The organism is 'Camptotheca acuminata' phytoplasma (genome assembly GCF_041276565.1).
In the GTDB taxonomy this organism is placed as follows: Bacteria; Bacillota_I; Bacilli_A; order Acholeplasmatales; family Acholeplasmataceae; genus Phytoplasma.
This window is the reverse complement of sequence record NZ_JBGGGR010000012.1, coordinates 1-57,214: the sequence shown is the minus strand read 5'-3', so window position 1 is coordinate 57,214 and position 57,214 is coordinate 1. Positions and strand designations below refer to the sequence as shown.

General features: G+C 22.8%; 43 protein-coding genes, 3 tRNA genes and 2 pseudogenes. 39 read left to right on the top strand and 9 right to left on the bottom strand.

What is annotated here, in order from left to right; genetic code table 11:
- Positions 1-82: 82 nt before the first annotated feature.
- Positions 83-400 carry a cyclic-di-AMP receptor gene (locus AB6A63_RS01330; RefSeq protein ID WP_370430891.1) on the top strand — a complete coding sequence of 106 codons (318 nt, stop codon included), beginning with the start codon at positions 83-85 and terminating at the stop codon, positions 398-400.
- 58 nt (positions 401-458) lie between these two features.
- Complete coding sequence (rpsO, locus tag AB6A63_RS01325) at positions 459-719, top strand: 30S ribosomal protein S15 (protein WP_370430890.1); 261 nt, start codon at positions 459-461, stop codon at positions 717-719.
- A gap of 47 nt (positions 720-766) precedes the next feature.
- Here rpsO and AB6A63_RS01320 read toward each other — a convergent pair.
- Positions 767-841: transfer RNA gene (locus AB6A63_RS01320), tRNA-Gly, on the bottom strand.
- Positions 842-957: 116 nt separating this feature from the next.
- A tRNA-Thr gene (locus AB6A63_RS01315) sits at positions 958-1,031 on the bottom strand.
- A 136-nt stretch (positions 1,032-1,167) separates the two neighbouring features.
- Here AB6A63_RS01315 and AB6A63_RS01310 point away from each other — a divergent pair.
- The 24 genes from AB6A63_RS01310 to AB6A63_RS01195 all read left to right on the top strand — a co-directional run bounded on the left by AB6A63_RS01310 (position 1,168) and on the right by AB6A63_RS01195 (position 36,246).
- Positions 1,168-1,515, top strand: coding sequence for a cold shock domain-containing protein (locus AB6A63_RS01310; protein ID WP_370430889.1), 348 nt, complete (start codon positions 1,168-1,170; stop codon positions 1,513-1,515).
- A gap of 153 nt (positions 1,516-1,668) precedes the next feature.
- Positions 1,669-2,850: a methionine adenosyltransferase gene (gene metK, locus AB6A63_RS01305; RefSeq protein ID WP_370430888.1), complete on the top strand. Its 1,182-nt coding sequence runs from the start codon at positions 1,669-1,671 to the stop codon at positions 2,848-2,850.
- The gene (proS, locus tag AB6A63_RS01300) at positions 2,837-4,261 is read left to right on the top strand and encodes a proline--tRNA ligase (protein WP_370430887.1); all 1,425 of its coding nucleotides are present in this window, start codon (positions 2,837-2,839) and stop codon (positions 4,259-4,261) included. The genes metK and proS overlap by 14 nt, the downstream gene beginning before the upstream one ends.
- A gap of 121 nt (positions 4,262-4,382) precedes the next feature.
- Positions 4,383-4,469, top strand: a tRNA-Leu gene (locus AB6A63_RS01295).
- A gap of 116 nt (positions 4,470-4,585) precedes the next feature.
- Positions 4,586-9,247, top strand: coding sequence for a DNA polymerase III subunit alpha (polC, locus tag AB6A63_RS01290; protein WP_370430886.1), 4,662 nt, complete (start codon positions 4,586-4,588; stop codon positions 9,245-9,247).
- Between the two features lie 117 nt (positions 9,248-9,364).
- The gene (locus tag AB6A63_RS01285) at positions 9,365-10,717 is read left to right on the top strand and encodes an FAD-dependent oxidoreductase (RefSeq protein WP_370430885.1); all 1,353 of its coding nucleotides are present in this window, start codon (positions 9,365-9,367) and stop codon (positions 10,715-10,717) included.
- Positions 10,718-10,994: 277 nt separating this feature from the next.
- The gene (gene secA / locus AB6A63_RS01280) at positions 10,995-13,502 is read left to right on the top strand and encodes a preprotein translocase subunit SecA (RefSeq protein WP_370430894.1); all 2,508 of its coding nucleotides are present in this window, start codon (positions 10,995-10,997) and stop codon (positions 13,500-13,502) included.
- Positions 13,503-13,531: 29 nt separating this feature from the next.
- Positions 13,532-14,626: a peptide chain release factor 2 gene (prfB, locus tag AB6A63_RS01275; protein ID WP_370430884.1), complete on the top strand. Its 1,095-nt coding sequence runs from the start codon at positions 13,532-13,534 to the stop codon at positions 14,624-14,626.
- Positions 14,627-14,665: 39 nt separating this feature from the next.
- On the top strand, positions 14,666-15,385 hold the full coding sequence (locus tag AB6A63_RS01270; RefSeq protein WP_370430883.1) for a YitT family protein: 720 nt from the start codon (positions 14,666-14,668) through the stop codon (positions 15,383-15,385).
- Positions 15,386-15,484: 99 nt separating this feature from the next.
- Positions 15,485-17,206 (top strand): nitrilase-related carbon-nitrogen hydrolase, encoded by a 1,722-nt coding sequence (locus tag AB6A63_RS01265; protein WP_370430882.1) that lies wholly within the window; start codon positions 15,485-15,487, stop codon positions 17,204-17,206.
- A 307-nt stretch (positions 17,207-17,513) separates the two neighbouring features.
- Positions 17,514-18,653 carry a tRNA 2-thiouridine(34) synthase MnmA gene (mnmA, locus tag AB6A63_RS01260; RefSeq protein ID WP_370430881.1) on the top strand — a complete coding sequence of 380 codons (1,140 nt, stop codon included), beginning with the start codon at positions 17,514-17,516 and terminating at the stop codon, positions 18,651-18,653.
- 61 nt (positions 18,654-18,714) lie between these two features.
- Positions 18,715-20,943 carry a RelA/SpoT family protein gene (locus tag AB6A63_RS01255; RefSeq protein ID WP_370430880.1) on the top strand — a complete coding sequence of 743 codons (2,229 nt, stop codon included), beginning with the start codon at positions 18,715-18,717 and terminating at the stop codon, positions 20,941-20,943.
- Positions 20,944-20,947: 4 nt separating this feature from the next.
- Entirely contained in the window at positions 20,948-22,216 is a 1,269-nt protein-coding gene (hisS, locus tag AB6A63_RS01250) for a histidine--tRNA ligase (protein ID WP_370430879.1), read from the top strand.
- Positions 22,213-23,961, top strand: coding sequence for an aspartate--tRNA ligase (gene aspS, locus AB6A63_RS01245; protein WP_370430878.1), 1,749 nt, complete (start codon positions 22,213-22,215; stop codon positions 23,959-23,961). Before hisS ends, aspS begins: the two co-directional genes overlap by 4 nt.
- A gap of 29 nt (positions 23,962-23,990) precedes the next feature.
- A complete protein-coding gene (gene tilS / locus AB6A63_RS01240) occupies positions 23,991-25,283 on the top strand; it encodes a tRNA lysidine(34) synthetase TilS (protein ID WP_370430877.1) in 1,293 nt (430 codons plus the stop codon).
- 75 nt (positions 25,284-25,358) lie between these two features.
- Positions 25,359-26,141, top strand: coding sequence for a hypothetical protein (locus AB6A63_RS01235; protein WP_370430876.1), 783 nt, complete (start codon positions 25,359-25,361; stop codon positions 26,139-26,141).
- Between the two features lie 26 nt (positions 26,142-26,167).
- Positions 26,168-27,010 carry a ribosome biogenesis GTPase YlqF gene (gene ylqF, locus AB6A63_RS01230; RefSeq protein WP_370430875.1) on the top strand — a complete coding sequence of 281 codons (843 nt, stop codon included), beginning with the start codon at positions 26,168-26,170 and terminating at the stop codon, positions 27,008-27,010.
- 55 nt (positions 27,011-27,065) lie between these two features.
- On the top strand, positions 27,066-29,033 hold the full coding sequence (gene topA, locus AB6A63_RS01225; RefSeq protein WP_370430874.1) for a type I DNA topoisomerase: 1,968 nt from the start codon (positions 27,066-27,068) through the stop codon (positions 29,031-29,033).
- A gap of 33 nt (positions 29,034-29,066) precedes the next feature.
- Positions 29,067-30,056: a signal recognition particle-docking protein FtsY gene (ftsY, locus tag AB6A63_RS01220; protein ID WP_370430873.1), complete on the top strand. Its 990-nt coding sequence runs from the start codon at positions 29,067-29,069 to the stop codon at positions 30,054-30,056.
- Between the two features lie 60 nt (positions 30,057-30,116).
- Positions 30,117-31,466 carry a signal recognition particle protein gene (locus AB6A63_RS01215; protein WP_370430872.1) on the top strand — a complete coding sequence of 450 codons (1,350 nt, stop codon included), beginning with the start codon at positions 30,117-30,119 and terminating at the stop codon, positions 31,464-31,466.
- A gap of 61 nt (positions 31,467-31,527) precedes the next feature.
- Positions 31,528-32,397, top strand: coding sequence for a 5'-3' exonuclease (locus AB6A63_RS01210; protein ID WP_370430871.1), 870 nt, complete (start codon positions 31,528-31,530; stop codon positions 32,395-32,397).
- 91 nt (positions 32,398-32,488) lie between these two features.
- A complete protein-coding gene (locus AB6A63_RS01205; RefSeq protein ID WP_370430870.1) occupies positions 32,489-34,309 on the top strand; it encodes an AAA family ATPase in 1,821 nt (606 codons plus the stop codon).
- A gap of 174 nt (positions 34,310-34,483) precedes the next feature.
- Positions 34,484-35,359, top strand: a complete 876-nt coding sequence (locus AB6A63_RS01200) for a DegV family protein (protein ID WP_370430869.1) — start codon at positions 34,484-34,486, stop codon at positions 35,357-35,359.
- Between the two features lie 14 nt (positions 35,360-35,373).
- The gene (locus tag AB6A63_RS01195) at positions 35,374-36,246 is read left to right on the top strand and encodes a CCA tRNA nucleotidyltransferase (RefSeq protein WP_370430868.1); all 873 of its coding nucleotides are present in this window, start codon (positions 35,374-35,376) and stop codon (positions 36,244-36,246) included.
- Positions 36,247-36,433: 187 nt separating this feature from the next.
- On the opposite strand, the gene AB6A63_RS01190 is transcribed toward AB6A63_RS01195, so the two are convergent.
- The 5 genes from AB6A63_RS01190 to AB6A63_RS01170 form a co-directional block, all read right to left on the bottom strand.
- On the bottom strand, positions 36,434-37,039 hold the full coding sequence (locus tag AB6A63_RS01190; RefSeq protein WP_370430867.1) for a nitroreductase family protein: 606 nt from the start codon (positions 37,037-37,039) through the stop codon (positions 36,434-36,436).
- A 99-nt stretch (positions 37,040-37,138) separates the two neighbouring features.
- A complete protein-coding gene (gene nrdF / locus AB6A63_RS01185; RefSeq protein ID WP_370430866.1) occupies positions 37,139-38,161 on the bottom strand; it encodes a class 1b ribonucleoside-diphosphate reductase subunit beta in 1,023 nt (340 codons plus the stop codon).
- Between the two features lie 18 nt (positions 38,162-38,179).
- Positions 38,180-39,181: a recombinase RecA gene (recA, locus tag AB6A63_RS01180; RefSeq protein WP_370430865.1), complete on the bottom strand. Its 1,002-nt coding sequence runs from the start codon at positions 39,179-39,181 to the stop codon at positions 38,180-38,182.
- A 116-nt stretch (positions 39,182-39,297) separates the two neighbouring features.
- Complete coding sequence (locus AB6A63_RS01175) at positions 39,298-39,939, bottom strand: CDP-alcohol phosphatidyltransferase family protein (RefSeq protein WP_370430864.1); 642 nt, start codon at positions 39,937-39,939, stop codon at positions 39,298-39,300.
- Between the two features lie 462 nt (positions 39,940-40,401).
- Entirely contained in the window at positions 40,402-44,811 is a 4,410-nt protein-coding gene (locus AB6A63_RS01170) for a hypothetical protein (protein WP_370430863.1), read from the bottom strand.
- A gap of 396 nt (positions 44,812-45,207) precedes the next feature.
- Between AB6A63_RS01170 and pduL the strand changes: the two genes are divergently transcribed.
- The 12 genes and pseudogenes from pduL to AB6A63_RS01110 all read left to right on the top strand — a co-directional run bounded on the left by pduL (position 45,208) and on the right by AB6A63_RS01110 (position 54,833).
- Positions 45,208-45,795, top strand: a complete 588-nt coding sequence (pduL, locus tag AB6A63_RS01165; RefSeq protein WP_370430862.1) for a phosphate propanoyltransferase — start codon at positions 45,208-45,210, stop codon at positions 45,793-45,795.
- A 162-nt stretch (positions 45,796-45,957) separates the two neighbouring features.
- Entirely contained in the window at positions 45,958-47,319 is a 1,362-nt protein-coding gene (locus AB6A63_RS01160; protein ID WP_370430893.1) for an HD domain-containing protein, read from the top strand.
- Complete coding sequence (gene rsmA / locus AB6A63_RS01155) at positions 47,316-48,158, top strand: 16S rRNA (adenine(1518)-N(6)/adenine(1519)-N(6))-dimethyltransferase RsmA (protein WP_370430861.1); 843 nt, start codon at positions 47,316-47,318, stop codon at positions 48,156-48,158. The genes AB6A63_RS01160 and rsmA overlap by 4 nt, the downstream gene beginning before the upstream one ends.
- Before the next feature lie 109 nt (positions 48,159-48,267).
- A pseudogene (locus AB6A63_RS01150) lies at positions 48,268-48,561 on the top strand (SpoVG family protein); the annotation flags it as partial.
- Positions 48,544-48,999, top strand: coding sequence for a SpoVG family protein (locus AB6A63_RS01145; protein WP_370430892.1), 456 nt, complete (start codon positions 48,544-48,546; stop codon positions 48,997-48,999). The pseudogene AB6A63_RS01150 and the gene AB6A63_RS01145, both read left to right, overlap by 18 nt.
- A 50-nt stretch (positions 49,000-49,049) precedes the next feature.
- Complete coding sequence (locus AB6A63_RS01140; RefSeq protein ID WP_370430860.1) at positions 49,050-51,053, top strand: heavy metal translocating P-type ATPase; 2,004 nt, start codon at positions 49,050-49,052, stop codon at positions 51,051-51,053.
- A gap of 896 nt (positions 51,054-51,949) precedes the next feature.
- On the top strand, positions 51,950-52,438 hold the full coding sequence (locus AB6A63_RS01135) for a Panacea domain-containing protein (RefSeq protein WP_370430859.1): 489 nt from the start codon (positions 51,950-51,952) through the stop codon (positions 52,436-52,438).
- A gap of 186 nt (positions 52,439-52,624) precedes the next feature.
- On the top strand, positions 52,625-52,765 hold the full coding sequence (locus AB6A63_RS01130; protein WP_370430858.1) for a hypothetical protein: 141 nt from the start codon (positions 52,625-52,627) through the stop codon (positions 52,763-52,765).
- 27 nt (positions 52,766-52,792) lie between these two features.
- The gene (locus AB6A63_RS01125; protein ID WP_370430857.1) at positions 52,793-53,239 is read left to right on the top strand and encodes a hypothetical protein; all 447 of its coding nucleotides are present in this window, start codon (positions 52,793-52,795) and stop codon (positions 53,237-53,239) included.
- Between the two features lie 32 nt (positions 53,240-53,271).
- Complete coding sequence (locus tag AB6A63_RS01120) at positions 53,272-53,943, top strand: hypothetical protein (RefSeq protein ID WP_370430856.1); 672 nt, start codon at positions 53,272-53,274, stop codon at positions 53,941-53,943.
- Between the two features lie 101 nt (positions 53,944-54,044).
- Positions 54,045-54,554, top strand: coding sequence for a hypothetical protein (locus AB6A63_RS01115; protein ID WP_370430855.1), 510 nt, complete (start codon positions 54,045-54,047; stop codon positions 54,552-54,554).
- Between the two features lie 72 nt (positions 54,555-54,626).
- Positions 54,627-54,833, top strand: a complete 207-nt coding sequence (locus AB6A63_RS01110; RefSeq protein WP_370430854.1) for a hypothetical protein — start codon at positions 54,627-54,629, stop codon at positions 54,831-54,833.
- An 807-nt stretch (positions 54,834-55,640) separates the two neighbouring features.
- Here the strand turns inward: AB6A63_RS01110 and AB6A63_RS01105 are convergent.
- Entirely contained in the window at positions 55,641-55,826 is a 186-nt protein-coding gene (locus tag AB6A63_RS01105; RefSeq protein WP_370430853.1) for a type II toxin-antitoxin system antitoxin SocA domain-containing protein, read from the bottom strand.
- Positions 55,827-56,521: 695 nt separating this feature from the next.
- On the opposite strand from AB6A63_RS01105, the gene AB6A63_RS01100 reads away from it, so the two are divergent.
- Complete coding sequence (locus AB6A63_RS01100) at positions 56,522-56,896, top strand: SVM family protein (RefSeq protein WP_370430852.1); 375 nt, start codon at positions 56,522-56,524, stop codon at positions 56,894-56,896.
- A 135-nt stretch (positions 56,897-57,031) separates the two neighbouring features.
- On the opposite strand, the pseudogene AB6A63_RS01095 reads toward AB6A63_RS01100, so the two are convergent.
- Positions 57,032-57,214: pseudogene (locus AB6A63_RS01095) on the bottom strand (hypothetical protein); the annotation flags it as partial.

The following is a 57,214-nucleotide window of genomic DNA, read 5'->3' as shown; positions in this document are numbered from 1 at the left end:
ATAATAAATAAATTTTTATTTTTACAAATTGTATATAATATAATATATGAGTGAGATAAGTAAAGAAAATATAAATAGTGAAATGAAACTGCTTTTAGTTATAGTCTCTAAAGAAGACGCTAACGAAGTGGAAAAGCATTTAAATGAAGAAAATTTTTTCAACACTAGATTAGATACAAAAGGAGGTTTTTTAAAAGAAAACAATTCCACTTTTATTATCGGTTTAAAAGAAGAAAAAATTGATCAAGCTCTAGAAATTTTTAAAAAATATTCTAAAACTCGAACAAAAACAATTTCCAGTAATATTTTTGATCAAATTAATTTATTTTCTTCTTCAGAAGTAACTGTTGGCGGTTCCGTTGTTTTTATTTTAGATGTAGAAAAATTTTTAAAAATATAAATTTTTTTAATGAATAAATTTAAATAAATTATTAATTTTGAAAGGAAAATTTTATTATATGGCTTTAACTAAAGAAGAGAAAAAAAAGATTATTCAAGAAAACACTGATCGTGAGAACAACACAGGTTCTTCTAAAGTTCAAATCGCTATATTATCTAGCGAAATAGAAAAATTGAATAAACATTTAAAAGAACATCCTGGTGATTTTCATTCTAAACGTGGTTTATTAATCAAAAACAAAAGAAGAAGTATTTTAAACAGATATTCATCTTCTAAAAATAAAACTCAAAATCAAAAAAAACTATCTTTCAAAAGATAGTTTTTTTTTATATAAAAATTATTTTTATTATTTAATTGTTGTATTTTTGGAGCGAATGAGGGGAATCGAACCCCTGTCTTATGCTTGGCAAGCATAAGTAATAACCACTATACGACATTCGCAATTTATTTAAAATAAAAATTAAGAAAAACACAAAGTTATTATATCATAAAAAATAAAATTTAAATATAATTCCGTTTTTAAATAGAATATTTTTTTATTAAAAATAAAAGTTCAGTGGTGCCCTTAACAAGAATTGAACTTATATTTTGTCATTACCATTGACACGTTTTACCGTTAAACTATAAGGGCATCTTTTTTCTATATATCTTATTATTTTATTATATCATATTACAATTTTTATTTGTTAAAATTTATATAAATATAGTATAATAAATAATGTTTGATCCAAATTTTATATAAAACAAAGGAGTTTTAAAATTAATTAATGGAAAATACAAAAGTTAAATTTGAAGGTGTTGTTAAATGGTTCGATCTAGATAGAGGTTATGGTTTCGTAAAATCAGTAAAACCGATAGGTGATTTTTTATGTAACCAAATAGCAGAACAATTTTCAATAGATGATGCAGAAATGGACCAGTTTATCGATCAAAGAGAAAGAGCTGAAGACGATTTATTTTGCCATTCGAATTCTATTATAGAAGGCAACGAAGAACCAATTCCAGGTCATTATCAAGATAGCAAATATAAAAAATTAAAAGAAAATGATAAAGTAGAATTTTTTATTAAATTAGTAAAAGGCAGAGAACAAGCTTGTTACGTTATTTTAGTTTAATTTTTTTCATTTGATAGAAATCATTTAAAAAATTACTAAAAAATATTTAATATGTTTTATAAAAAAAGATTTAAATAATCTTTTTTTTAATTAAAAAACAACAATTTTTTATTTAAAAAAAAGATTATAAAAATAATAATAAAAGGATTTCTTATGAAAAAATTTACTACAGAAGCTGTTACTAAAGGACATCCAGATAAAATAGCGGATCAAATTTCGGATGCTTTATTGGATTTTTATTTAAAGAAAGATCCAGAATCTAAAGTAGCAATTGAAACAGTAGTTACTAAAGAAAAAGTAATTATTTTAGGAGAAATCAAAACTTCATTTTCTTTGTCGTCAGAAAAAATAGAACAAATAATCAAAAATGTTGTCAAAAATATCGGTTATGATAAAGTAGAGGACGGTTTTTGTTATCAGAATTTATCTGTTTTAAATTTTATTCATGAGCAATCTACAGAATTAACTAAAGTAGTTCAAAATGAAGGTGCAGGAGATCAAGGATTAATGTTTGGTTTTGCTACAAAAGAAACAGATCTCTTTTTGCCTTTAAATTTTTTTTTAGCTCATAATTTATCTTTAAAATTAACAGAAGTAAGAGAAAAGAAAATTTTACCTTTTTTAAAACCCGATGGTAAAACTCAAGTTACTTTTGTTTATGACGAGAATAATAATCCTCTTTATATTGATTCTATTGTTATTTCTGCTCAACATTCAAAAGATATAGATCAAGAATTTTTAAAAAAACAAATTTTTCAAGAAGTCATAAAACCAGTTGTTGATTCGTTTTTAATTAACGAAAATACTAATTTTTATATTAACGCTTCTAAAAGTTTTTCTATTGGTGGACCTGCTGCTGATACAGGATTAACAGGAAGAAAAATTATTCAAGATTCTTACGGCGGCGAAGTTCGTCATGGTGGAGGTTGTTTTAGCGGTAAAGATAGTTCTAAAGTAGATAGAAGCGGAGCTTATATGGCTAGATATTTAGCTAAAAATATTGTTGCTGCTGGTTTGTGTGATAAATGTGAAATTCAATTATCTTATGTTATTGGTTTATCTAAACCAGTAGGTATTTTTATTAATACTTTTAATACTAATAAAGTTCCTGAAATTTCAATTATTAAACATATTGAACAAAATTTTGATTTGACTCCACATGGAATAATTAAAAAATTAGATTTAAAAAAACCTTTTTTTCAAATTACAGCTCAAGAAGGACATTTTGGACGTAAAGATGATTTATTTCCTTGGGAAAAATTAGATCAAGTCTCTGTTTTTTCTAAATTATTAAAATGTATTATTAAATACAAGGATTTATATGAAAAATATTAAATTAGTTAAAGAAATTATTTCACGTGATATTGATTTCGGTAGATGGTACAAAGAAATTTGTTTAAAAGCTGAATTAATTGAATATTCTGATGTTAAAGGTTTTTTTATTTATTTACCTTATGGATATGCAATATGGGAATCTATTCAACAATTTGTTGATAAAAAATTAAAAAAAAGCAAACATCAAAATGTTTATTTTCCTTTAGTATTTACAGAAGATTTATTTAAAAAAGAAAAAGAACATATTGAAGGTTTTTCAGCCGAAGCTTTAATGATTAAAGAAACTAATAAAGAATTATTATCTCAAAAATTGATTGTCAGACCCACTTCTGAAGTTTTATTTTCTAGATATTACGAAAAAAAAATATTTTCTCATCGAGATTTACCTAAATTATTCAATCAATGGTCTAATGTTGTCCGTTGGGAAAAAAGTAGTAAACCTTTTTTAAGAAGTAAAGAATTTTTGTGGCAAGAAGGACATACAGTCCACGCTTCTAAAAAAGAAGCTTTAAAAGAAACTATGTTTATATTAAATTTATATAAAAAACTAGGTAAAGAATTATTAGCTGTTCCTTTTGTTTCTGGAAAAAAAACAGAGTTAGAAAAATTTAAAGGAGCAGAAATTACTTATTCGATAGAAGCTTTGATGTATGATAAACAATCCCTTCAAGCAGGAACTTCTCATTATTTAGGTTCGAAATTTTCTAAATCTTTTGGGATCACTTTTCAAGATTCTGATTTAAAAACAAAATTCGTAGAACAAACTTCATGGGGGATTTCGACAAGGTTAATAGGTTCTTTGATTATGATTCACGGAGACGATGAAGGATTAGTAATGCCTCCTTATATCGCACCTATTCAAATAGTTATTGTTCCGATTTCATCTAATAATTCAGAAATTCTTGAAACAGCAAAACAATTTTATAAACAATTATCTAAAAAATATAAAGTTATTTTAGATCAAGAAAATAAAAGTGTTGGTCAAAAATTTAGTTTTTATGAATTAAAAGGCGTTCCTTTAAGAATTGAAATAGGTTTAAGAGAATTAAAAGAAGATAATGTTACGGTTTTTATAAGACATAATTTTCAAAGACAATTAATTAAAAAAGATGAATTAGTAAAAAAAATACCTTTTTTATTAAAAAATATTCATGAAGAGATGTTTCGAAAAGCTTCCGAACATTTAAATAAAAATATAATTGAAGTTAAAACTTATCAAGAATTTAAAGATAAAATCAAAAATGCAGGTTATATCAAAATGAGTGTTCATGAAAATAAAGCCGAAAAGATTATTAAAGAAGAAACAGGAGCATCAGCGAGAGTTATATTAAAACAAAAATTAATTACTGAAATATGTCCTGTTACTCAAAAAAAAGCTAATCAAACTATTTTATTCGCTAGAGCTTATTAGAGCGATATTATAAGAATATTTAAATATTTTATGTTAAAATTTATTGTGTATTTGAATAAATAATAAACATTTATAGAAAATTTTATTTTTAAATAAATGTAGTTGTTATTTATTTTTTGAAGCTGGTGTGGCGAAATCGGTATACGCATTTGACTCAAAATCAAACGAGGTTAAACTCATGTCGGTTCGAGTCCGACCATCAGTACCAAATTAATAGATAAAAAATATTTTTATAAAAATATAATCACATGAATTTTTTATGTGTTTTTTTTATTTTTGCGTATTTTTTTAATATAAAAATATTTTTTAAAAAGAGTTGAATGAATGTCTTATAAATTAAACAATATTAATCTTAGTTTATTTTCTTATAAATCTGATTCTAAAAAAAAATCAAATCATTATAAAGCCGATGATATATTACAATCATCTCAATTAGTCGAAAGTGAATTTTCTTCCTTTTATAATAAATTTAATTTAGAACATTCTACTCATTATGAATTAAATAAAGTTGTTGTTTATGATAAAAAAATTATTTTTTGTTTAGAAATTTCTATTACAAAAGAAATTTCAGACGCTTCTTATTTAGAAAAATTCGAACAATTAAGTAAGGAATTTTTGAAAGAAAAAGCAAAAAAAACAATATTTAACGATTTACAAGTTGAAGTTAATTTTCTTTTTCCTCTGTTAGATGATTTTCTTGAAGAAGATTTTTGGAAAAAAATATTTCAATATCAATTAAATCAAATTATTAAAAAACAAAATCTTTTATTTGGAGTAAGTATTTTAGTAGACAAAATTGATTTTGCTGAAAAAAAGTGTCAAATAACTTTTGATAAAAAAGATTTTGAAGCTTCAGAAAAAAAAATTGATTTTTTATCTCAAATAATAGAAAAATTTAATAAATTATTAAAAGAAGAATATCATTTGGTATTAGAATCGCCAGAAATTAGTTATAGACCTATCAAAATAGAACAAATAATAAAAGAACCAATTTTTGAAAATAACGGTAAAAAGTATTTATCTTTCAAAGATATACCTCATGTTTGGGAACAATTGAGCGAAAATAAAATATTTGAAACAGGTTTTTGGATTCAAGGATATATACAACAAATAAAAAAAACAATTACTAAAAATAACAAAATATTATTTTCTTTTTATTTGTTAGAACCAGACGAAAAAAACGATTCTATTTTATATAAAACTTTTTATCAGCCAGAATCAGAAGATTATCAAAAATTAGAAAAAGATTTTCAAGAAGGCACAAAAGTAGAAATTTTGACTGTTTTATTTAATAACACCGGATACAAAAAAGGAGATTTTCATTTCCGACAAAAAGGATTGAAAGAATATAAAATTTTATCTTCTGAAAATTTATATTCAGAAAGAAAAGACGAATATTTAGGCAAAAAAAGAATCGAATTACATTTACATACAAAAATGTCTAATTTAGATTCTACAAATAGCGCTAAAGAATATATCGACGCCGCTGCAAGATGGGGTCATGAAGCCATCGCTTTTACAGATTATAACGGCATTTACGCTTATCCTGAAATTAATACTTTTACTCAAAAAAATTATATTAAACCTATTTTAGGTGTAGAAATGGATTTTATAGGAGAAAATCCTATTTTTGTATCAAATCAAGAAAAACATCCAGAATTTTCTGATTTTTTATTAAAACAACATAATTATGTTGTTTTTGATATCGAAACTACAGGATTTTCTATAACAAGAGATAAAATTATCGAGATATCAGCTGTTAAAATAGAAAATGGGAAAATGACAAGTAAAATTTTTGATGAGTTAGTTAATCCTAAAATGAAATTAAATCAAAAAATTATTGAACTTACTCAAATTCAAAATGAAGATTTAGCTGATAAACCTGATATTGAAGAAATTTTACCTAAATTTTTGAAATTTATTGAAGGTTATGTATTAGTAGCTCATAATTTTTCTTTTGATATAGGTTTTTTGAAAGAAAAAGCTCGTGAATTAAAATTACCTTTAAAAGAAGTGCCTTTTATAGATACTCTTGCGTTAAGTCAAAAATTTTTTAGTCAATATTTGAAATATTTTAAATTAAAAAACATTGCTAAAGTTTTTAAAATAAAAACAGATTTAATATCTGGAAACCATCATAGAGCTTTGTTTGATTCTAAAGTGACAGCTTTAGTTTTGATAGAAATGTTTGATAAACTTGAAAAAAATGAAAATATCTTACATTTTTATGAACTTAAAGGACCTTTAGATTCAAAATTCGAAAGATCGCATAACGTTAACATTTTAGTGCGTAATCAAACAGGATATAAAAATTTATTTTATTTAATTAGTGAAGCTTTGACAGATGATTTTTATAAAAAACCTAGATTATTAAGATCTAAATTCGAAAAATACAGAGAAGGATTATTTATAGGTAGTAGTTCTTACGAAGGTAACGTTTTCGAAGCAGCCTTGAACAAAAACGATGAAGAATTAAAAAATGTTATTTCTTTTTATGATTATATAGAAATTCAACCTCCGCATTCTTATAAACATATTATGTACGATGTATCAGAAGATAACGAAGAAGCAGGAAAGAAAATTATTAAAGAAACTATTTTAAAAATTATTAAAGAAGCTCAAAAACAAAATAAAATAGTTGTCGCAACTGGTGATGTCCATTATTTGAATAATTATGATAAAATTTACAGAGAAATTTATATAAACGCTAAATTAGTTGGCGGTGGTTTGCATAATTTATCAAAATATAATTCTAAAAATTTACCTGATAATTATTTGTTAACTACTCAAGAAATGTTAGACGCTTTCGATTTTATTGAAGATCAAAAACTTAAAGAAGATTTGGTTATTAATAACACTCATTTATTAAATGATCAAATCGAAAGAATTAAAATTTTTCCTGATAAACTTTTTTCCTTAAAAGATGATACTTTTGATGAAAATTTAAATATAACAAGTATAAAAACAGAAATTGAAGAATTATTACAGAAAAAATTGAGACAATCTTATGGAGAGAAATTGCATCCTTTTGTACAAGCAAGAATAGAAAAAGAATTACAAAGTATTATTGGTTCAAAAAAACAAAAAAAAATTAATAATAATATCGCTCCTATATATTTTTTAGCTCATCTTTTAACTAAAAATTCTATAGATAAAGGTTATCCTGTGGGGTCTCGTGGTTCTATTGGTTCTTCTTTTGTTGCAACTCTTTTAGAAATCACAGAAGTTAATCCGTTAAAACCACATTATTTATGTCCTAATTGTCAATATAATGTTTTTCCTCAAATGTCAAAAACTCAAATAGAAGATGATAGTTTTCAAGAATATATAAAAGATAGAGGAAAAGATTATACTGATTATAGTTATTTAAGCAATGTTTTTTCAGGTTATGATTTACCAGATATGAATTGTCCTTTTTGTTCAGCAAAATTTTCTAAAAATGGACAAGATATACCATTTGAAACTTTTTTAGGTTTTAAAGGAGATAAAATTCCTGATATCGATTTAAATTTCGCTGGTGATTATCAATCTAAAGCACATGATTACATGAAAGAATTATTAGGAGAATCATCTGTTTTTAGAGCTGGAACTATTCAAACAGTCGCTACAAAAACTGCTTTCGGTTATGTTAAAGGTTTTGTCAAAGATAAAAAAATAGAAAATCAGGTTAGATCGTTTGAAGTCTCGAGAAGATCTGTGATGATTGAAGGAGTAAAACGTTCGACAGGTCAGCATCCAGGCGGAATCGTTGTCGTTCCTAGAAATCATTCTATTTTTGATATCACTCCTATTCAATATCCTGCTAATGATACGAGTTCTTCTTGGAAAACTACTCATTTTGATTATCATTCTTTTGAGAATAATTTATTTAAAATGGATATTTTGGGCCACGATGATCCTATGTTGATTAAATTTTTCATGGATTATGTTAAACAGAATCCTGAAAAATTTCCTTTTGATTCTTATCAAAATATTCCTGTTGATGATTTAGAAGTTTATAAATTGTTTTCCAATGAAAGCACAAATTTCTATGAGAACGAAATTACAACAATTGCTATTCCAGAATTTGGTACAGAATTTGTTAAAAAAATGTTAAAAGATATTTATAAAAAAGAAAAAAAAGATTTTAATTTTAGTACTTTAGTTAAAATTTCTGGACTTTCTCATGGAACAGATGTTTGGATCCAAAATGCTCAACATTTTTTAAACGACCCAAAAGAAAACATTTCTTTTGATGATATTATTGGTTGTCGAGATGATATTATGTTGTATTTGATCCAAAAAAATGTAGATCCTTTAATAGCTTTTGAAATTATGGAATTAGTTAGAAAAGGTAAACAAAATACTTCTGTTAAAGAATGGAATAAAAAAATTGCTTTAGTTAAGCAAACAACAGATATTCCAGATTGGTATTTTGAATCTTTAAATAAGATTAAATATCTTTTTCCTAAAGCTCATGCTGTAGCTTATGTTTTGATGGCCGTTAGGATCGCATGGTTTAAGGTTTATCATCCTCTTTTGTTTTATAGTGGTATTTTTTCTAAAAGATTAAACCAATTTGATTATTATTTGATGTTAGGAACACATGAAGAAATTGATAATAAAATTCAAAAGTTGCAAACTAATGATAAAACGAAAAAAAATACTGTTCAAGAACAAAGTCTTATCAATACTTTAAATATTTCATCAGAAATGATCAAAAGAGGTTTTAAATTTTTACCTATTGATTTAAATAAATCGGAAGCTTTTGAATTTGTTATTTTTGAAGACAAATTTTTAATTATGCCTTTTATTTCAATAGATGGTTTAGGAGAAATAGCAGCTAATACTATAGTTGAAGTTCGTAAATTACAAGAAGGACAACGTTTTACAAAAGAAAGTTTTAATCATAATATTTCTAAAAAAAATATTAAATTAAATAAAAATGTTCTTAACATAATTGTAAATGATCTCAAATTAATAGACCAATTGCCTTCTGAAATTTGATTTTTAAAAAAATATTTTCAATATGATTTAAATTTAGTTATAATTATTATGAATATTTTTTTATTTCCTGTTGTTGTTATTGTATTTCAAATAAATAAAATTCTTAAGGTGGATTTAATGAAAGTAATTTTGATTGGATGTAATCATTCAGGAACGGCCGCTGTTAGAACAATGATGAGTAAATTTGACGATGTTCAAGTTAGTATTTACGAAAGAAATGATAATGTTTCTTTTTTATCATGTGGAATAGCTTTGTATATTAGTGGTGTAGTTAAAGACAAAAAAGGTTTGTTTTATTCAAGTAAAGAAGAATTAACAAATTTAGGCGCTGATGTTCATTTGAAACATGAAGTTTTAAAAGTTGATTTAAACAAAAAAGAAATTTTAGTTAAAAATTTAGAAACTAATGAGGAATTCGTTGATTCTTTTGATAAATTAATTTTATCTACTGGGTCTTGGCCAATTATTCCTAATATTAAAGGTATTCATTCTAAAAATGTTTTGTTATCTAAAAATTTAGACCATGCTAACAAAATTATTGATTATGCTAAAAATGTTAACAAAATAACAGTTGTAGGAGCTGGATACATCGGAATAGAATTAGCAGAAGCTTTTTCAAAACAAAAAAAAGAAGTTACTTTAATAGATATCGCTGACAGGATTATGCCTAAGTATTTAGATGAAGAATTTACTTCAGTAGCTGAAAGTACTTTAAAAAAACATAATGTTAAATTAGCTTTAAACGAAAAAGTTTTAGAATTTAAAACTGATGAAAACGGTTTAGTTACACATGTACAAACTGACAAAGGTTCTCACGAAACTGAAATGGTTATTACATGTATTAGTTTCAGACCTAATACAGATTTAGTTAAAGGCATGTTAGAATTAGATCCGAAAAATCAAGCTTTAAAAGTAAATGAATTTTTACAAACTTCTCATCCAGATGTTTATGGCTGCGGCGATTGTATTAATATTTATTATACACCAATTGAAAAACATGATATGTATATTCCTTTAGCGACTAACGCTGTAAGAACTGGTACTATTGTAGGAATAAATATCAAAAAAAATGTTGCTAAATACGCAGGAACACAAGGAACTAGTTGCATACAAATTCATGATTTAAGTATTTCTTCTACAGGATTAAATGAAAATTCAGCAGAAGCTTTTGGTGTTGATTATGATTCTATCGTTATAAGAGATGCGAACAGACCAGAGTTTATGCCTGAATACGATGCAGTTTTATTAAAAGTTACTTTCGAAAAAAAAACAGGTAGACTTTTAGGCGGACAAATTTTGTCTACAACTAATTTAATTGAAAAAATGAACACTTTAAGTGTTTTAATCGAATCTAAATCTACTATTCATGATTTAGCTTTTAAAGATTTTTCTTTCCACCCTTACTTTAGTAAACCATGGAGTTTATTAAATTTAGCAGGAATTAAATATTTAGAAAACAAAAATATATAAAAATACTTTTTAATATAATAAAAACTATGTTGTTGAATAAAATTTTTAAAAAAACATAGTTTTTATTTTTATTTAATCTTTTTTTAATTTCTCGGCAAGATGAAATAAATATTTATTTTTAAAAATTTTTTAAAAAAAGTTAGATATATTATTTTTTTAAAAAATTTTTAAAAATAATAATGAATTTTTTAAATATTAGAACAAATATTAAATTTTATATTTGTTTTTAAAAGAATAGATTTAAATATTATTTAGAAAGATTGAGGAAGAAAAGATGATTTTTAATTTTTTGAGGAAGAGATTTAATTTTTCTAATAAATATTTAAAAAAAGCAAAAATAATAGCGAATAAAGTCGAATCTTTACAAGAGTTTTATTCTCGATTAGAAGATGAAGAATTTCCAAAAAAAACAGAAAAATTAAAAAAACTTTATAAAGAAGGCTCTTCTTTAGATGATTTATTAGTCGAAGCTTTTGCTTTATCAAGAGAAGCTTGTAAAAGAGTTACAGGCTTGAATCCTTATTATGTGCAACTTTTAGGATCTTTTGTTTTATATAAAGGCGAAATAGCAGAAATGAAAACTGGAGAAGGCAAAACATTAACTTCAGTACTGCCTGCTTATTTAAACGCTTTAAGTGGTGATGGAGTTCATATTGTCACTGTGAATGAATATTTAGCATCTCGTGAAGCTAATGGTGAAATAGGTGATGTTTTTCGTTTTTTAGGAATGACTGTTGGTTTGAATATCAAAGATAAAAGCCTTCAAGAAAAACAAGAAGCTTATAAATGTGATGTGATGTATTCCACTAATAGTGAATTAGGTTTTGATTATTTAAGAGATAATATCGAAACTGATTTAAATAATATATTAATGACTAAAGATTATAATTACGCTATTGTGGATGAAGTCGATTCTATTTTAATTGATGAAGCGAGAACACCTTTAATTATTTCTAGCCAAAAACAAAAAGGCATTAAGTTTTATAGAGATGCCGATCGATTTGCTAAAATTTTAAAAGAAGAACATTATATTATTGATTTAGAATCTAAAACTATTGAATTATCTGAATCAGGTATTAAAGAAGCAGAGAATTTTTTTCAAATTAAAAATTTATATAGTGGCGATAATTATGCTTTGTTACATTGTATAAAAAACGCTTTAAAAGCTTGTTTTGTTTTAAATAAAAATAAAGATTATTTAGTAGAAGAAGATAAAGTTTTAATTATTGATCAATTCACAGGAAGAATTTTAAAAGGACGTCAATTTAGCGATGGTTTGCATCAAGCTTTAGAAGCTAAAGAAGGTTGTACTATTCAGGAAGAAACAGAAATAGCTGCTACTATTACTTATCAAAACTTTTTTCGTATTTATAAAAAATTATCTGGTATGACAGGTACAGCGAAAACTGAGGAAAAAGAATTTATTACTGTTTACAATATGAGAGTTATAGAAATTCCTACTAATAAATCAATCATCAGAGAAGATGCTCCAGATTTTGTATTTACAAATTTAGAAGATAAATGGCATTTTTTATTAAAAGACATACAAGAAAGACATAAAAAACAACAACCTATTTTAATTGGTACTGCTACTGTGGAAGTTTCAGAAGAAATTTCAAAAAAATTAAAGAAAAATAAAATTCCACATGAAGTTTTAAATGCTAAAAATCATTTAAAAGAAGCAGAAATAATTGCTAAAGCTGGACAAAAAGGTGCTATTACGATAGCGACAAATATGGCAGGTCGTGGTACAGATATTCGTTTAGGCGAAGGTGTAGTAGAATTAGGCGGGTTGGCTGTTTTAGGAACTGAAAGACACGAATCAAGAAGAATCGATAACCAATTAAGAGGTCGTGCAGGTCGTCAAGGAGATCCAGGTTTTTCTAGATTTTTCGTTTCAAGCGAAGATGATTTAGTACAACGTTTTGGAGGAGACAAAATTAGAAGAATAATTGGACTTTTAGATAAAACTCAAGATACTGATAAAGAAAAAACTCCTTTGTCATTAAAAATTTTTACTAATTTTTTTACTAATTTGCAAAAAAAAATTGAATCTTCTAATTTTGATTATCGTAAATTTATTTTACAATTCGATTCTGTATTAGGTTTACAAAGAGAAATTATTTATAAACAAAGAAGAGAAATTTTAATTTCTAACGAAATAGAAAAATCAGTTGAAAGCTTAATTTCTAAAATGGTAGACAAAAAAATGCAATATTTTTTATCTAATAAAATGAAAAATAGAGACATTTCTGATTTAATCGCATTTAAAGAATATTTAGAAAATTTATTTTTCCCTAAAGATGTTTTAAAAAAAGAAGAACTAGAACAAATATTAGAAAAAAATAATGATAAAAGTTTCCAACAAGAAATTAAAAAATTAGTTTTCGAAAAAGTTAATTTTATTTTAGAACAAAAAAAATCTGATTTAGTGATTAATGACGAAAGTTATTATGATAAGTTTTTAAAAGTTGTTATGATTCAAAATATTGATAATTATTTTAAACGTCATATTTCAGATATGAATGTACTTAGTCAAAGTGTTAATTTTATGAGTTATGGACAACAAAATGTCTTAACAGTTTATCAAGAACAAAGCCGAGATTTTTTCAATAAAATGATAGACGATATTTCATTTGATGTTACACGTATTATTTTAAAATTTGCTTTTACACCAGATTCTTTGGAGTTTGATAAACAGGAATTAAATTTCAATATTAATAAAAGTTCATTAGCGAAGCCAAAAAAAAGAAGAAAAATTTATTCCAAAAGACCTTGGAATTAAAAAGTTTTTCATGAAGGATTTTTAATTTTATGGAAAGATACGAAATTAATAAAGTTTTAGAAAATTTAAAAACAATTTTATCAAATTTAGAAATTAAAATTAATTTAGAAGAAAAAAATAAACAAATTTCTGAGTTGAATAAATTAATGATAGATCTTTCTACACGTGAACAAAATAAAGAAATGACAGAAATCGCAAAACAAATGCATTATATCCAAGAACAAGTTGATTCATTTTTAAAATTTCAAAAAAATTTAAATGATTTATTCGGATTATTTGATTTATTTAAAGAAAATGATGACGATTTAAGTATTTTAGTCGAAGATTTAAAAAAATTCGAACAAGATATTAAAAAATTTGAAATTAATATTTTGTTAAATAATGAATATGATAAAAATAATGCTTTTTTAATATTACACTCTGGCGCTGGCGGAACCGAATCACAAGATTGGTGTTATATGTTATTTAGAATGTATCAAAAATACGCCCAAAAAAAAAATTTTAAAATAAAAATTTTACATTTGCAACCAGGAGCTGAAACAGGCTTAAAAACAGTAAGTTTATTAATCCAAGGAGATTATGCTTACGGATATTTAAAATCCGAAAGAGGAGTTCATAGATTAGTAAGAATTTCTCCTTTTGACTCTAATTTACGTCGACACACTTCTTTTTGTTCTTGTGAAGTTTTACCTGAAATGAACGAAAATATTAAAATTGATATTAAAGATGAAGATTTAAGAATTGATGTTTTTCGAAGCAGCGGAGCAGGCGGACAAAGTGTAAATACAACTGATTCAGCGGTGAGAATAACACATTTACCTACTAATATAGTAGTTAATTGTCAAAACGAAAGAAGTCAGATTAAAAACAAAGAAAAAGCGATGCAAATGTTAAAATCTAAATTATTTGATTTAGCTCTTCAAAAAAATAAAGAAAGAGAAAACGATTTAAAGAAAGATCAAAAAAATATTAGTTGGGGAAACCAAATACGAAGTTATATTTTTCATCCTTATCAAATGGTGAAAGATCATCGTACTAATCACGAAATATTTCAAATTAATTTAGTGATGGATGGTTTTTTAGATGAATTTATTTATTCTTTTTTAAAGAGGGGAAATTTTTGATTTCCAGATAAAGGTGAATTTTATACTTTATTGAAAAATATGAAAAATAGAATTAAATTTTCAAAAAAAAATATTTCTCCATGTTTGTTTCTTATATTTAATAATATTTTGTTAACTTTAGGTGTTTATTTTTTTGTTTTAGAACCTAAATTAAATAGTGGTGGTTTAGATGGTTTATCTTTATTGACGATTCAATTTTTAAAAAAATTTTTTCCAAATTTAATTTCAAATGAGTCATTGATTACAATTATTTTTATTTTGTTGTATAATTTTTTGAGTTTAATTGCTGCTTATAAATATTTTGGAAAAAAATTTTTTTTCAAAATATTATTTGTAGTTCTTTTTTATAACGCATCTCTTTGGTTTTTAACTCTTTCAATAGGCGACGAAAGAAGAAAATGGTTATTAAGTTTTACGAATTGGAATCGCGATCAATATGATATTATTTTGTTATTTTTCTCTTCAGTTTGTGGCGGCTTTATTTTTGGATATTCAATAAGTAATATTCGTAATTTAGGTTATAATACTGGTGGAACAGATATATTTCATAAAATTTTCAAAGATATTTATAAGATAAACTTTCTTATTGCTGCGTTATTAACTGATGGAATTATTATTTTGTTTTCTTCTTTTTTAGAATCAGGAAATGATTATATTGCTTTTTTTATTAGACTATTTTTTTCTTTTTTATGTTTGGTTATTATCGGTATAGTTATGGAAAAGAGATCTGTTTTGGATAAATCTTCCAATGAAAAATAATTTATATTTTTTTAATTTATTCGATCTTAGATTAATTTATATATTTATCTTTCATAATGAAACAAACGATATAAAAAAATCTAGAAAGGTTTTTAAAAAATGTATAAAAACGGAATTCTTAAGGTAGAAATGTCAAGTCCTAATTTACATATAGGCGAACCTTTTAAAAATGCTCAAATTATTGTGGATATTTTAAATAAAAGTAAAGCAAGTTTTGTTTTATTTTCTGAATTATGTTTAAGTAGTTACACATCAGGAGATTTATTTTTTGATACATCTTTTTTAGATGACAATTTAACTGCTTTAGAATATGTTATTAATAATACTCATTTTGAAGGTGTTTATTTTATCGGTATGCCTTTCTTATTTCGTGAAGTTATTTTTAATGTAGCTGTTGTTGTTCAAAAAGGAAAGATTTTAGGTATTGTTCCAAAACATAAGATACCTAATTATAAAGAATTTTTTGAAAAAAGATGGTTTCAATCAGGAAAACATTTAAAAGATGAAATAATTTCTGTTTTAGGTCAAGAAGTTCCGATAGGTAATATTTTATTTATTAATAAAACTTTTAATATTGTTTTTGGAGTAGAAATTTGTCAAGATTTATGGACCATCGAATCGCCAAGTGATTTAATGGTTTTAAACGGAGCACATTTAATTTTTAATTTGTCAGCTTCTACAGAACATTTAGGAAAAGATAAATTTCGTAAATTAGCTGTTATAAATCATTCTCGTAAACAAGCTGGCGGTTATTTTTATACTAGCAGTGGAATAAGCGAAACTTCTAATAATGTTCTTTTTTCTAATCATAAGATAGCTGCTGTTTTAGGTGATGTGATCGGTGAAAAAGATTTAACAAATCAAGATGTTAGTTTAGTAGTTGATGTTTATTTAGACAAAATTAAACATCAAAGAAAAGTTGATACTACTTTTGGCGATCAACAAATTGGAAAACAATTTTCTTTTTTGAAATCTTATTTCCATATAAAAGAAGCGAAAGAATACGATTTAGAAGAACCATTAAACGCTAAACCTTTTGTGGATTATCGCAATTTACAAGAGCAATTAAAATTATCTAATCTTATTCAAGTTTTGTATTTACAAAATAAAATGTCATTTGCAAAAGCATCTCAAATAATATTAGAATTTAAAGATGATTTAAATTCTTTTTTGACTCTTTTAGTTGTTTTACAGTATTTTAATAATAACAAGAAGTCTTTACAAGAATTACAAGTTGTTTTAAAAGAAAAAAAACATTTTGAGAACGAACAATCTTTAGAATTTCATAAAAAAATATTAAAATATCTAGGCATCAACAATATCCAAATTGTTCAAGAAAAAGATAGTTTGGAACAAATTTTACAAGAGGCAAAAATAGAAAATAAATTAATTTTAGAAAGTGATAATTTATCAGATATTATTTTTGAAAAAATGAGTTTTAGATTTAATTTTCATTCTTCTTTATATAATTTAAATGTTAATATTCCTAATGTTTTGATGGTGGAGTTAATTTTGTTCCATATAAGAGAAAATACGATTCTTTTGGAACAAAACATGAAAGATTTTTATTTTCAAAAAATAGATAAGTTTTTAGATTCAGAAACTATTATGAAAGATTTTATTTTATATTATCATTTGAATGGTAGTTTTAAAAAAGAAAAAATAGCTTTTTTATTAGAAAAAAAATTTCTTTTATCTCATGAAGAAAGCTTATCTTTAGTAACAGAATATATGAACCATTTTTATAAATTTCATTATAAAAAGAATAAAATAGCACCTGGTCCTAAAATATTATCTAATAGTTTTTCTTATTCTATATAATCGATATTTTACAAATTAAGAAAAAATATTTTGTAAAATATCTAAAAAAATATATAATGAAAGTAAATTATAAAATTTAAATACAAAATATATTTTTACTTATGGATTTAAATGATAATTTTTTAATGAAATAAGTTTTTTTAATAAAAATAAATAAAAAAATTTTTATTAAAAAAATTATTTCATTTATTTTGAATTTTGTGTTTAAGAAATTTTTAGTTTATAATTGAAATAAATTTTATTTAGAAAAACTAATTATTTTATCTTAATTACTCAAATTTAATCGAAAGAAGATAAATGGATAAAAATGAAAAAAAAAGTAATTGTTGGATTGTCTGGCGGAGTAGATAGTAGCGTAGCTGCTTTTCTTTTGCAAAAAGAAGGTTATGAAGTAGAAGCAATTTTTATGCGTAATTGGGATAGCAGTTTGAATTATGATGTTGAAGGGAACCCTAACGTTGATGAAGATGTTTGTCCGCAAGAACAGGATTATCAAGATGCTTTAAAAGTGGCTAAACAATTAAATATTAAGTTTCATAGAGTAGATTTTTCAGAAGAATATTGGAATCAAGTTTTTACCTTTTTTTTAAATGATTTGAAAAAAAATTTAACACCTAATCCAGATGTGTTATGTAATAATAAGATTAAATTTTTAGCTTTTATTGAATACGCTAAACAATTTAATCCTGATTATATCGCTATGGGTCATTACGCTCGAATCATTTTCAAAGATAATAAAAATATGTTAGCTACATCTTTAGATGTAAACAAAGATCAAACATATTTTTTATCTCAATTAAAACCAGAACAATTAAATAATATTATTTTCCCTTTAGGAAATAAAACTAAAAAAGAAGTAAGAGAAATCGCTTTAAGAGAAAACTTAATTACTGCTACTAAAAAAGATTCAACAGGTATTTGTTTTATTGGAGAAAGAAAATTTTTTGTTTTTTTAAATAATTATTTACCTCCTAAAAAAGGACCTATTAAAGATATGAATGGTTCTATTTTAAAAGAACATGAAGGAGTTTTTAAATATACTATCGGTCAAAGAAAAGGATTAAATTTAAAAGTTTCTAAAGAAAATCAATCTCCTTGGTTTGTAGTTGGCAAAGATTTAAAAACTAACACTCTTTATGTAGATCAAAATAATGACAGTTCTTATTTATATAGTGATGCATGTTTAGTAACAGATGTTGTTTGGAGAGACAAACATTTTAAAAAAAACAAACCTAAAAAAATATTAGCTAAATTCCGTTATCGTCAATCTTTTCAAGAAGTTGAAATTTTTTTTATTGACAAAAACACAATTAAAGTAGTTTATCCTCAAAAAATTAAATCAGTTACACCTGGACAAATTTGTGCTTTTTATGATGGCGATTTTTGTTTAGGCGCTGGCGTTATACAAAAAGTTTATTCAGGCGAAAAACAAATGTTATATGTTTGATTAATTTTTTTATTTCGAAAAAAAGATAATATATAATTAAAGATTTGAGAGGTTGTAATAATTGCATTTTTCGTTAGAACATAAATCTGATAATAAAACTAAAGATGAGTCAGAAATATATCAAGAATTAATAGAAAAAATTTCTTCTTATATTACTCAAAAAGATGTTTTAGATGGAATTCATAAATCTTATTTGTTGTCTAAAAAAAAACACAAGAATCAGAAAAGAGTAACAGGAGAAGATTATATTATTCATCCTCTTTATGTTTCTCAAATTTTAGTTGATTTAAAAAGTGAGCCTAATACTATAATGGCTTCTTTGTTACATGATACTTTAGAAGATACTGATTTAACTTTTGAAGAATTAAAGTCTGTTGTAGGTGATGATGTAGCTAATATAGTTTTAAAAACTACCAAATTAACTAAAATTGTTTTTAATCAACATCAAAGACAAATGGAAAATCAACAAAAAATGTTTTTAGCTATGGCTGATGATATTCGTGTGGTTCTTTTAAAAATAGCAGATAGATTACATAATATGCAAACTTTACAACCAATGAGAGATGATAAACAAAAACGTATTTCTGAAGAAACTTTGTCTATTTATGTTCCTTTATCTGATCGTTTAGGATTGTTTCAAATTAAATCACAATTGGAAGATCTTTCCTTACGTTATATTGATCCAGACAAATATTATCAAATTTCTAGTTTGATTCAAATGAAAAAAAAAGAAAGAGAAAAATCTATTTCTCAAATTATTTTTAATATAAAAAAATTATTTCATGAATCTAATATTAAAAATTTTTCCATTAGTGGCAGAAGCAAAAATATTTATAGCATTTATAAAAAAATGGAAAAAAAACAATTAAGTTTTGATGAAATTTTTGATTTATTGGCTATTCGTATTATTGTAGATAAAGTAGATTTATGTTATCGTTGTTTAGGAATTATTCATAGTCATTATTATCCTTTACCCTTGAGATTTAAAGATTATATCGCTGTTCCTAAACCTAATTTATATCAATCTTTACATAACACTGTTTTATCCAAAGATGGAACTTTATTCGAAGTCCAAATTAGAACTCAAGAAATGAATAAAGTCGCAGAAAACGGAATCGCAGCACATTGGGGTTATAAAGAAAATAAGAATTATTCTAAAGAAGATAAACAATTAGAAATCGCTCAAAAATTAAGATGGTATCGTGAGTTAATTCAAATAACTAAAGATTCAGATAATACTTCACAACAAAATTCTCAAAATTTTGTGGATGCGATTAAAAATGATATTTTAAATGAACATGTGTACGTTTTTACTCCTAAACAAGAAGTTTATGAATTTCCTAAAGGTTCAACTCCTATTGATTTCGCTTTCCGAATTCATTCCGATATTGGTTATAGAATTATAGGGGCTATTGTTAACGAAAAAATCGTTCCTTTAGATTATATATTGCAAAATGGCGATATTATATCTATTAAAACCAATAAAAACATTTTTAGAGTCAAAAAAGAATGGCTTAAAATAGTTAAAACAAGTTATACTAAAAAATTTATCAAAAAAGCTTTAAATAAACAAAATATCAAATTTTTAGATTTGATTAAAACAGGAAAAGATATTTTAGACAAAGAATTAAATTTTCATAAAATAGAATTCGTTATAGACCAACATTTTATATCTCAACATTTTAATCAATTAGATATCAAAAACATGAATGATTTATATTTAGCTGTAGCAAATAAAAAATTGAACCCTCATACAGTTATTAATAAAATTAATTTGTTTCTAGATAACAAAAAGAATCTTTTAAAAAAACAAACATCTAAAAATAATCAAAAAATATCTTATGATGCGAAAACAGGAGTTTTTATTGAGGGCATAGATAATATTAAATTAAAATTAGCTAATTGTTGTTTTCCTGTTTTTGGTGAAGAAATTGTAGGTTTTATTTCTAGAGATAAAGGAATTCATATCCATAGAAAAACATGCCCTAATTTACCAAAACATGATTTTCATAAAATGATTTCTGCTAATTGGCATCATAATTCTAAATTAAAATATGTTGCTTGTCTTTTTTTAATAGGTTCTCGTGTTCCTTCTCTTTTAAATGAAATTAATAATAAAATCAACGCTATGGGAATCAGTATTTTGAAAATGAATTTAAACAACAATAAATCCAATAAAATTACTATTAAATTAAGAATTTTAGTTAATAATATCCAAGAAATAGAAAAATTAACTTTAAATTTGTTACAATCAGAAAGTATTTATCAAATCGATAGAGGAATTAATTAAAAAAATGAAAAAAATCAAAGGTACTCACGATTTAATCTTTGAAGAATTAGATGAATGGGTTATCGTAGAAAATAAAATTAAATATTTTTTTGATAAATATAATATTCGAGAAATTAGAACGCCTATTTTAGAATATAGTGAAGTTTTTAATCGTTCTTCTCAATATTCTGATATGGTTTTAAAAGAAATGTTTCATTTTTTAGATAAAAAAGGGAGAGATATTTCTTTAAGACCAGAAGGAACATCTTCTGTTGTTAGAAGTTATGTCGAAAATAAATTATATAATAAAAATAATTTAAATAAATTTTATTATTATGGTCCTTTTTTTCGTTATGAAAGACCACAAAAAGGACGTTATCGACAATTTCACCAATTTGGTGTCGAATTTATTGGTGTTTCTAATTATTTATCAGAATTAGAATTGTTTTTTTTAATAAATGATATTTTTAATATATTTAATTTATATAACACACAAATTAAAATTAATACTTTAGGAGATATAGAATCTCGAAATGCTTTTTTAAAAGATTTTGTTCCTTATATCGACAATCATAAACATCACTTATGTGAAACGTGTTTAAACAAAGTTAAAACCAATATTCTTAAAATTTTTGATTGTAAAATATGTTCTTCCAAGAAATTTTTGAATGAAGCACCTTCCATTTTTGATTATTTAACTATTGAATCTAAAAATAAGTTTCAAAAAATTTTAGATTTTTTTAAACAATCAAAAATTAATTTTGAAGTTGATTTAAAGTTAGTGCGTGGTTTGGATTACTATACTGATATTGTTTTTGAAATTTCTTATTTTTCTTCCGTTCATAAAAGAGATTTTATTTTAGGCGGTGGCGGTAGTTATAACGAACTTATAGAAGAATTTGGCGGTAGTAAACAAAATAGTATAGGTTTCGCCATCGGAATGGAAAGATTAATGTTCGCTTTAAAAGAAAATGGTTTTTTGGATAAACATAAACCAAATTCTTTAGACTTATATGTATTTGTTTTAGATGAAAAAATTATTTCAGATGCTTTATTTTTAACAAGAAGCATAAGACAAAACGAAATCAAAACAGATATGAATTATACAATTTTTAATTTTAATAAACAATTTATAAAGATTTTAGAACATAAACCAAAATTTATTTTATTTTTGGGAGAAAAAGAATTAGAAAATAATACGTTTACTATTAAAAAAGTTTCTGATAAAAAGACATATATGATAGAAAAAAAAGAATTAATAAATTTTTTAAAAAAGGAATTACATTTTAAATGAAAATTAAGTATAATTTTTCTAATAATGATATAACGTTAAATCAAAAAGGACAAAAAATTTTGGTTAAAGGTTGGCTTGATAAAAAAAGAAATACAGGAAACAAAATATTTTTAAATTTAAGGGATTTTTCAGGTATCATTCAATTGGTTGTAAATAAAAATCATAAAGACTATAAAAAAATTTCTTCTATCAAATTAGAAAGCGTAGTGGAAGTTCAAGGAATAGTTGTCGAAAGAATAAACAAAAATCCTAATTTAAAAACTGGTGAAACAGAAATTTTAGTTGAAGATTTTAATATTTTATCCGAATCTCAAAATATACCTTTAAATTTTTTTAATGGAACTACGGAATCTTTAGAAGATTATCGTTTGAAATATCGTTATTTAGAATTAAGAACAGAAAAACAAAAAAATTATTTAGTTAAACGTCATGAAATTACTCAAAATATAAGAAAAACTCTTTTATCGAATAAGTTTTTAGAATTAGAAACTCCTATTTTATCTAAATCTATACCAGAAGGAGCTAGAGATTATTTAGTTCCGTCTCGTGTTAATCCTTATAAATTTTACGCTTTACCTCAATCACCTCAAATTTTTAAACAGTTATATATGATTGGAGGATTCGAAAGATATTTTCAAATAGCTCGTTGTTTTCGTGATGAAGATTTAAGATCTGATAGACAACCAGAATTTACTCAAATAGATATTGAAACTTCTTTTTTTAGTAAAGAAGAAATAATGACTTTAATAGAAGAACTTATGCAAAATCTTTTTAAAACTGTTTTAAATAAAGATTTAAAACTTCCTTTGATGCAAATGACTTATGATGAAGCTTTGAATGTATATGGTACAGATAAACCAGATTTAAGGTTTGATTTATTAATTGAAGATTTTACTTCATTCTTTGATCCTGTTGTTTTAACAAAAAATGATATTTCTCAAAAAATCAAAGGCATCAAAATGAATATTCAAAATCACTCAGATCATTTCACTAGAAAAACAGTTGATAAATATAAACAAATTATTAAAGATAAGTTTGATTTGAATTTAAATTTTATACAAAAAAAAGATAATTTATTTCAAGGTTATTTAAGCAAATTTATTATAAAAGATTCTTTTTTAACAGAACAAGAAATTTGTTTTTTTATTGTTTATGATGACGAAATTGATGTCAATAATAACGTTTTAAAAGTTGTTGGTTTTTTAAGAAATGAATTAGGTAAAAATTTAAATTTATATGATTCTGAAAAAGAGATGCTATTATGGGTTGTGGATTTTCCTTTATTGGAATTTAATAAGTCAGATAATAGATATTATACTTTACATCATCCTTTTACAGCTCCTTCAAATATTGAACAATTATTTCAAGCACCTGAAAAGGTTAAATCACAAGCTTATGATTTAGTTTGGAACGGTTATGAAGTTGGCGGAGGATCTTTAAGAAATTATCAATATCCTGTGCAAGAATTTATTTTCGAAAAATTAAGCTTAAAAAAAGAAGAAATTGAAGAAAATTTTGGTTTTTTAAATGAAGCTTTAAGATACGGTGCTCCTCCTCATGGTGGAATAGCTTTAGGGTTAGATCGTTTAGTTATGTTATTTACTAAAACTAATAATATCAGAGATGTAATCGGTTTTCCTAAAAATCAAAAAGGACAAGATTTAATGTTGCAAAGTCCTAGCACAGTAGAAAAAACACAATTAGATATTTTGAAAATACAAAAAAAAAATAATGAAAATGTATAAAATATTTTATAGATAAAAAAAGGGTTTTTATGAATTTTCGATTAGGGTTAAAATTAGATAAACAAAAAAATTATATTATTTCCGTGAGTGGTGGAGTTGATTCTATGGTATTGTTAGATTATCTTTATAATCTACAATATTCCTTGATTGTAGTTCATTTTAATCATTTACAACGTGAACAATCATTTGAAGAAAAAAAAATGGTTGAACAATATTGTTCTCAAAGAAAAATCTCTTTTCATTATTTCGAATTACATATAAATAAAAAAGATTTTCAAAATCAAGCTAGAATATTAAGACAAGAGAAATTAAAAGAAATAGCTTTACAATGCAAAACCGTTTATTTGATGACAGCTCATCATTTAGATGATTTAGCAGAAACTATTTTATTTAAAATAGCTCGTGGTAGTTCTATGTTGGGATATAGTGGCATGCAACCATCTTATTTTTTTAATGATTTTTATTTTTTAAAACCTTTTTTATATATTTCTAAACAAGAAATTTTAGAATATGCTTCTCAAAAAAACGTTCCTTTTTTAGAAGATCACACAAATCAATTAAATAAGTATACTCGTAATAAAATAAGACACCAAATTGTTCCTTATTTTAAAGGAATGAATAATTTTTTAAAAAATATTAAAAAATTTCATTTACAACTTATAGAAGCTAATAATTTTGTGAGAAAACAAACTTATTTTTTTTTAAAAAATCAAAAAGAAAAAGATGTATTTGATTTAAATTTGTTTTTAAAATTAGATATTTTGATTCAAAAAGATATCGTTTTATTTTTTTTAGAATCTAAAAATATTAAAAAAAATTTTGATTTGGTAACAAATATTACTAGTTTTTTAAAGAATATTTCTAAACCAAGCGCCAAATATTCTTTTCATTATAATAATTGGTCGTTGGTTAAAAAATATGATATTTTTTTTTGGATACAGGAAAAAAATATAAATAATTTTGATATAATATATAAACCCTTATTATATTACTCTAAGGATGATTCTTTGTTATTTAATTGTTTTCTGATACAAAAAATATCTTATAATATAGATTCCATTTCTCCTCCTTTTATTTTAAGAAAAAAACAACCAGGAGACATTTTACATTTTTCTTTTGGAAGCCAAAAATTAAAAAAATTTTTAATTAATTCGAAAATTTCTTTAGATGAAAGAGATAAATTGTGGTTGGTTGTAGATAAAAATAATGTTATTATTTGGATTCCAGGACTTTATTTAAATAAAACATTAGGATATAAAAATAATCTTTTTTTAGGTTTGCAAAATAATAATTATTTAATTTCTCAATTACAAGAATATTAATTTTATTTATTTAAAAAATATTTTTTTTAATAAATACAAAATTATATTTTTTTTTAAAAGAAGAGGTTTTAGAAAATGAATATTTTATATTTTTTGAAAGAATGTTGGGATTCAATTTCTGGTTTTTATAAAACTTATTTATCGTCTTTTACTACTTTTGTATTTGGTTTATTCTCAGGATTTATAATGTTTTTTTTATTATATTTGTTTTCTGTGTTTAGAAGCTTTAATAAAAAATTTAGTGCAAAACAATCATTAAATGATAAATTTACTGACGAAGATATGAAAGAATTAATTTCAAAAACTCAACAAAAATTCAAAGAATATAATAAAAAAAAATTAGATAATTATATTCCAAGTTTATTTGAAAATTGTAAAAATTTAATTTTAGAAACTTCTTCTAATTTATATCCTGATTCGCAACACCCTTATTTAGAGTTGACTATGGACGAATGTTTATCTTTGATACAATATTTACACGATAGAATAGATGAATTATTTGATAAAAAAATCATTTCTTTTTTTAAAAGTGTTACTTTAAATAAAATTATGATTTACAAAAAAAAACTAGTAGATAAACAATATATAAAAAAGTATAAAAAAACTAATAAATTTTTAGGAACGATATCAAATGTTGTTAATTTAATAAATCCTTTTCATTGGACTAAAAAAATTTTTTTTAAATTTTTTTATAATAAAATTTTTAATAAAATAGGCGAAGCATTGATTTTAATTTTAGGCGAAGAAGTTTATAAAATTTATAGTAAAAAAATATTTGAATCTGATTTAGATATAAACGATATTTTTAACGAATTACAAAATGATCTACAAAAACATAAAAACGATGATATTGATTAATTAAATATATAGGGTGTTCTTATTTTATGAATTCTATTCAATGGTTTCCTGGTCATATGAAAAAAACTTTAAAGGATATTCAAAATAATTTAAAGTTTGTAGATTGCGTTTTAGTTATTTTAGATGCCAGAATTCCTTTTTCTAGTATGAATTTTGAACTTTTAAATTTACTAAATAACAAACCAGTTTTAGTTTTATTTAATAAAAGTTTTTTAGTTAATTTAAAAGAAAATGCTTTTTTTGTTGATTATTTTAATAAAAAAAATATAAATACTTTAAATATTGATGCAAAAGCAAGATTAAACATTGAAAAAATATATCCTAAAATCCAAGACATATTAAAAAAAAATAACAGAAGGATCAAAAAAACATTAAAATTTATGATTGTAGGAGCTCCTAATGTGGGGAAATCTACTTTAATTAATTGTCTGTCAAAAAGGAAAATAGCTAAAACTGCTAATTTGCCAGGAATAACTAGACAAATGCAATGGTTTCATTTAACTAATAACATAATGTTGTTAGATACACCAGGATGTTTATGGCCAAAATTTAAATATCAGGAAATAGGTTATTCTTTATCTATTTGCGGTTGTATTAAAGAAAATCTTTTACTTAAGGAAGAAATTGTTGTTTATTTTTTGAACTATTTAAAAAAACATTATCCTGTTTATTTACGAAAACTTTTTAATTTAAATCAGATAGATTTACAAAAAGAAAATTTATTACAAACTATTTTAGATAAAATAAATATTTCTCAAAATTCAAGTTCTAAAATGGATAATTTATTATTATCTTTTATTTTTAATAAAATTAAAAATAATCTTTCTCAAAAAATTAATTATGATTTGGATTTAAAATATTTATTTTAATATTAGATAAATTTTGGTTTTATTAAGATATTTTTTAAGGACTATAAATTATTATATGGAAAATGTAGTTATAATTTTAGAATCACCTGCTAAAGCTAAAACTATTAGTAATTATTTAGGAAAAGATTTTTTAGTTTTGTGTTCAAAAGGTCATGTGAGAGATTTATCTTTAAAAGGGAAAGATCGTCTTGGAATTGATATTTCAAATGATTTTCAACCATATTATCAAATCATTGACAAACAAGAAAAATTAGTCAAAGATTTATTCCAAAAAACTAGAAATAAAAAAGTTTTTTTAGCGACAGATCCAGATAGAGAAGGCGAAGCGATCGCTTGGCATTTATCACAAGTATTAAAATTAGATAGAAAAGAAAAAAATAGAATTTTATTTAATGAAATTACCAAAAATGTTGTTAAAGAAGCTTTAAAATATCCTTCTGTTATTAGAGAAAGTTTAGTAGAATCACAAGAAACACGCAGAATATTAGATAGAATTATTGGTTTCAAATTATCATATTTAGTTAAAAAAATTAAAGCTCAATCAGCAGGCAGAGTACAATCAGTCGCTTTAAAGTTGATTGTGGAATTAGAGGAAGAAATAAAAAAATTTGTTCCTGAAGAATATAATTTAATTAAAGCTTATTTTAAGGATTTTCAAGCAGATTTATTAATTAAACCTTCAAGTTATAAAATGAAAACAGAGGAAACACAAAAAATTTTTGATCAAATAAAAGATCGTCCTTTTTTTTTAAAAGAAATTCAAGATAAAAAAATAAAAAAGTATTCTCCTCGACCTTTTATCACGTCCACTTTACAACAAGAAGCTTTTAAAAAACTTTTTATGAAGTCCAAAGATACAATGAGTGTCGCACAAAAACTTTACGAAGGGATCGACGTTGAAGGCCAAAGAACAGGTTTAATTACTTATATGAGAACAGATTCTTTTAGAATGTCTTCAGAATTCATCCAACAATCTCGTATTTTCATTCAAGAAAATTATGGTGAAAAATATTTAGGAGTTATTAAAGAATATAAAAAAATTAATAACATTGGAGACGCCCACGAAGCTATCAGAGTGACTGATATAAATAGAACACCACAAAAATTAAGTAATTTTTTAAACAAAAAAGAATTATCTTTGTATAATTTAATTTATGAACGTACTTTAACTAGTTTAATGTCAGAAGCTATTTTGAATCAAAAACAAATTTTTTTTGAAGTTGAAGAACATATATTTTTATCAGAAGGATTAGAAATGGTTTTTGATGGTTTTTATAAAGGTTTAAGTAATCAGTTCAAGGATAAATTGCTGCCTTCTTTAGAACTACATCAGTCGTATATGCCAGAAAAAATAGAGATAATAAACAAAATGACTCATCCTCCTTCTCGTTTCACAGAAGCTTCTTTGATTAAAAAATTAGAAATGCTAAAAATTGGAAGGCCTTCAACTTATTCTTCCATTATTGAAATTTTAAAAAAGAGATTTTATGTTACAATAGAAAATTTTAAATTTGTTTGTACGCAAATAGGTTTTGAAACAAACAAATTGTTAGAAGATTATTTTTCTTCTATAATTAATGTTAATTATACATCCGAAATGGAAAAACAATTAGATAATATTGCTTCTGGTAAAAATAATAAATTAAACATTTTAAAAGAATTTTATGATCCGTTTCAAAAATTATTTGAGAAAGCTAATAAAGAAACTAAAAAAAAAGAACCTGTTATGACTCAAATAAAATGTGATTTATGTGGAAAGTTTTTAGTCGAAAGAAAAGGTCGATATGGTACTTTTTTAGGTTGTAGCGGCTTTCCTAAATGTAAAAAAACTGTTCAAAAATTAGAACCATTTGAGCAAGTTAATAAAGAAACTAAAAAACAAGAACCTGTTATGACTCAAATAAAATGTGATTTATGTGGAAAGTTTTTAGTCGAAAGAAAAGGTCGATATGGTACTTTTTTAGGTTGTATCGGCTTTCCTAAATGTAAAAAGATTCAAAGTTTAAATAAAAAAAATAATTAATAATTATTTTTATTCAAAAAAAGGTGTAAATTAATGTTGGAATTTTTTAAAAAAATTTTTAAAAAAAAGGAATTAAAAGAAAAAGATAAATCATTTTTAGGAATCAAAAAAACAGAGTATAATTTCGTTGAATGGTCTGAAAATGTTTTAAAACAAGAAAATTTCTCTTTATCTTTATTAGATGACTTAGAAGTTTTATTTATTAAATCAGATATAAACGTTAAAACTGCTTCTTATTTAATTACAGAAATAAAAAAACAGATTCAAATTAAAAATGTTATGCGATCTGTTGCTATATTACCTTTGATAAAAGAAGTTATTATTTGTTTTTATCAAAAAAATCAACTAAATACTAATAATTTTAATTCAAATAATTCTCAATATTCTGTTAAAAAACAAGAAGGACCAATAAAAGTGGTTTTATTTGTTGGTGTTAACGGAGTAGGAAAAACAACTACTATTGGAAAATTAGCTTTTAAATTTAAACAAGAAGGACAAAAAGTTTTATTAGTAGCAGGAGATACTTTTAGAACAGGAGCCGTTGAACAATTAAAACAATGGGCTAAAAATAGTGATACTGAAATTTTTTTCAAAGAAGGTAAAAATATTCCTACCTCTAGTGTAGTTTTTGAAGCTTTATCTTATGTGAAAAATCAAAAATTTGACGTTGTTTTATGTGATACATCAGGTAGATTAGAAAATAAAGTTAATTTAATGAAAGAATTAGAGAAAGTTAAAAGAATTATTGGTAAACAAATTCCAGGAGCTCCACACGAAACTTTTTTAATTTTGGATGCTATGACAGGTCAACATAGTTTAAAACAAGTTAAACTTTTTAATCAAATAGTGAATTTAACTAGTATTATTTTAACTAAATTTGATGGTATATCAAAAGGCGGTTTTATTTTAAATATAAAATATTTACATAATTTGTCAACTAAATATATTGGTAATGGCGAAAATATAAAGGATTTAAAAAATTTTGATATTAAAACTTATGTTGATTCATTATTTGGGAATTAATTAATTTCAAATTTTTAAAAATTAATTTATAATAGAGATTACAAGGAAGCAAAAATAAAAATGAGTTTTTTAAATGATGGTTTAAGTAAAGTTTTAAATAAAATTAAAGGCAAAAAAATTATCAGCGAAAAAGATATCGAAGAAATTATGAAAGATATTCGTTTAGCTTTTTTAGAAGCTGATGTAAATTATGATGTCATTACTGAATTTAATGAATTAATAAAACAAAAAACTTTAAAACAAGAAGTTTTAAAAGGAATCAAACCCAAAGAACAAATAATCACAGTTATAAAAGAAGTATTGACATTAATTTTAGGATACAAAAACGAAGGTTTAAATTTAAATAAATCATTAGATGTTGTTCTTTTATTAGGCTTACAAGGGAGTGGAAAAACAACTACAGCAGGAAAATTATCTTTTTTTATCAAAACCAAAATGAAAAAAAAAGTTTTATTGATTGCTGCTGATATTTATAGATTTGGTGCGATAGAACAATTGAGAGCTATTGGTGAAAATATAGATGTAGAAGTTTTTATTTCCGAAGATAAAAAAGTTTTAAATATTGTTGAACAAGGTCTCCGATACGCTTATAAACAACAATTTGAAACAGTTATTATCGATACAGCTGGTCGTTTAACTATTGATGATAAAATGATTAAAGAAGTTAAAGATATTAAAAAACTGGTTGAACCTTCTGAGGTTTTAATTATTGCTGATTCTATTTTAGGACAACAATCAGTGAACGTTGTTAAAAGTTTTAATGAAAAAATAGGAGCTACAGGTATTATTTTAACTAAGATGGATGCTGATACAAAAGGTGGAGCCGCTTTATCAATGAAATATGTTACTAAACTTCCTATTAAATTTATTTCTTCTTCTGAAAAACATGATGATGATAATTTTGAAGTTTTTCATCCAGATCGTATTTCTTCTAGACTTTTAGATATGGGTGATATGAATACTTTAATCGAAAATATAGAAGATAAAATTAACACAAAACAAAGTAAAAAAATTATAAGTAAAATTTTAGATGAAGGTTTTAATTATAATGATTTATCTAAACAATTGAATTTATTAAAAAAAATAGGTTCTATTAGAAAAATGGCTAATTTTATTCCAGGAATGTCTTCAAAAATTAAAAATATGCCTTTTTTAGAAGACGATCTTATTCAAAAATTTAAATTTATTATTCAAAGTATGACTGAAGAAGAAAGATTAAATCCGATATTAATTGAAAATAATAATAGAAGAAGAATGAGAATAGTTAAAGGTTCAGGAACTCAAATGAATGATATTAATAATTTGATTCAATTTATTAAAAAACAAAAACAATTAGTTAAACAAATGGGTAATATGGATGAAAATGAATTCAATAATCCTGAGGATTTTTTAAGTAAATTTTTAAATTAAAGAAATAAAATATTTATTTATCTAAATAAATATTTAGTTCGGAGCTCATAATAAAAGACAAATGCGTAAATTGATTTTAGTAGATGGTAATTCTTTAATTTTTCGTGCTTATTATGCTACTTATTATAAAAAAAAGGTATTGATGCAAAATTTAGAAAACGAAGATATCAACGCTTTATTAGTTTTCAAAAATATGTTTAATAAAATCTTAGAACAAACTGATGGTTATATTTGTGTCGCTTTTGATTCTAAACAAAAAACACAAAGACATGAATTATATTCAGATTATAAAAAAGGGCGTCCTAAAACGCCTGATTCTTTAATTAATCAAATTGTTTTAATTAAAGAATATTTAACTTTATTAGGTGTTAAATGTTGTGCAGAAAACGGTTATGAAGCAGATGATATTATTGGTACTCTAGCAAAACAAGCGAGTCAAAATAATATTCCTGTTTTAATTTTTACTAGTGATCAAGATTTTTTTCAATTGATAGATCCTAATATTACAGTGGCTTTAATTAAAAAAGGATTAAAAAATGTTATTTATTATAATCCACACATGTTAGAAGAAAAAATTTTTTTAAAAGCAGAACAAATAATTGATTTTAAAAGTATAGTCGGAGATAGTTCAGATAATATCAAGGGTATTCCAGGTATAGGACCTAAAACTGCTTCTAAACTTCTAAATCAATTTCAAAATTTAGAAAATATTTTTTCTAATTTAGATAAAATAAATTTAAAGATTAAAAATAAATTTCTTCAATTTAAAGAAGAAGTATTTTTTAATCGTTTTTTAGTCACTATTAATAAATCAGTTCCTTTATCTTTTGGTTATGAAGAAACTCAAATAAAACCAAAAGAAACTAATTTATTAAAAAATTTTTTCAATAAATATAAATTAGTTAAAAAAAATGAAAATGTTTATAATTAAATAATATGTTTTGCATAAATTAATTTTCATCCCAATATATTTTTTTATATTACAAAAAATATTACAGAATGTATAATATTTTAGATAGGAAATGATATCTATGAGTTTTGAACCATATATTTTCGAAGAAGAACCGAATAAAAACAAAGATAAAAACAAAAACACAAATGTACCTCGTGCACCGCTACAACCTTTTAATCCTTCTCCTAAAAAAAATTATTTGAATTTGACACAAAACATTACTCAGATTATTGTGAATGTATTATTTATTTTATTTTTAATAACTTCTCTTATGTTAGGTAGTTCTTTTTTTAAGAATGTTTCTAAACAAGAGTCTAATATGAAGTGGTTCAAAGATAAAAAAGTTGATTTTACAAAAGAATTACCTAATGTAGAAAATGATTTTCATGGCAATCAAATTGTTAAAGAAGAAATAATAAAATTAATTAAAGATATTAAAGAATCAGAAAATCAAACTGATACAAACAAAATTCCTTCAAGTGGAATTTTGTTATATGGGCCTCCCGGAACAGGAAAAACTTATTTAGCTAAATGTTTAGCTGGTTCGCTTAAAGAAAAAGCTTCTTTTTTTATATTTAATGGTAGTGATTTTGTAGAATTATATGTAGGAAGAGGAGCTGCACGGGTTAGAGATGCTTTTAAGTACGCAAAAAAAGAAACTTTGGCAGATGGAAAAAAATATTGTTTTATTTTTATTGATGAAATTGATTCTATTGGACGTAAAAGAGGAGAACAAAAAAGTGGTTCTAGTCATTTAGAACAAGAATCAACTTTAAATGCTTTATTAACTGAAATAGATGGTTTTACGTCTTCGTCAGAAAAAGGAAGTAATCCTCATGTTATTTTGATCGGGGCCACTAATAGAGACGACTTATTAGAACCAGCTTTGATAAGAGAAGGACGTTTAGGTAAAAAAATAAAAATAGAATTACCTAATAAACAAGATATTAAAGATCTTTTAGCATATTTTTCACAAAAATTGCCAAATTCAGAATTAAATTTTAAATTATTCAAAAGATTGAATGAAGATTATAATGAATTATCAGAATTAAAATTATCATATAATGATTTAGCTCTAAAATTAGAAGGTATGCAAATAACACCATTAGAAGTTAATAGTTTGATGCAAAATATTTATGAAAAAAAAAAATCAATTAGTCCAGAAAATATAATAGAATTTATTTGGGATGCTATTGATACATTAAAAGGAGGTGTAATATTACCGAAAGACAATAACGAACAACCATCTGATAGAGTAATTTTTCATGAATTAGGACATGCTTTAGTTGCTAAAAGTTTAGGTTGGAATGTGAGTCGTATAAATGTTCAAAAAAGAGGTAAAATCGGCGGGTATATTTCATCTTATAAACCAAATATAGAAAGAGATTTACAAACCCAAAATGATTTCATTGAAGAAATAGCTGTTTTGTTGGGCGGCAGAGCAGCAGAAGAAATTTTATTAACAAATCAAAAAGACCCAAACAATTTTAGTGTTGGTTCATACAGTGATTTAATAAAAGCTAAATTAATAGCTACGCACATGGTTAAAGAATTAGGGATGAGTTGGCCTACTAACGGAACTGACGAAATAGAAACAAAAATTTTTGTAGATAAAAACGAAATAGAAAAACAAATTGAAATTATTATAAATAATTCATATTCCATAGCAAAAAGTATTTTACGTGAATTAAAATACAAATTTAAAGAATATATAAATCTTGACTCAAATGTTCATAAATTTACAAAAGACAAAAAAATAATGAACGAATCAGAATTTAATAAATTTTATAATAATTATTTCGACAACGCCAAATCAAAAATAGATTATGTAAATGTAAATGTAAATGTAAACAAAACACACACTTCTCATACTGAAACACAAGCAAATTAATTCTTTTATATATCATTAATTTTGTATTTAAAAAATAATAAAAAATATAAATTTAATTATATTTTGTTATAATATCTTGTTGAATCGTCATTTAACATAATAATTTATACAAAAATTCTATCTCTAAATGTATTAATATAATAATTACTCAAATTTTTAAAAAAAGGTTATCGAATGAATTCAATTGATTTAAAAAAAGATGTTAAAATAGTTGCCACATCAACTAGTTGTTTAGATTATTATAACGATACTGATACAAGTATTGATTTAATTAGAATTAAAATTCATATAAACGATAAAACTTATATAGATGGTGAAACTATAACAGCTCCTGAATTTTATGATATGTTTAAAAAAAATAATAATTTAGTTATCAAAACATCACAGCCTTCTTTAGGCGAATTAGTTTTATATTTTGAAAATTTATCTAAACAAGGATACAAAAAAGTTTTTGTTGCGACTATTTCAGATAAATTAAGCGGAACTTATAATATTGTTGTTCAAGCACAAAAACAAGTGAGTAAAATTATCGAGGTGATTCCTTATAATACTAATACCGTTTGTTTTTCGGAAGGTTATTTCTCTTTACAGGCACAACGTTATTTTTCGCAAAATTTATCTGTTCAAGAAGTAGTTCAAAAATTAGATTTTTTAAAAAAAAATAATACTATTTTTTTTATAGTTAATTCTTTAACTCAATTAATTAACAATGGACGTTTAAGTAAAAAAAAAGGTTTTATAGGAAGATTTTTAAGAATAAAACCTATTTTACAAGTTAATGATCAAGGAAAAATTGTTTTAATTGATAAAAAAATTACTATCGAAAAAGCATTTCGTTCTATGATTTCTAAAATTAAAGATTATGTAAAAGATCAAAAATTTTTAATTCATCTTTATACCACTGGTAATCCTGATTTAAAATCAAGATTTAAGATATTGTTACAAAAAGAATTTAATTTAGATGATATACTCGAGATTCCTTCTACGCCAGCTATTGGAGCTCATGTTGGTAATAATGTTTTGGGAGTGGGTGTTATAATTTTAAAATAATAAAAACTAATTTAGTGATCAATGAAAGAATAAAAAAAGCACAAATAATATTAAAAGAAATAAAACAAAAAGGATTTGAAGCTTTTATTGTCGGCGGAGCTGTAAGAGATTTATTTTTAAAAATTCAACCTAATGATATCGATTTAAATACAAACGGTACTTATGATGAAATTAAAAATTTTTTAGTTTGCAAGAAGAAAAATATTAAATACGGTTGTTTTCAAATTATTTTCGAGAATGAAATTTTTGAAATTACTACTTTTAGAAAAGAAAAGTTTTATTTAGATTATAGAAACCCTTCAGAAGTAGAATTTGTTTTAGATGTTGAAAAAGATTTAAAAAGACGTGATTTTACTATTAATTCATTTTTAATGAATGAAAAATCTGAAATTTTAGATTATTTACATGGTTTTGATGATATTAAAAAAAAACAAATTAGAGTTATAGGAGATCCTTATACAAAATTAAATGAAGACACTCTTAGAATAATGAGGATTTTTGTTATTCAAGCTAAATCTAACTTTGAAATAGAATCCGAAACAAAAAAAATTTTATTATCTAATATTTTTTTAATAGAAAAAATTAATCCTCAAGAAATTTTAAAAGAATTAAAGAAAATAACTAAACAAAAATTTTTTTTAAAAGCTTTTATTTCTCTTAAACAAACTAATGCGATTTCTTTTTTAAGAGAATTTCAGGAAAGCATTCTTTTTATTATAAAAGAAAAGTTTGTAAAAATAAATTATAAATTATTTTTAGATATATCTTTTCTTTTGAATCCAAATATAATTCATTCGTTTCCTTTTAATAAAAAAGAAAAAAAAAGATTTCAAAAAATGTTTTATTTTTATAAAAATTATAAATATGTATTATCAACAAAAAGATAATTTTCTAAAATTTATATAAAATCGATATAAAAATTAGTTCAAAATAAAAAAATACGGTTTAAAATGTTTTCGTTTTTAGGCCATATTTTTTTATATATTATTGTTTTATTTTAAAATTAATAAAATTTTGTTGTTTGATTGTTGAACTTTTTATTATTTTTTGAAAAATAATGAAAATTGGAAAAAATTAGAGAAAAAAAGCAAAATCTTCATTTTTTAATTTGAATTTATTTCTTTTTTCGTTAATATTTTCGTTTTCACTTTTTCCTACAGCGATCAAAATAATAGGCATATAATCCTCTGAAATATTAAAAAGTTTATTTATTTTTTCATAATCAAAACCGCCTATAAAACCAGCGTTATAACCTAAATTTTGAACTTCTAAAACAAAATGAAGAGCAATCAAACCACTTTCAAAAAAAATTTCATTTTCTATTTTATTATTTTTTTGTTTATTATAATAATTTTTTATTTTTTTGATTAAAATTTCTTTTTGTTCGTGAACTATTTCTTTATTTAGAAATTTATTATGATAAATATATTCCGCTGAATTTTGTTTATTTTTGTTACCACATAATAAAACAATAGCAGAACTAGTTTCCAGTTGTGATTCATTTTTTTGAACAACTTGTTTTAATTTTTCTTTATTTTCTTTACTTTCGATAACAAAAAAACGCCAAGGTTGTAAATCAAAAGAAGAAGGAGAATAGCGAATTTTATCAAAAATTTCGTTCCATTCTTTTTCAGAAATTTTATGATTTTTTTTAAATAATCTTACTGTTGGAATATGCATATTTTTTTCTTTCAAATTTAATATTTTTTCAACATAAAATTTTTATTTTTTTAAAAAAATTATTTTTATATTTTTTTTTAAAAAAATAAAAATAATTTATTAAAATTCGAAATCTTCATCTTGTATACTTTCAGAAATCATTTTTTGATAACCGTTCCCCTTCATAGAGAAGTTATCCATTGTTTTAGTTTCTGTATTTAAACCATTAAGAATAACAGGGTTGATTTCTTCATAAGGAAATTTTTGTTCAAAACCTAAATTTAATAAAGATTTATTAGCGTTGTAACGAACAAATTTATTAACATATTCCACTAAATCTACTTTTTCATAAAGTTCTAATGTTAATTCTTGTTGTTCTTTATATAAAACGTCTAATAAGTTTTCCATCCATTGTTTTAATTCTTCTTTTTTTTCTTCTGGAAAAGTTTCATATAATTCTTTAGCTAAACGACCGATATAAACTCCATGTACGCTTTCGTCTCTGATAATTAAATTAATAATTTCTCCAGATTGCATTAACATTCCTTGGCCGTAAAAATATAATGGATAATAAAAGCCACAATAAAATAACCAAGTTTCTAAAAATACAGAAGCAACCATTGCTTTCCATTTGACAATATTTAATTTGTCAATATCAATTTCATCACTTGATGAAGTGTGTTTATCTAAATCTTCGTAAATAGTCACAATATTTTTTAAAATATTTTGAATATTAACTTGTTTTTCACCCCATTCGAATAATTCATCGATTTTTTGTTTACTTAAGAAAGTTATAAAAATATTAGAATAACTTTTGGCATGCACTGCGTTTTCCATGGCTCCCATAAAATTAAGAGTAGCTTTTTTTTGGTGTTCCCAAGGGAAACAAGAGCGAAGAATAGAAGGCATACCGATATCACCTTGATAAGTGTCTAAAAAAGTTAGAACTAATAAATTTTTAGAATAAGTTTCTTTTTCGTTAGGGGATAAATTTTCCCATACATTTAAATCACTTTGTAAACTTATATCTTCGGGTCTCCAAAATTGACTCAGGTTTTGTTCGTAAAAAAAATTTGTATAATCGTCTTCTTGTTGGTTCCAATTAGCGCCTTTATATTTTTTATTTTGATTTTTAATTTTCATTTAAATACCATTTTTCTTTTAAATTAATTTATAATGTTTTTTGATTTTATTTTCTAATTCTTCTGCTATGTTTTTATTTTTACTTAAAAATTCTTTAACTTTTTCTTTTCCTTGTCCGATTTGTGTATTTTGATAAGAAAACCAAGAACCGCTTTTTTTAATTAAATCTAAACTTAAGGCTAAATCTAAAATTTCTCCGTTTTTAGAAATGCCTTGACCGTACATTATGTCAAAACTAGCTATTTTAAAAGGAGAAGAAACTTTTGATTTCACTACTTTAACATTGGATCTTATACCTATAACAGTGTTATCATCTTTTAAAAATTCTGATTTTCTGATATCTAGTCTAACAGAAGCGAAATATTTTAAAGCTTTTCCGCCCGGAGTTACTTCAGGACTACCATAAATTATCCCTACTTTTTCTCTTAATTGATTTACATAAATCACTATAGTGTTAGTTTTTGAAATTATTGTTGATTGTTTTCTCATAGCTTGGCCCATCATTCTCGCTTGTAGACCCATAAAAGAATCTCCAGTTTCACCTTTTAATTCGGCTTCAGGGGCCAAAGCTGCTACTGAATCAACTACTATTAAGCTCATAGTTTCACTTTTGATTAAAGATTCAACGATATTTAATGCTTTTTCTCCTGAATCAGGTTGAGAAATAATAAAATTATCTATATTTACACCAATTTTTTTAGCGTAATTAATATCTAAAGCATTTTCGACATCTATAAAAGCTACATTTCCACCTTTTTTTTGCGCTTCAGCAATAGCGTGTAATGTTAAAGTTGTTTTTCCAGAACTTTCGACACCGTAAATTTCTATAATTCTTCCTTTAGGAAGACCACCTATTTCAAGAGCTATATCTAAGTTTAGAGAACCAGTGGAAATAGATTGTATTTTATCTATTTTGTTAGAATTAAGTTTCATTATACTTCCTTTTCCGAAACGCTTCTCGATATCTTTTAGCGTTTGTTCTAAAATGTTTTTATTTGTTTCGTTTTCTTCTTTATTCATTTTTTTTACCTTTTTTTAGATATTTTATTATATAAATATAAATTTTGTAAATAGTTTAATAAATGTGTTTTTATAAAAAAAATAAATATAAATAATTATATATTTTTTTATTAAATTTAATAAAAATTATTTTGAATTAATTTGAAATTTTTTATTATATAATGTATTCCAGAAAAAATAATTAGGATGATGTCGATAATAAAAAGACAAATTAAAATATAAAATAATAGTTCGCTATCAATATGTGTTTTTTCGATTATATAGCGAGCAAGTAATGCTAATAGAACAGATATAAAAGTAAAAATAGTTTTGATTTTTCCCAAAAAAGAAGCAGCTATAATTTTGTTTTTTTCAAAAGCCATTAAACGCACTCCCATTATTAAAAAATCTCTTATGATAGCAACAATAAGAACTCCGAGAACTAAATTTTTTAATCTTTTGTTAAAATGGTTCGTATTTTCTGGTATTAATATATGCTTATCACATAATAAAAAAATATAAAGCAAAGAAATTATTATCAATAATTTATCTGCTATAGGATCAAAAAATTTCCCAAAAACAGTTTTTTTGGTTATTTTTTTTGCTATATATCCATCTAATACATCTGTTATAGATGCGATAAAAAAAATTATGATAAATGTATTTGATATTTCTGGTACTTTTGATCTTAAAAAAAATATCGAAGGTAACATAAAAAAAACCAAAATAATTCTGAGGACAGTGAGTAAATTAGCTGATGTTTTTATTATTTTTTTCATTTTTTTGATTAAAATAAAACTTTCTTATATTTTTTGTTTAATTTATATTATTTATTTTTGCTATTCTAAATTAATATAAAAAATTTAATATCTAATATAAAAATTTTAGATATTTTTTGTTTAATTTATATTATTTATTTTTGCTATTCTAAATTAATATAAAAAATTTAATATCTAATATAAAAATTTTAGATATTTTTTGTTTGTTATATATATTTATTATATGTTATTTTAGTTATATTTTAAATATTGCGAGAGTTATTTTTAAATATTTTTGCTAGAATTTTCTAAAATCAGTATTAATTATAAAAAAAATGAAATTACTTTCATTTTTTTAAATTTTTATAATAACTTTTTTTGTATTTTTAAAATAATTTTATTTATTTTTTATAAATTTAATTAAATTTAATTTTAAATTATTATTTTATTTTATCGAATTTCAATAAAAAATCTAAGATATTTTTATGTAGTTTTGATATTTATTTTTTTAATAAAATAAAATATTATAAAAGTCAAAACAAAAATAATTGCGATGAATATTTTTAATATATGATTTTGTTCTGTTTGTTTAATATCTTTTTTTAAAGTATAATAAATTTCTTGTTCGCCTTTATATTTTTCTGATTCAATTTTTGCTTTATTTTTGTTTGTTATTATTTCTATCTTAATATTTTCTATATTTAAATTAGGATTTAATTTTTTAATTTGACTTATTATTTCTTTTTCGCTATTATTTTCGATTTCTCCTAAATTAGTTTTTGTTAAAACATTTTTGAGTTCTTGTATTTCGTGATGTTTATCTTTTTTTAAAGTAAAATCGACTGTGATTATGTTCTTGTAATCTTCTGATTGAATTAAAGCACTATCATCATAAATTTTGATCGTTTGAAGATTTTTATTTATTAAATTTTTATTTAAAGATTTTATTTTGTCAATAATTGTGATGGATGAATTATTTTCAATTTCTCCTAAATTAGCTTGTGTTAAAACTTCTTTTAATTGTTTATCTTTTATTAAAGTAAAATCGATTGTGATGGTATTTTTGTAATCTTCTGATTTGATTAAAGCACTGTTGTCATAAATTTTAATTGTTTGAAGGTCTTTATTTATTAAAATTTTATTTAAAGATTTTATTTTTTCAATAATTGTGATGGATGAATTATTTTCAATTTCTCCTAAATTAGTTTGTTTCAAAACATCTTTTAATTCTTGTATTTCGGATGATTTATCTTTTTTTAAAGTAAAATCGACTGTGATTATATTCTTATAATCGTCTGATTGAATCAAAGCACTATCATCATAAATTTTAATTGTTTGAAGGTCTTTATTTATTAAAATTTTATTTAAAACTTTTATTTTTTCAATAATTGTGGCGGATAAATTATTCTCCATTTCCCCTAAATTAGTTTGTTTTAAAACATCTTTTAATTGTTTATCTTTTTTTAAAGTGAAATCAACTGTGATTGTGTTTTTATAATCTGTTGATTCAATTAAAGCGTTGTTATCGTTAGTAGTTATTATTTGAAGATTTTTATTTATTAAATTTTTATTTAAATTTTTTATTTTGTCAATAATTGTGATGGATGAATTATTTTCAATTTCGCCTAAATGGGTTTTTGTTAAAACTTCTTTTATGTCTTTTTTTAAAGTGAACTGGACTGCGATTGTATTCTTGTAATCTTCTGATTTAATTAAAGCATTATCTTCATAAATTTTAATCGTTTGAAGATTTTTATTGATTAAGTTTTGATTTAAATCTTGTATTTTTTCAATAATAGTGTTAGGTAAATTGTCATCAATTTCTCCTAAACGAGTTTGTTTTAAAACTTCTTTTATATCTTGTTTTAAAGTAAAATCAACTTTGACTGTATTTGGATAGTCATTTGATTTGATTAAAGCGTTGTTATCGTAAATTTTAATCGTTTGAAGATTTTTATTTATTAAGTTTTGATTTAAATCTTTGATTTTTTCAATAATTATGTTTGATAAATTATTTTCGATTTCTCCTAAATTGGTTTTTGTTAAAACTTCATTTAATTCTTTTTTTAAAGTGAAATCAACCGTTATGGTATTCTTGTAATCATCTGATTTAATTAAAGCGTTATCTTCATAAATTTGGATTGTTTGAAGATTTTTATTTATTAAATTTTTATTTAAATTTTTTATTTTTTCAATAATTGTGCTTGATAAATTATTTTCGATTTCACCTAAAAAAGTTTGTGTTAAAAAGTTTTTTAATTCTTGTTTTTCAGGATTTTTATCTTTTTTTAAATTGAAATCAACCGTTATGGTATTCTTGTAATCATCTGATTTAATTAAAGCGTGATCGTCGTAAATTTTGGTTGTTTGGAGTTCTTTATTTATTAAGTTTGGATTTAAAGTTTTGATTTTTTCGATAATAGTATTTGGTGAATTGTTTTCGATTTCTCCTAAGTGAGTTTGTTTTAAAACTTCCTTTATATCTTGTTTTACAATGAAATAAACTATGGTTGTGTTTTTGTAATCATCTGATTTAATTAAAGCATTATCTTCATAAATTTTACTGATTTGGAGTTTTTTATGTATTAAATTTTTATTTAAATCTTTGATTTTTTCAATAATAACGTTTGATGAATTATTTTCAATTTCTCCTAAATTGGTTTGTGTTAAGACTTCTTTTAACTCTTTTTTTAAAGTGAAATCAACTGTGATTGTGTTTTTGTAATCATTTGATTTAATTAAAGCGTTATCTTCATAAATTTGAATTATTTGGACGTCTTTATACGTCAATTTTGAATTTAAAGCTTTTATTTTGTCAATAATTGTGATTGATAAATTATTTTCTATTTCTCCTAAATGAGTTTTTGTTAAAACTTCTTTCAATTCTTTTTTTAAAGTAAAATCTACTTTTGCTGTATATGGATAATCTTCCGATTTTATTAAAGCGTTATCATCGTAAATTTTGGTTGTTTGAATATCTTTGTTGATTAAATTTTTATTTAAATCTTTGATTTTTTCAATAATTGTGATGGATAAATTGTTTTCTATTTCTCCTAAATGAGTTTTTGTTAAAACTTCTTTCAATTCTTTTTTTAAAGTAAAATAGACCGTAATTATGTTTTTGTATTCTTCTGATTTAATTAAAGCATTGTTATCATAAATTTTGATCGTTTGAATATCTTTGTTTAATAATTTTGTGTTTAAAATTTTTATGTTTTCAATAATAGTATTTGGCGAATTGTTATCGATTTCTCCTAAATTAATTTGCGTCAAAATATCTTTTATGTCTGTTTTTAAAGTAAAATAGACTGTAATTGTGTTTTTATAATCATCTGATTTAATTAAAGCATTGTTATCGTAAATTTTGATTGTTTGGACATCTTGATGTTTTAAATTTTTATTTATTTTTTTTATTTGTTCGATAATAGTATTTGATGAATTGTTGTCAAGAGACCCTAAATTAGTTTGTGTTAAAACTTCTTTTATGTCTTTTTTTAAAGTAAAATAGACTGTTATTATGTTCTTATAATCATTTGATTTAATCGAAGCGCTATCCTCGTTAATTTTTATTATTTGAAGATCGTTTTTTGTTAAATGTTTATTTAAAGATTTAATTTTTTCGATAATAGTATTTTGTAGATTGTTTTCGATTTCTCCTAAATGAGTTTGTTTCAAAACTTCTTTTAATTCTTGTTTTAAAGTAAAATCAACTTTGATTGTGTTCTTATAATCAACCGATTTTATCACAGCGTTATCGTCGTAAATTTTTATTGTTTGAAGATCTTTATTGAACAAGTTTTTATTGAAATCTTTGATTTTTTCGATAATAGTATTTGGTAAATTGTTTTCAATTTTTCCCAAATGAGTTTGTGCCAAAGCTTCTTTTATGTCTTTTTGTAAAGTGAAATAAACTATGGTTGTATTTTTATAATCATTTGATTTAATTAAAGCGTTATCGTCGTTAATTTTTATTGTTTTAAGATCTTGATGTTTTAAATTTTTATTTAAAGATTTGGTTTTTTCAATAATAGTATTTGGTGAATTGTTCTCAATTTCTCCTAAAAGAGTTTGCGTTAAAACATCTTTTAATTCTTTTTCTTCCTGAGGTTTATTTTTTTTCAAAGAGTAGTAAACTAGGGTTGCATCGTCATAATCATTTGATTTAACCAAAGCGCCATTTTTTAAAATTGATACTACTTGAATATCTTTTTTTATAAATATTGGATTTAAATTTTTTATTTTTTCAATAATAGCGCTCTCTGAATTATTTGTGATTTCCCCTAAATTACTTTTTGTTAAAATATCTCTTAGGTCTTGTCTTGTGTTAGATTTATCTTTTTTTACATTAAAATTAACTATTAATGCGTTGTTATAATCATTTGATTCTATCAAGGCACCTTTTGTAAGAATTGATACTACTTGAATATCTTTATTTATCAAGTTTTTATTTAATTCTTTTATTTTTTTGATAATAGTATTTGGCGAATTATTCTCGATTTCTCCTAAAAGAGTATTTTTTAAAACATCTCTTAGTTCTGGTTTTCCATTAAATTTATTTTTGTCAAAAGTGAAATAAACTGTGGCCGTGTTTTTGTAATTATTTGATTTAATTACAACACTATTATCCTCAATTTTCACTATTTGAACATCTTTATTTAACAATTTAGGATTTGATATTTTTATTTTTACAATAATATTATTTGGTGAAATATTTTGTAGTTCTCCTAAATTATTTTGTTTGATAACTTCTTTTAATTCTTTATCTTTTTTGGAATTTATATCAGAAGCATTTACATTATTTCGAATATAGAAAAGAAATAAACTAAAAAATACAATAACACAATAAACAAAATATTTAAAATTAATTATTTTATAAATTTTATTTTGTTCCATAATTTATGTTAATACCTTTCGATTTAAACTTGTGATATTTAAAAAAAGGATAAAAATATAAATAAATAGACGACAATTTAAAATCAATTAAAATTAATATTTTATATTTTTTTTGATTAAAAATTATATTTTTTAGTTTTTGCATCAATTCTATTAATTAATTTAAAATTTTTTTTAATTAATATTAAAATTATTATAATATAAAAGCTTTTTTTTCATAAATAATTAATGAATTAATATTTATATTGCGTTAATTATTTCGTTATTTTTAAATTTTTAAATATTATATATTTATAATAGTAATTGTGATATAGTTTATTTTTATTGAATTTTTTTTAATTTTTTTTAAAATATTTCACAAAAAAAAGATAATATATCAAAGGAAAAAAAGATTTCATGAAATTAATACCATTAGGCATTTCAGGCAGACATGTACATTTGACACAAGAAGCTTTGGATATTTTATTTGGAAAAACAAATTATCAATTAACTTTTTTTAAAAATTTGAAACAAAAAGGACAATTTGCTGCTGAAGAAAAAATTGATGTTATGAGTTCTTCGCAAAAAATTTTAAAAAATGTTCGTGTTTTAGGACCTGTTAGACATTTAAATCAGGTAGAAATAAGTCAAAGTGATAATTTGAAACATCAATTTAAAACTTCTGTCAGAACTTCTGGTGATATTAAAGGGTCTGCTGGAGCTATTTTAATTGGTCCAAAAGGTCAATTAGAAATATCAGAAGGAGTCATAATTTCCGATAGACATATTCATTTTTCACTAGAAGAAGCAAAACAATTTAATATATCTGATAAGCAAATAGTAAATATTAAAATAAAAGGTATTAAATCAGGCGTTTTAGGAAATGTTTTATGTAGAGTACATAAAGAATTTAGTTTAGAATGTCATTTGGATACAGATGACGCAAGCGCTTTTTTATTAAAAACAGGCGATGAAGCGGAATTAATTACAGAAATTATAGTTTGATTTTAAATTTTTTAATTTTAAATTAGTTAGAATATTTTTTTATTTCAAAAATAAAAACATATATTTTTGATTTTGATAAAAAAAATATATGTTTTTATAATTTTTAAAAAAATATTCTAATATGAATTAAATAATAGGAAAAAGTATTAATATTTGGAAATAATGGTTGTGAATTTAAAAGAAAATAAAAAAAAAGAAAAATCATTCCGAGAACCAGAAAAATTTAAAAAAAAAGAAGTATTCACTGATCCTATTTATGGTTCTATATTTTTGGATTATGTTTATTTAGAAAAATTAATCGATACTGCGTCAATGAGAAGATTAAGGAATATAAAGCAATTAAGTGCTGCTTATATTGTTTTTAACGGTGCTGAACATTCTCGTTTTAATCATAGTTTAGGTGTTTACGAATTAGCAAGGAAATTTTTAGAACTTAATCCGAATATATTTGATATAAGAGAAAAATTAGTTTTATTGACTGCTACTTTGTTACATGATATTGGTCATCCTCCCTTTTCACATTTATGTGAAAAAGTTTTTCAAATTCAACATGAACAAAAAAGTTTTCAAATTATAAAAGAAGATCCAGAAATTAGTTGGATTTTAGATAGTATTGATCCTAATTTCAAAAACGATGTCGCTTTTATAATTTATGAAAAAGGCGAAAATAAAAAACTTTATAATGAAGAAACAAAAAAAAGAAGAATTCATTTTAAATTAATAAGAAAATTATTATCTAGTCAGTTAGATTTTGATCGTTTAGATTATTTAAAAAGAGACTCTTTTTTCGCTGGTGTTAGTTACGGTTATATAGATTACAATTATTTAATTAGAAGTATTGTAGTAGATAAAAAACAAAACGAAATCGTTTTTAGAAAAAGTAGTCTTCCTTCGATAGATAATTATTTGATTAATCGTTTTCATATGTATTTTACAGTTTATAATAATAAAAAAGTTTTAGGATATTCTGTTATTTTAGAAAAAATATTTATAAGATTGAATGAATTATTAGACAATAAATATATATTTAAATCTAAAACATTTGAAGTCGAAAATGATAATATTCTTTTTGTTTATAAAAAGTGTAGAGAAACAAAATTTCAAGATATTACTTTTTATCAACAAATGGACGATATTTATATAAATAGTTTAATTGTTTTTTTTCAAAAACAAAAAGATGAAGAACCGATTTTAGTTAATCTTTGTAATGATTTTTTTAATCGTAATATTTGGCTTCATAGTGAAGATTTTAATTTAGATTCTTTAGAAGAAATTCAAAAAAAATATAATTTTACCGAAGAAGAAAGTAAATATTATATTTACGATTACAATAATCAGAAAGAAATATTTATTTATAAAGAAGATACAAAAATGAAAAAAAGTCAAGATGAAATTTTTATTTATACATCTTCTCAAGAAGAAGAATTTATTTCCTTGAAAGAAAATAAAATGAGTATTCTCAAAGAATTAAATTATTCTAATGTGCGACAATATAAATATTTTTTTAGAAAATCTCAAAAATGAACAATAAAAAAATAATAAATAATAAACATATTTTTAAAAAGAAATATGGCCAAAATTTTTTAAGTGATTCGAATTTATTAAAATTAATTGTTCGAAAAGCTAATTTAGAAAAAAAAAATGTTGTTGAAATCGGTCCAGGCAAAGGCGCTTTAACTCAGTTCATTTTAGCAAAAGCTAAAAAAGTTTTAGCTTATGAAATCGATTCTTCTTTAGAGTCTTTTTTAAATTTTTTTTCTGATTCTAAAATTGATATTATTTATGATGATTTCTTATCACGTAATTTAGAAGAAGACTTTAAAAAATATTTTATAGAAGAAGAAATAGTTTTAATTGGAAATCTTCCTTATAATATTGTTACTCCTATTTTATTTAAAATTTTATTTTTAGAACAAATTAAAACTTTTACTATTATGGTACAAAAAGAAATAGGGTTAAGGATTTTAAGTCGACCTAACAATAAAAATTATAATTATCTCAGTGTTTTAGTTCAAGTTTTTACTAAAATTACTAAAGTTAAAATAGTAAAAAAAAATATGTTTTTCCCACAACCTAAAGTAGATGGAATTGTTTTAAAATTCGATAAAATTATTTTAGAAGAAAAAGAAAAAGAATTCTTAAAGACAGATTTCGATCAATTTCTTAAAGCATCTTTTCAACAAAAAAGAAAAAATTTGTTGAATAATTTAAGTAAAAATTTTCAAATCTCAAAAGATAAAATTTTAATTTTTTTTCAAAAAAATAAAATTTCTAACAATATTAGAGCAGAAGAGATTGATATTCAACAATTTAAAAAAATAGCTTCCCTTTTTTTTGATTTTTTTCATTTAAATACAAAATAAATAGCATTTAAGTTATAATTATGATAGTATAAAATATATTAGCGAAAAGGTTATAATTAAAATAATTATTTATAAAAATAATAAAAGTATAATGAAGGAATATATGCGCATGCAAATAACTTATGTAAAAACAAATTTATATACTAATAAAAACAAATTTAAAGATGTTTCAACTACTAAAAACCAATTAAAAGCTTTTGTATCTATTACGTTGAATAATTGTTTTGTTATTCATAATATTAAATTAATAGAAAACGAAAAAGGTTTATTTATTGCTATGCCAAGTATTAAAAACGCTAAAGGAAATTATGTTGATGTAGCACATCCTATTAATACCGAAACAAGACAAATGATTGAAACAAATGTTAAAAAAACTTTCCAAGATATGATTGATAAAAAAGAAACAAGAATGGAGTCTGAAATAAATAAAAATAAAAATGAAGAAGATTCTTTTTTGGTTACAAATGTAAAAATTAATTTATTTCCTAATAGCAAAAATAAACTTAAAGGTAAGGCTTCTATTACTTTAAGTGATTGTTTTGTAGTTCATGGTATCAAAATTCTTATTGGAGAAAAAGGTTTTTTTATTGCTATGCCGAGTACTAAAAATTCTAAAGGTGTTTATGTTGATGTAGCACATCCTATTAATACCGAAACAAGACAAATGATTGAATCAAGTATAACTAAAGTGTTTCAAGAAATGATCAATAAAGAAAGTCAAAGTTATGTAAGTGATTCAAATGATTCAAATGATTCAAATGATGAAAGTGATACAAATGATGATGAATCATCTGAATTTGAATTTAAAACAAATGATGATATTCTTGAAGAAAAAAAATAAATTACATTATTTTTTTTATTATTATAGAAAGATAAAATTTTACTATATTTATGATCGAAAATATAAAAGAATATAAAGATAATTATTTTGATTCAAAATCTCAATCTCAAAAATATGTTTATTTTTTTTTATTTGGTGTTTTAATTTATTTAATATTTTTTATTCCTATTAATATTTTTTATTTTGATTCTGATTTTTTTTCAATTTCATTTAAAGATGTTTTACCTTGGTTGACATTATTAATTTTATTTTTAACTGGGTTTTCTGTTTTTAAAGAAGTTTTTTATAAAATGTACGAAGATACAAAAAAAAATAAAAAATTAATTTTAAATGTTAATATTTTAATGACTTTAAGCGCTTTAGGTTCATTTTATTTAAGCAAATTTAATGAATCTATTTTGTTAATTATTATTTTTGGAGGATCTCATTTTTTAGAAGATTATATAGAAAATAAAAATAAAAAAGATATTCAAAATCTTTTGAAAATTCAACCTCAAAAAGCTAAATTATTAAAAGAAAATAATAATTTTAAATTAGTAGATGTATATGATTTAAAAATTGGAGATAAAGTTTTAGTTTTGAATGGTGAACAAATTCCTTCCGATGGCATTATTATTTCCGGTTCTTCTTCTATAGATGAATCTACTATAACAGGAGAAAGTATACCTGTGGATAAAAAGGAAGGCGATAAAGTATTTGGGAGTAATATTAATTTAACTCAAACTTTAACAATAGAAGTTACTGCAACAGCAGAAGAAACTGTTTTTTTTAAAATAATTCATCTAACGAATAAAATTCAACAAAATGTTTCAAAAAAAGCATCTTTAATTAAAAAAATAGAATCTATATATGTTAAATATATAATATTAATTACTTCAGTTATTATTTTTTTAGGATTTGTATTATCACATGAATGTTTTGGTTTAGGCTGGGAATTTGAAAATATTTTTTATAAAAGTATTGTATTTTTGACTATTGGTTCCCCTTGTGCTTTGACTGTAGCTGATATTCCAGCTACTCTTTCTTCTATTTCTCATTTATCTAAAAAAGGAGTTTTGTTAAAAAATAGTCAGTCTTTAAGCGTTTTATCAGAAATTAATGCTATTGCTTTCGACAAAACAGGAACCTTAACAAAAGGAGAAATCGAAGTTCAAGATGTTTTGTTTATTTCTGATATAACAGAAGAACAAAAATTAAAATATTTAAATATTTTATTATTTATGGAACAAAAATCTAATCACCCTATATCTGTTGCTTTACAAAAATATTTTAAAGATAAATTAATATTAGATCCTTCTTTAAAATTAAAAGTTACTAATTTAATTGGAATCGGAATTTCATCACAAGATCAAGAAGGAAGCGAATATAAAATATTTAAATACAATTATTTTAAAGAATTAGTGGTTTCTTCAGAAATAAAATACCAAACAGAAGAATTTTTAGATGACGGGAATACAGTTATTTATTTCTCTCACAACGATAATGTTATGATGATTATTGCTGTAAAAGATGAAATACGTCAAGAAGCTAAAGGAATGATTAAATATTTTAACCAAAACAGAATTATAACTACGATGTTAACAGGTGATAACGAAAAAGTAGCTTCTTTTATAGGTACTAATTTAGGTTTAAATAAAATTTTTTTTGATTGTTTACCAGAAGAAAAAAGTGAATATATCACGAATATAAAAGAAGAATATCAATGTGTAGCTATGGTTGGCGACGGTGTCAACGATTCACCAGCTTTAGTTAATTCAGATGTTTCGATCACTTTAAAAGGCGGCAGTGATGTCGCTAACGATATCGCTGATATTGTTCTTGTTAAAAATGATTTAAACAAAATAATTTATACTCATAAAGTTTCTAAAAAATTAAATAAAATAGTTTGGCAAAATATTATTTTTGCCATTAGTATAATGGCTATATTTTCAATCTTTAATTTTTTAGCAAAATTACCTTTAACATTTGCAGTTGTTTTACACGAAGGAAGTACTTTATTAGTTATTTTTAATTGTTTGAGATTAAGAAATAACATTTCCGATTATGAACACTAATCAAAAAAATAAATTAATGAACAATAATTTATAAAATCTAAGTCAACAATATATTTAATTCTTATTTTTTTATAAAGAAAAATTTCTTTATAAATATTAAAATTTATTGATTCCAAAAAAAAATTAATTTATTTTAATTAGCGCCTTCTTATTAGAAGGCTTTTTATTTGATTTTATTAAAAAAATTATAGTTATAAATTTTTTCATTTTTTTGACATAAAAAATAATTTTCAATAAAAATAAAACAAAAAAATTTTATTTTTTTATTGAAAATTATTTTTTTATGTTAGCATAAAATTAATAAATATTTTATTTCATTTTTGAATTAAGATATTTTTTAATAATTGTCAAAAAAATGTTTCGAACTATAATAAAAACATCCGAAATATAAAAGAACAATAAATTAATAAAAATTACGAATAATTTAAGAAAAGTTCAGATATAAAAATTAATCAATATTTAAAATTCTTTTTAAATAATAAAATCTTTATTATGAAAACGATAAAAAGGAAATAAACAGTGAACAATATTAGAAACGCAGTAATTTTAATAATTAGCACAATTTATATTTTGTATTGGTTTAAATTTAATAAAAAGAAAATAAAAAAGTATGAAAAAATAATACATTGGACATTGTTAGAAAAAGAATTTCAATATTTTCAATATTCGATCCGAATCCGGAGATTTAATTATAGAAAACAAATATAAAACAAATAAATTTTTAGAAACAGATAATTTTAAAAAAATATTTGAAAATTATAAATATAAAAAAACTTAATTTTTACTAGGATATTTCAATGATTATTTCATTTATTGAATAGGAAGAATAAAATTTTAACTTAAATTGATTAAATAATATTATATTCTAAAATCCAAAATATAAGGATATATAAAAAATGAATAACAAAAAAGAATCACACTTTTACATTCTTGAAACAAATGTTTTTAATTGTGTTAATTTTTTAATTAGATTATCTGAAGAACAACAAATCGATCTCAATAATAATAAATTACAAAAAATTTTATATTACGCTCAAGCTTATCATTTGGTTAAAAATAAAAAACAACCTTTATTCATAGAATCGATTGAAGCTTGGGAGCGCGGTCCAGTAGTTCCTGATGTTTATTTTGAATTTAGTTCATTTTATAAAGAAAAATTAAAACCGTTAATACATAAAGCTTTTAATTCGTCATTATCATTACCTCAACAAAACAGTTTAACATATATTATAAGAAAATATGGCTATTTAAACGCTGAAGAATTAAATAAACAAACTTGTTACGAAGATCCTTGGCAAGATTCTTTTCAAAATTTTGATTTGTTATTAAATATAATTTCACATCAACAATTATTTATTTTTTTTAAAAATAAATTTTATGATTAATTTTATTTTTTATAATTAGTAAAATTAAATACAATGAAGATAATCGAAAATACAAAATTTAAAAAAACAAACCGATGAATAATTTTTTTGTTTTTTTATTGATATATTTTTGAGTTTTCAATATAATTAACTATATTAATAAGATTTTTTATTTAAAAGAATTATTATAAAAAATTTGGAGGTTTTATGTCTTTTTCGAATAGTACAAGAACGAAAACTAAAATATTATTATTATTTTTATCTTTTTTTATTTTTTTTAGTTCGAATAATCATGTATTTGCTTATGAAAAACATGATTCTAAAATTAATCATATTTTATTAGAATAACCTTTTCCAACTGTTTCTAAAGAAGAGTTGGTTAATATTTATACTGAAAGTCAAATAAATAAAAAAATCAAATTAAATAATTATCCTTGTTATAATTCTGAAGATAATTTAGAGTTAAATATTTTAATAAAAGATGCACCAACAAATCTTTTAGGGGTTTATTTCGATGGCGGTGTTCGTTCTCATCAAAATAATTTTTTCACTTTAGAAAATTTTAAAGAGATGGCAAAAGAAAACAAAGTTAATAAAGTCTACTTTTTTTATGATAACACTGATTATTGCGATATAACATTACAATTAAAATTTAAAAAAATCTTTATTTTGATACTTATAAAAAAAATTGGATTGTTCCCTCTGAATGGATTCCTTGGTTTTGGTCTTATGAAAAATGGAGAGATCATTGGTATTATAAAAAAACACCTACTGCAAAAGGTTATCATTTATCTAAATACGGAAGACAAGGATTTGAATTAATAATTTATATTGACGAAAAGGAAAATATTTTAATGGTTCCTTTACATGCAATTGATGAAATTTATGAAGAAGATAAGAATTTTGCTAAAATTAAAAATTTCGTTTTAAAAGAATCTTTAGGAGATGACATTTATATTGATTATCAAAAACCTTTTTTAATTTTTAAAAATAATAATCCTTTTGGAGATTTTTTAAATGGAGTTTATACAGTTGGTAGTTATGTTCCGATTGTAGGAACTGTTTTAAGCGGGGTAAATTTTATTGAAGGAGCAGTGCAAGATAACGAAGAACAAGTAATTGAAGGAGGTGTTGATTTAGTGATAGATGCATTAACTTTAGGCTGGGGAAAATTTGCAAAGGCAGCTAAAGAAGGGCAAAAAGTTGTTACTAAAACTATCACTAAAGGTGCCACTAAAAAAGCTACTAAAAAACCTTTAAAGAATATCGTTAAAACTTTTTTCCAAAAACAATTAAAAGAAGCTTTTTCTCTTAAAAACTTTTTAAAAAAAGATATAATAAATGATTTTCAAAAATCATTAAAAGAAAATGATTTTTCGCTTCAACCTCCTATTGTCATTGATTTAGATAATAATACTAAAATGATAGTGTCTTTAAAACAAAAACCTAATTACCCCAACATAAAAAATAACGATCAAGTTATTGTTGTAAACCACGAAGGAGAAATTGTGGAGTTAAATGAATAAAAATAACAAAAAAAATACATTGAGAAAGAAATTATTATATTTTTTCATCATGACTTTGGGAGTTATGACAAATATTTGCTTGTTTTTTTTGCTTTCAACATTTGAAAGTATTTAAGTACCACAAACCATCTCATGGCGGTATCGGAGATATTTCGCCAATAATATTTCAAATAATTATTTATTTTTATATATTGGCGATATTAAATTATTTGATTAAATATTGCTTTCAAAAAAATAATCAAGAATTGATTTATTTTTATTGGGGGCGTGCGAGTTTTTTAGAATTTTTGGTATTTGATTATCAACTATCTAATAATCTTTCCATACGCGACGAGCAACAAAAACTTATTAAGCAAAAAACAATATTACAAAATTTAATGAGGATAATAAATATTTTAATATTGATTTTAATTTTTATTAGCGAATTAAACAGAAATTTAAATTTTTTAACAACAAATAACAAAAAATGGATGACAAGCAGCATTTATGTTATCTTGTTTTTATTATATTTTTATTTGCAAAGCAAATTATATTTTGCTTGTGTAAAGAAACAAACATTAGATGAAGAATATGAAGCGTTACAAACACAAGAAAAACCATCACAAGAATAAATATTTTATAATCTACAAATACAAGAAATTCAAAAACAAATTCTTCAAAAATATAAATTATTAACAATAATAATGTTACTTATATGCCCTTTAATGTTGTTGTTTGCATTTCTTTTTTTGAAATTGGAATCAAATTTTATCATTAAATGGTGCACACTTGGATTAAGTATTGTTTTTTTAGTTCTTTTTATTTATTGCCATGTCTCTTATTTTATATTAATAATAAAACAAAAAAAATTATTTGAAGCAGTAGATAAACATAAAAATTTACAACAATAATTAACTTGCAAAAAAGAGACTTAATTTATTTTAGGTCTTTTTTCTTTATTGTATAAATGTGTACTATAACTCCGGTCTGCACCAAAAAAGTGGAACTAAAAAAGAAACAAAGTTGACCCAAACTATAAATAGTTTGGGTTTTTTTATGTCTAAATTTTAAAAAAGGAAGAATTATTTTTATGAATTGGCAATATATTTTTGGTGAAATTAAATTGTCACTTTTTAATTTTTGTTTTCTAAAACAAAAAAATAAAATATTTTTTTAAAAAAAATTCAAAAACATTTACATTTTTTTATAAATTAAAAAAAGAAACACTTTTTAATAAAAGGGTTTAAATCATTTTTTTTGAGGCTTTTAAATAAATTTAAATTATAAAAATATTATTTCTCGGGATATATTTGATGTTCTGGATAAAATAAAAAAATATTATTCAAAATCATTCCTATAACTCGCAACGTCTGACTTATTGAGTCCATATTAGAAACACAAAATTGATAAATTGTATTATTTTTGTTATTTCTAAAATTTGTTTACATTTTTTCTCTCAATGTTTTTACGTATTCTATTATTTTAAAAATATTTAGAAGTGGGTATTTTTTAAAAAAATGTTTAAAAGAATATTGACTATTATCAATTAATATATATTTTGTTTGAAATTAATATATTAAATTGAGAATCTTTATTTATCAACATTATATTTCGTTATCAAATTCAGAAATAAAATATTTTTCTAAAAATTTATCTTTAATAATGTTTTTTGACCAATCATTACTCTTATTAATTGAATAAAGCTACGTTTTTCTTCATTATGTGTGTTGTACACTTAATTCACCACCAGACATATGACCATATTGTTCAATAACTTTATCAATTATTATTTTACTTTCATCAGAAATTTTATATTCATTTCCTTTATCAGTTTTTTGAACTGGTTTATAAGAATATTTACAAAATTCTATATATAATTCAGGAAAAATGAACCATAAATCCAAGCTTGTAAAGTTGAATTTATTAATTTTTTTTGTAATTAATTAAATGAAAAGCGTGTTGCATAATAAATGATTTTTTGAAGTTTCATATTTGTTATATCAGGTATTTTTTTGATAATATAGTTTGATACATCAAAGATGTTAATTTCTTTTTATCTAAATTTTTTTCCATTTTCATCTCCTTTTATTATTTGACATAATATGTAAAATGGGTTCAAATCATTTTTTCAGTTTTCTTAAACAAAAGTTTGATTCAAGAAAACTGAACCAAACTTATTTACTAATTTAATATAATACAAAAAAATAATTTGTCAACAAAAAAATAAAAAATAATTTTTTTGAATTTTAAAAAGAAAAATAAAATCATAAAGAAAAGAGATCCGAGAAACGGGGTTAACCCATTTTATTTGAGTTTTTTTAAATAAAATAACAAAAATCAAATATTTTAATATTTTATTTAATAAATAGTTTAACTTTAAAGAATTATTAAAATTATTTAACTGGATTAAATACTTTCTATTATTTTCATTTGTTATACAACATATTTTTTTAAATAGGATAATTTTTTTATTATACAAAACTTTCTTAAGAGAAAAAAAGATCCAAATATAATTTTATTGACTTTTTTAGTTTTTATGATAAAATAATAAAAATCAATTGTGATATTGATTTGTAAAATAAATAAGGAGTTATTGCAAATGGTAAAATCAAAAAAAAAATTATATTTATTTAAAATATTTATATATGTTTTTTTAGGATTATTATGTTATTCAAACAATAATTTATATGCAATGCCTGGAATAAATTGGCAAAATAGAAAAATTGAATTAGAAGCAGAACAAAACAATTTATTAGTAAATTTATCGCATACATATAATAATATGACAATTACTTCTGAAGCTAGAATGAGTCTTATGCACGTTATAACCGAACGTCTAGAAGAAGTTCAAAATCAACTGAATCAAGCAGAAATAGAAATTGCAAGAATTAACAATCTAAGAACACAAAGAGATACAAGAACAAATAATTCTAATAATAGTTCAAATAATCATAGATCCAATAATCATAGATAAACATTAAAATTATTAATATATTTTTTTATTAATTTGGAGACCTTTTATAAGGTCTTTTTTTATCCCTTTTATCACATTAAACATAAAAAAACAAACTGTTAAATAATTAACAATTTTTTTTTTTATTTAGTTTTTTTATTTAGTTTTTTTACTTTCTAATAATTTATCTATTTCTTCTTTTGTTATTGTTTCTTGTTCTAATAATAAAGTAACTATTTTTTCTAATAGAGGTTTATTATTAGTCATGATTTGTTTCGCTTCTTGATAACATTTATCAATAATTTTTTTAATTTCATTATCAATTAATTTTTTATCAGA

Bases quoted from the DNA above. Each gene is read 5' to 3' on its own strand.
- polC (WP_370430886.1), top strand. From the start codon at position 4,586: ATGTCTTATAAATTAAACAATATTAATCTTAGTTTATTTTCTTATAAA.
- topA (WP_370430874.1), top strand. From the start codon at position 27,066: ATGGAAAATGTAGTTATAATTTTAGAATCACCTGCTAAAGCTAAAACT.
- recA (WP_370430865.1), bottom strand. From the start codon at position 39,181: ATGAATAAAGAAGAAAACGAAACAAATAAAAACATTTTAGAACAAACG.
- AB6A63_RS01140 (WP_370430860.1), top strand. From the start codon at position 49,050: ATGATCGAAAATATAAAAGAATATAAAGATAATTATTTTGATTCAAAA.
- AB6A63_RS01210 (WP_370430871.1), top strand. From the start codon at position 31,528: ATGCGTAAATTGATTTTAGTAGATGGTAATTCTTTAATTTTTCGTGCT.
- AB6A63_RS01310 (WP_370430889.1), top strand. From the start codon at position 1,168: ATGGAAAATACAAAAGTTAAATTTGAAGGTGTTGTTAAATGGTTCGAT.
- aspS (WP_370430878.1), top strand. From the start codon at position 22,213: ATGAAAATTAAGTATAATTTTTCTAATAATGATATAACGTTAAATCAA.
- AB6A63_RS01265 (WP_370430882.1), top strand. From the start codon at position 15,485: ATGTATAAAAACGGAATTCTTAAGGTAGAAATGTCAAGTCCTAATTTA.
- pduL (WP_370430862.1), top strand. From the start codon at position 45,208: ATGAAATTAATACCATTAGGCATTTCAGGCAGACATGTACATTTGACA.
- mnmA (WP_370430881.1), top strand. From the start codon at position 17,514: ATGAAAAAAAAAGTAATTGTTGGATTGTCTGGCGGAGTAGATAGTAGC.
- AB6A63_RS01175 (WP_370430864.1), bottom strand. From the start codon at position 39,939: ATGAAAAAAATAATAAAAACATCAGCTAATTTACTCACTGTCCTCAGA.
- AB6A63_RS01235 (WP_370430876.1), top strand. From the start codon at position 25,359: ATGAATATTTTATATTTTTTGAAAGAATGTTGGGATTCAATTTCTGGT.
- AB6A63_RS01215 (WP_370430872.1), top strand. From the start codon at position 30,117: ATGAGTTTTTTAAATGATGGTTTAAGTAAAGTTTTAAATAAAATTAAA.
- AB6A63_RS01100 (WP_370430852.1), top strand. From the start codon at position 56,522: ATGGTAAAATCAAAAAAAAAATTATATTTATTTAAAATATTTATATAT.
- AB6A63_RS01170 (WP_370430863.1), bottom strand. From the start codon at position 44,811: ATGGAACAAAATAAAATTTATAAAATAATTAATTTTAAATATTTTGTT.
- rsmA (WP_370430861.1), top strand. From the start codon at position 47,316: ATGAACAATAAAAAAATAATAAATAATAAACATATTTTTAAAAAGAAA.
- hisS (WP_370430879.1), top strand. From the start codon at position 20,948: ATGAAAAAAATCAAAGGTACTCACGATTTAATCTTTGAAGAATTAGAT.
- ftsY (WP_370430873.1), top strand. From the start codon at position 29,067: ATGTTGGAATTTTTTAAAAAAATTTTTAAAAAAAAGGAATTAAAAGAA.
- AB6A63_RS01135 (WP_370430859.1), top strand. From the start codon at position 51,950: ATGAATAACAAAAAAGAATCACACTTTTACATTCTTGAAACAAATGTT.
- AB6A63_RS01190 (WP_370430867.1), bottom strand. From the start codon at position 37,039: ATGCATATTCCAACAGTAAGATTATTTAAAAAAAATCATAAAATTTCT.
- metK (WP_370430888.1), top strand. From the start codon at position 1,669: ATGAAAAAATTTACTACAGAAGCTGTTACTAAAGGACATCCAGATAAA.
- prfB (WP_370430884.1), top strand. From the start codon at position 13,532: ATGGAAAGATACGAAATTAATAAAGTTTTAGAAAATTTAAAAACAATT.
- proS (WP_370430887.1), top strand. From the start codon at position 2,837: ATGAAAAATATTAAATTAGTTAAAGAAATTATTTCACGTGATATTGAT.
- AB6A63_RS01110 (WP_370430854.1), top strand. From the start codon at position 54,627: ATGTTACTTATATGCCCTTTAATGTTGTTGTTTGCATTTCTTTTTTTG.
- AB6A63_RS01330 (WP_370430891.1), top strand. From the start codon at position 83: ATGAAACTGCTTTTAGTTATAGTCTCTAAAGAAGACGCTAACGAAGTG.
- AB6A63_RS01205 (WP_370430870.1), top strand. From the start codon at position 32,489: ATGATATCTATGAGTTTTGAACCATATATTTTCGAAGAAGAACCGAAT.
- AB6A63_RS01120 (WP_370430856.1), top strand. From the start codon at position 53,272: ATGGTTCCTTTACATGCAATTGATGAAATTTATGAAGAAGATAAGAAT.
- nrdF (WP_370430866.1), bottom strand. From the start codon at position 38,161: ATGAAAATTAAAAATCAAAATAAAAAATATAAAGGCGCTAATTGGAAC.
- tilS (WP_370430877.1), top strand. From the start codon at position 23,991: ATGAATTTTCGATTAGGGTTAAAATTAGATAAACAAAAAAATTATATT.
- AB6A63_RS01285 (WP_370430885.1), top strand. From the start codon at position 9,365: ATGAAAGTAATTTTGATTGGATGTAATCATTCAGGAACGGCCGCTGTT.
- rpsO (WP_370430890.1), top strand. From the start codon at position 459: ATGGCTTTAACTAAAGAAGAGAAAAAAAAGATTATTCAAGAAAACACT.
- AB6A63_RS01160 (WP_370430893.1), top strand. From the start codon at position 45,958: ATGGTTGTGAATTTAAAAGAAAATAAAAAAAAAGAAAAATCATTCCGA.
- AB6A63_RS01270 (WP_370430883.1), top strand. From the start codon at position 14,666: ATGAAAAATAGAATTAAATTTTCAAAAAAAAATATTTCTCCATGTTTG.
- ylqF (WP_370430875.1), top strand. From the start codon at position 26,168: ATGAATTCTATTCAATGGTTTCCTGGTCATATGAAAAAAACTTTAAAG.
- AB6A63_RS01130 (WP_370430858.1), top strand. From the start codon at position 52,625: ATGTCTTTTTCGAATAGTACAAGAACGAAAACTAAAATATTATTATTA.
- AB6A63_RS01200 (WP_370430869.1), top strand. From the start codon at position 34,484: ATGAATTCAATTGATTTAAAAAAAGATGTTAAAATAGTTGCCACATCA.
- AB6A63_RS01145 (WP_370430892.1), top strand. From the start codon at position 48,544: ATGATTGATAAAAAAGAAACAAGAATGGAGTCTGAAATAAATAAAAAT.